General features: G+C 64.1%; 53 protein-coding genes, 2 tRNA genes and 1 riboswitch (1 of these 56 only partly in view). Of the genes, 27 read left to right on the top strand and 28 right to left on the bottom strand.

All coding sequences use genetic code 11. The features are described from left to right. Positions 1 to 30: 30 nt before the first annotated feature. Positions 31 to 903 (top strand): polyphosphate kinase 2, encoded by an 873-nt coding sequence (ppk2, locus tag WH367_RS12505; protein WP_239644888.1) that lies wholly within the window; start codon positions 31 to 33, stop codon positions 901 to 903. A 321-nt stretch (positions 904 to 1,224) separates the two neighbouring features. Here ppk2 and WH367_RS12500 read toward each other — a convergent pair whose 3' ends face one another. Beyond that, a complete protein-coding gene (locus tag WH367_RS12500; protein ID WP_084635696.1) occupies positions 1,225 to 2,343 on the bottom strand; it encodes an AI-2E family transporter in 1,119 nt (372 codons plus the stop codon). 95 nt (positions 2,344 to 2,438) lie between these two features. Further along, positions 2,439 to 3,488 carry a phosphoribosylformylglycinamidine cyclo-ligase gene (purM, locus tag WH367_RS12495; RefSeq protein ID WP_339536379.1) on the bottom strand — a complete coding sequence of 350 codons (1,050 nt, stop codon included), beginning with the start codon at positions 3,486 to 3,488 and terminating at the stop codon, positions 2,439 to 2,441. A 410-nt stretch (positions 3,489 to 3,898) separates the two neighbouring features. Here purM and hda point away from each other — a divergent pair, with 410 nt between their 5' ends. The 4 genes from hda to folK are packed head-to-tail and all read left to right on the top strand — an operon-like array spanning position 3,899 to position 7,479. Continuing rightward, positions 3,899 to 4,594 (top strand): DnaA regulatory inactivator Hda, encoded by a 696-nt coding sequence (gene hda, locus WH367_RS12490; RefSeq protein ID WP_339536377.1) that lies wholly within the window; start codon positions 3,899 to 3,901, stop codon positions 4,592 to 4,594. Between the two features lie 32 nt (positions 4,595 to 4,626). After that, positions 4,627 to 5,325, top strand: coding sequence for an HAD family hydrolase (locus tag WH367_RS12485; protein ID WP_339520819.1), 699 nt, complete (start codon positions 4,627 to 4,629; stop codon positions 5,323 to 5,325). Further along, complete coding sequence (pcnB, locus tag WH367_RS12480) at positions 5,322 to 6,938, top strand: polynucleotide adenylyltransferase PcnB (protein ID WP_021025547.1); 1,617 nt, start codon at positions 5,322 to 5,324, stop codon at positions 6,936 to 6,938. The genes WH367_RS12485 and pcnB overlap by 4 nt, the downstream gene beginning before the upstream one ends. Then, entirely contained in the window at positions 6,928 to 7,479 is a 552-nt protein-coding gene (gene folK / locus WH367_RS12475) for a 2-amino-4-hydroxy-6-hydroxymethyldihydropteridine diphosphokinase (protein WP_339536375.1), read from the top strand. The genes pcnB and folK overlap by 11 nt, the downstream gene beginning before the upstream one ends. Before the next feature lie 98 nt (positions 7,480 to 7,577). Here the strand turns inward: folK and WH367_RS12470 are convergent, their stop codons facing one another. Further along, a complete protein-coding gene (locus WH367_RS12470; RefSeq protein ID WP_339536373.1) occupies positions 7,578 to 8,549 on the bottom strand; it encodes a Bug family tripartite tricarboxylate transporter substrate binding protein in 972 nt (323 codons plus the stop codon). A gap of 259 nt (positions 8,550 to 8,808) precedes the next feature. Further along, positions 8,809 to 9,864 (bottom strand): CDP-6-deoxy-delta-3,4-glucoseen reductase, encoded by a 1,056-nt coding sequence (locus tag WH367_RS12465; protein WP_339536371.1) that lies wholly within the window; start codon positions 9,862 to 9,864, stop codon positions 8,809 to 8,811. A gap of 212 nt (positions 9,865 to 10,076) precedes the next feature. Here WH367_RS12465 and WH367_RS12460 point away from each other — a divergent pair, with 212 nt between their 5' ends. Then, entirely contained in the window at positions 10,077 to 11,069 is a 993-nt protein-coding gene (locus WH367_RS12460) for an NAD-dependent epimerase/dehydratase family protein (RefSeq protein WP_339536369.1), read from the top strand. A 46-nt stretch (positions 11,070 to 11,115) separates the two neighbouring features. On the opposite strand, the gene WH367_RS12455 is transcribed toward WH367_RS12460, so the two are convergent. Genes WH367_RS12455 through WH367_RS12445 form a run of 3 tightly spaced genes read right to left on the bottom strand, consistent with a single transcriptional unit; the run spans position 11,116 to position 12,928 of the window. Further along, positions 11,116 to 11,883 carry a DUF4124 domain-containing protein gene (locus tag WH367_RS12455; RefSeq protein ID WP_339536367.1) on the bottom strand — a complete coding sequence of 256 codons (768 nt, stop codon included), beginning with the start codon at positions 11,881 to 11,883 and terminating at the stop codon, positions 11,116 to 11,118. A gap of 42 nt (positions 11,884 to 11,925) precedes the next feature. Then, positions 11,926 to 12,378: a hypothetical protein gene (locus WH367_RS12450; protein ID WP_021027774.1), complete on the bottom strand. Its 453-nt coding sequence runs from the start codon at positions 12,376 to 12,378 to the stop codon at positions 11,926 to 11,928. A gap of 58 nt (positions 12,379 to 12,436) precedes the next feature. After that, complete coding sequence (locus WH367_RS12445) at positions 12,437 to 12,928, bottom strand: hypothetical protein (protein WP_339536365.1); 492 nt, start codon at positions 12,926 to 12,928, stop codon at positions 12,437 to 12,439. Positions 12,929 to 13,470: 542 nt separating this feature from the next. On the opposite strand from WH367_RS12445, the gene WH367_RS12440 reads away from it, so the two are divergent. Beyond that, the gene (locus WH367_RS12440; RefSeq protein WP_339520802.1) at positions 13,471 to 14,601 is read left to right on the top strand and encodes a branched-chain amino acid ABC transporter substrate-binding protein; all 1,131 of its coding nucleotides are present in this window, start codon (positions 13,471 to 13,473) and stop codon (positions 14,599 to 14,601) included. Between the two features lie 48 nt (positions 14,602 to 14,649). Here the strand turns inward: WH367_RS12440 and WH367_RS12435 are convergent, their stop codons facing one another. Further along, complete coding sequence (locus WH367_RS12435; RefSeq protein WP_339536363.1) at positions 14,650 to 15,183, bottom strand: methylated-DNA--[protein]-cysteine S-methyltransferase; 534 nt, start codon at positions 15,181 to 15,183, stop codon at positions 14,650 to 14,652. A gap of 211 nt (positions 15,184 to 15,394) precedes the next feature. After that, a riboswitch (FMN riboswitch) is annotated at positions 15,395 to 15,552 on the top strand. A 92-nt stretch (positions 15,553 to 15,644) separates the two neighbouring features. Here WH367_RS12435 and WH367_RS12430 point away from each other — a divergent pair. Next, positions 15,645 to 16,166: a 6,7-dimethyl-8-ribityllumazine synthase gene (locus tag WH367_RS12430; RefSeq protein ID WP_339536361.1), complete on the top strand. Its 522-nt coding sequence runs from the start codon at positions 15,645 to 15,647 to the stop codon at positions 16,164 to 16,166. Positions 16,167 to 16,281: 115 nt separating this feature from the next. Continuing rightward, positions 16,282 to 17,496 (top strand): sugar transporter, encoded by a 1,215-nt coding sequence (locus WH367_RS12425; protein ID WP_339536359.1) that lies wholly within the window; start codon positions 16,282 to 16,284, stop codon positions 17,494 to 17,496. Between the two features lie 72 nt (positions 17,497 to 17,568). Here WH367_RS12425 and WH367_RS12420 read toward each other — a convergent pair whose 3' ends face one another. The 5 genes from WH367_RS12420 to WH367_RS12400 all read right to left on the bottom strand — a co-directional run bounded on the left by WH367_RS12420 (position 17,569) and on the right by WH367_RS12400 (position 23,736). Next, positions 17,569 to 18,957, bottom strand: a complete 1,389-nt coding sequence (locus tag WH367_RS12420; RefSeq protein WP_339536357.1) for a PepSY-associated TM helix domain-containing protein — start codon at positions 18,955 to 18,957, stop codon at positions 17,569 to 17,571. Between the two features lie 12 nt (positions 18,958 to 18,969). Further along, on the bottom strand, positions 18,970 to 20,544 hold the full coding sequence (gene phnE, locus WH367_RS12415) for a phosphonate ABC transporter, permease protein PhnE (RefSeq protein ID WP_445228109.1): 1,575 nt from the start codon (positions 20,542 to 20,544) through the stop codon (positions 18,970 to 18,972). After that, on the bottom strand, positions 20,535 to 21,383 hold the full coding sequence (locus WH367_RS12410) for a phosphonate ABC transporter ATP-binding protein (RefSeq protein ID WP_339536355.1): 849 nt from the start codon (positions 21,381 to 21,383) through the stop codon (positions 20,535 to 20,537). Before WH367_RS12410 ends, phnE begins: the two co-directional genes overlap by 10 nt. 70 nt (positions 21,384 to 21,453) lie before the next feature. Then, positions 21,454 to 22,338: a putative selenate ABC transporter substrate-binding protein gene (locus tag WH367_RS12405; protein ID WP_339536353.1), complete on the bottom strand. Its 885-nt coding sequence runs from the start codon at positions 22,336 to 22,338 to the stop codon at positions 21,454 to 21,456. A 501-nt stretch (positions 22,339 to 22,839) separates the two neighbouring features. Further along, positions 22,840 to 23,736 (bottom strand): LysR family transcriptional regulator, encoded by an 897-nt coding sequence (locus WH367_RS12400; protein WP_339536351.1) that lies wholly within the window; start codon positions 23,734 to 23,736, stop codon positions 22,840 to 22,842. A 150-nt stretch (positions 23,737 to 23,886) separates the two neighbouring features. Between WH367_RS12400 and WH367_RS12395 the strand changes: the two genes are divergently transcribed. Continuing rightward, the gene (locus WH367_RS12395; protein ID WP_339536349.1) at positions 23,887 to 24,546 is read left to right on the top strand and encodes an NAD(P)-dependent oxidoreductase; all 660 of its coding nucleotides are present in this window, start codon (positions 23,887 to 23,889) and stop codon (positions 24,544 to 24,546) included. A gap of 15 nt (positions 24,547 to 24,561) precedes the next feature. Here the strand turns inward: WH367_RS12395 and WH367_RS12390 are convergent, their stop codons facing one another. The 3 genes from WH367_RS12390 to WH367_RS12380 form a co-directional block, all read right to left on the bottom strand. After that, on the bottom strand, positions 24,562 to 25,368 hold the full coding sequence (locus tag WH367_RS12390; protein WP_339536347.1) for an alpha/beta fold hydrolase: 807 nt from the start codon (positions 25,366 to 25,368) through the stop codon (positions 24,562 to 24,564). Between the two features lie 50 nt (positions 25,369 to 25,418). Continuing rightward, positions 25,419 to 26,951, bottom strand: coding sequence for a glycosyltransferase family 39 protein (locus WH367_RS12385; protein WP_339536345.1), 1,533 nt, complete (start codon positions 26,949 to 26,951; stop codon positions 25,419 to 25,421). 102 nt (positions 26,952 to 27,053) lie between these two features. After that, positions 27,054 to 27,539, bottom strand: coding sequence for a nucleoside deaminase (locus WH367_RS12380; RefSeq protein ID WP_339536343.1), 486 nt, complete (start codon positions 27,537 to 27,539; stop codon positions 27,054 to 27,056). A gap of 139 nt (positions 27,540 to 27,678) precedes the next feature. Here WH367_RS12380 and WH367_RS12375 point away from each other — a divergent pair, with 139 nt between their 5' ends. Then, entirely contained in the window at positions 27,679 to 27,975 is a 297-nt protein-coding gene (locus WH367_RS12375) for a hypothetical protein (protein ID WP_339536341.1), read from the top strand. After that, the gene (locus WH367_RS12370) at positions 27,959 to 28,291 is read left to right on the top strand and encodes a methylated-DNA--[protein]-cysteine S-methyltransferase (protein ID WP_339536339.1); all 333 of its coding nucleotides are present in this window, start codon (positions 27,959 to 27,961) and stop codon (positions 28,289 to 28,291) included. The genes WH367_RS12375 and WH367_RS12370 overlap by 17 nt, the downstream gene beginning before the upstream one ends. 70 nt (positions 28,292 to 28,361) lie before the next feature. Here WH367_RS12370 and WH367_RS12365 read toward each other — a convergent pair whose 3' ends face one another. Both WH367_RS12365 and WH367_RS12360 read right to left on the bottom strand, forming a co-directional pair. Next, on the bottom strand, positions 28,362 to 29,600 hold the full coding sequence (locus WH367_RS12365) for a CaiB/BaiF CoA transferase family protein (RefSeq protein ID WP_021026967.1): 1,239 nt from the start codon (positions 29,598 to 29,600) through the stop codon (positions 28,362 to 28,364). Positions 29,601 to 29,832: 232 nt separating this feature from the next. Then, positions 29,833 to 31,023 (bottom strand): acyl-CoA dehydrogenase, encoded by a 1,191-nt coding sequence (locus WH367_RS12360; RefSeq protein ID WP_021026966.1) that lies wholly within the window; start codon positions 31,021 to 31,023, stop codon positions 29,833 to 29,835. 216 nt (positions 31,024 to 31,239) lie between these two features. Between WH367_RS12360 and WH367_RS12355 the strand changes: the two genes are divergently transcribed. The 5 genes from WH367_RS12355 (at position 31,240) to rimO (ending at position 37,068) form a co-directional block, all read left to right on the top strand. Further along, positions 31,240 to 32,190 carry a LysR substrate-binding domain-containing protein gene (locus WH367_RS12355; RefSeq protein WP_339536336.1) on the top strand — a complete coding sequence of 317 codons (951 nt, stop codon included), beginning with the start codon at positions 31,240 to 31,242 and terminating at the stop codon, positions 32,188 to 32,190. Between the two features lie 141 nt (positions 32,191 to 32,331). After that, positions 32,332 to 32,874, top strand: coding sequence for a polyhydroxyalkanoate synthesis repressor PhaR (phaR, locus tag WH367_RS12350; protein ID WP_133857928.1), 543 nt, complete (start codon positions 32,332 to 32,334; stop codon positions 32,872 to 32,874). A gap of 453 nt (positions 32,875 to 33,327) precedes the next feature. After that, entirely contained in the window at positions 33,328 to 34,278 is a 951-nt protein-coding gene (locus tag WH367_RS12345; RefSeq protein WP_339536333.1) for an RNA ligase family protein, read from the top strand. Next, complete coding sequence (locus WH367_RS12340; RefSeq protein ID WP_339536331.1) at positions 34,275 to 35,414, top strand: AAA family ATPase; 1,140 nt, start codon at positions 34,275 to 34,277, stop codon at positions 35,412 to 35,414. Before WH367_RS12345 ends, WH367_RS12340 begins: the two co-directional genes overlap by 4 nt. Before the next feature lie 241 nt (positions 35,415 to 35,655). After that, positions 35,656 to 37,068, top strand: a complete 1,413-nt coding sequence (rimO, locus tag WH367_RS12335; protein ID WP_339536329.1) for a 30S ribosomal protein S12 methylthiotransferase RimO — start codon at positions 35,656 to 35,658, stop codon at positions 37,066 to 37,068. Positions 37,069 to 37,152: 84 nt separating this feature from the next. Here the strand turns inward: rimO and WH367_RS12330 are convergent, their stop codons facing one another. The 5 genes from WH367_RS12330 to earP form a co-directional block, all read right to left on the bottom strand. Continuing rightward, positions 37,153 to 37,965, bottom strand: a complete 813-nt coding sequence (locus WH367_RS12330; protein ID WP_339536327.1) for a PPK2 family polyphosphate kinase — start codon at positions 37,963 to 37,965, stop codon at positions 37,153 to 37,155. A 147-nt stretch (positions 37,966 to 38,112) separates the two neighbouring features. Next, positions 38,113 to 39,501, bottom strand: a complete 1,389-nt coding sequence (locus WH367_RS12325) for an MATE family efflux transporter (protein ID WP_339536325.1) — start codon at positions 39,499 to 39,501, stop codon at positions 38,113 to 38,115. A 45-nt stretch (positions 39,502 to 39,546) separates the two neighbouring features. Continuing rightward, complete coding sequence (locus tag WH367_RS12320; protein ID WP_339536323.1) at positions 39,547 to 40,191, bottom strand: DUF2239 family protein; 645 nt, start codon at positions 40,189 to 40,191, stop codon at positions 39,547 to 39,549. A gap of 219 nt (positions 40,192 to 40,410) precedes the next feature. Next, positions 40,411 to 40,965 carry an elongation factor P gene (gene efp / locus WH367_RS12315; protein WP_021026959.1) on the bottom strand — a complete coding sequence of 185 codons (555 nt, stop codon included), beginning with the start codon at positions 40,963 to 40,965 and terminating at the stop codon, positions 40,411 to 40,413. Positions 40,966 to 41,131: 166 nt separating this feature from the next. Further along, entirely contained in the window at positions 41,132 to 42,247 is a 1,116-nt protein-coding gene (gene earP / locus WH367_RS12310; protein ID WP_052329972.1) for an elongation factor P maturation arginine rhamnosyltransferase EarP, read from the bottom strand. 94 nt (positions 42,248 to 42,341) lie between these two features. On the opposite strand from earP, the gene WH367_RS12305 reads away from it, so the two are divergent. The 5 genes from WH367_RS12305 to WH367_RS12285 all read left to right on the top strand — a co-directional run bounded on the left by WH367_RS12305 (position 42,342) and on the right by WH367_RS12285 (position 46,964). Continuing rightward, positions 42,342 to 43,556, top strand: coding sequence for a CaiB/BaiF CoA transferase family protein (locus WH367_RS12305; protein ID WP_207788099.1), 1,215 nt, complete (start codon positions 42,342 to 42,344; stop codon positions 43,554 to 43,556). 61 nt (positions 43,557 to 43,617) lie between these two features. Next, positions 43,618 to 45,642 (top strand): excinuclease ABC subunit UvrC, encoded by a 2,025-nt coding sequence (uvrC, locus tag WH367_RS12300; RefSeq protein ID WP_339536315.1) that lies wholly within the window; start codon positions 43,618 to 43,620, stop codon positions 45,640 to 45,642. An 84-nt stretch (positions 45,643 to 45,726) separates the two neighbouring features. Beyond that, on the top strand, positions 45,727 to 46,293 hold the full coding sequence (gene pgsA / locus WH367_RS12295; RefSeq protein ID WP_021026955.1) for a CDP-diacylglycerol--glycerol-3-phosphate 3-phosphatidyltransferase: 567 nt from the start codon (positions 45,727 to 45,729) through the stop codon (positions 46,291 to 46,293). Between the two features lie 306 nt (positions 46,294 to 46,599). After that, the gene (locus WH367_RS12290; protein WP_021026954.1) at positions 46,600 to 46,872 is read left to right on the top strand and encodes an HU family DNA-binding protein; all 273 of its coding nucleotides are present in this window, start codon (positions 46,600 to 46,602) and stop codon (positions 46,870 to 46,872) included. Between the two features lie 16 nt (positions 46,873 to 46,888). Continuing rightward, positions 46,889 to 46,964: transfer RNA gene (locus WH367_RS12285), tRNA-Val, on the top strand. Between the two features lie 119 nt (positions 46,965 to 47,083). Here WH367_RS12285 and WH367_RS12280 read toward each other — a convergent pair. Next, a complete protein-coding gene (locus tag WH367_RS12280; protein ID WP_339536313.1) occupies positions 47,084 to 47,305 on the bottom strand; it encodes a hypothetical protein in 222 nt (73 codons plus the stop codon). 488 nt (positions 47,306 to 47,793) lie between these two features. Here WH367_RS12280 and WH367_RS12275 point away from each other — a divergent pair, with 488 nt between their 5' ends. Both WH367_RS12275 and WH367_RS12270 read left to right on the top strand, forming a co-directional pair. Next, positions 47,794 to 49,707, top strand: a complete 1,914-nt coding sequence (locus WH367_RS12275) for a SurA N-terminal domain-containing protein (protein ID WP_339536312.1) — start codon at positions 47,794 to 47,796, stop codon at positions 49,705 to 49,707. A gap of 60 nt (positions 49,708 to 49,767) precedes the next feature. Further along, a tRNA-His gene (locus WH367_RS12270) sits at positions 49,768 to 49,843 on the top strand. 540 nt (positions 49,844 to 50,383) lie between these two features. Here WH367_RS12270 and WH367_RS12265 read toward each other — a convergent pair. Further along, entirely contained in the window at positions 50,384 to 50,896 is a 513-nt protein-coding gene (locus WH367_RS12265; protein WP_148293153.1) for a zinc-ribbon domain-containing protein, read from the bottom strand. Between the two features lie 216 nt (positions 50,897 to 51,112). Here WH367_RS12265 and WH367_RS12260 point away from each other — a divergent pair, with 216 nt between their 5' ends. The 3 genes from WH367_RS12260 (at position 51,113) to WH367_RS12250 (ending at position 52,543) form a co-directional block, all read left to right on the top strand. Then, on the top strand, positions 51,113 to 51,298 hold the full coding sequence (locus tag WH367_RS12260; protein WP_339536311.1) for a hypothetical protein: 186 nt from the start codon (positions 51,113 to 51,115) through the stop codon (positions 51,296 to 51,298). A 279-nt stretch (positions 51,299 to 51,577) separates the two neighbouring features. Beyond that, positions 51,578 to 51,901: an FHA domain-containing protein gene (locus WH367_RS12255; protein WP_021026952.1), complete on the top strand. Its 324-nt coding sequence runs from the start codon at positions 51,578 to 51,580 to the stop codon at positions 51,899 to 51,901. 156 nt (positions 51,902 to 52,057) lie between these two features. Continuing rightward, positions 52,058 to 52,543 carry an acyl-CoA thioesterase gene (locus WH367_RS12250; protein ID WP_021026951.1) on the top strand — a complete coding sequence of 162 codons (486 nt, stop codon included), beginning with the start codon at positions 52,058 to 52,060 and terminating at the stop codon, positions 52,541 to 52,543. Positions 52,544 to 52,737: 194 nt separating this feature from the next. Here WH367_RS12250 and WH367_RS12245 read toward each other — a convergent pair whose 3' ends face one another. From WH367_RS12245 to ybiB, 3 genes are all read right to left on the bottom strand, one after another. Next, positions 52,738 to 53,922, bottom strand: a complete 1,185-nt coding sequence (locus WH367_RS12245) for a glycerophosphodiester phosphodiesterase family protein (protein WP_021026950.1) — start codon at positions 53,920 to 53,922, stop codon at positions 52,738 to 52,740. A gap of 71 nt (positions 53,923 to 53,993) precedes the next feature. Beyond that, entirely contained in the window at positions 53,994 to 54,890 is an 897-nt protein-coding gene (gene cobA, locus WH367_RS12240) for a uroporphyrinogen-III C-methyltransferase (protein WP_339536309.1), read from the bottom strand. Continuing rightward, positions 54,883 to 55,398: the 3' portion of a DNA-binding protein YbiB gene (gene ybiB, locus WH367_RS12235; RefSeq protein ID WP_339536307.1), read on the bottom strand. Its footprint extends 423 nt past the window's final position; only the last 516 of its 939 coding nucleotides appear in the window; its start codon lies beyond the right edge, outside the window; it ends in the stop codon at positions 54,883 to 54,885. The genes cobA and ybiB overlap by 8 nt, the downstream gene beginning before the upstream one ends.

Raw genomic sequence — 55,398 nt, 5'->3', positions numbered from 1 at the left:
GATCGATTAGGAATTTCACCAGAAGACGTCATGCACAAGATTGCGCGTGATGTGATGGATGACTATGACGAGTCTCTGGAGCTCGAGATGGAGGACGGCATGCTGGGCGCGCCGTTCGCCGCAGGGATGACGGAGCACGACTACCAGTACTTCCGCGAGCTCTTGAGGCTGCAGGGTGAACTGGTCAAGCTGCAGGACTGGGTGCAGCACACCGGCCAGAAGGTGGTGGTGCTGTTCGAGGGGCGCGATGCCGCAGGCAAGGGCGGTGTGATCAAGCGCATCACCCAGCGCCTCAACCCCCGCGTGGTGCGCGTGGCCGCCTTGCCGGCCCCCAACGACCGCGAGCGCACGCAGTGGTACTTCCAGCGCTATGTGGCACACCTGCCCGCCGCTGGCGAGATCGTGCTGTTTGACCGCAGCTGGTACAACCGCGCTGGTGTCGAAAAGGTCATGGGCTTTTGCACCAATGACCAGTACGAAGAGTTCTTCCGCACCGTGCCCGAGTTTGAGAAGATGCTCGTGCGCTCGGGGATCTTGCTGGTCAAGTACTGGTTCTCGATCAGTGATGAAGAGCAGCACCTGCGCTTCCTGGGCCGTATCCATGATCCCCTCAAGCAGTGGAAGCTCTCGCCGATGGACCTGCAAAGCCGCGTCCGCTGGGAGGAATACACCAAGGCCAAGGAAGTGATGCTGGAGCGCACCCACATTCCTGAGGCGCCCTGGTGGCTGGTGCATGCCGATGACAAGAAAAAGGCACGCCTCAACTGCATTGCACACTTTCTGGCCCAGGTGCCCTACACCGATGTGGACCATGAGAATGTCGTGCTGCCCGACCGGATCCGCCATCCGGACTACAGCCGCCTGCCTGTGCCCGCTTCCATGTATGTTCCGGAAGTCTATTAATTAAGATTTCGGATCATTCAATACAAAGAGCCTCGGTTTCATCACTGAGGTTTTTTTACGCCTGTGTTGTGCCGATACTGGCAGAGTGCCCATCGGTCATCGACGGCGTGGCCGTGGGAAAGCCGGCCGATCTGGGTGCTGATCAGCTGGGGCTGGAAGGCGCCTGCAGGCAGCGAAGCCGTGTTGAGGAGATGCGGTAGTCCAGCAGCATCTCTTGCGCGTTGGGGGTTTGGAGATGCTGGGCGTGGTGCTTGCAGCGAAGAGAGCGGGGGAGATGGGCATCTGCACCCCGCCTCAAGGTGCAGTGCCAAAAAGGCGGGGTTAGATCAGCCGCGCTGCAAACAGCTCTTTTTTCAGATAGGCGTAAAAGAGCGGCGCCGCCACGAGCCCTGCGGGGCCAAAAATAGCTTCCGCCACAAACATCACCGACAGCAACTCCCAGACGCCCATATGTGTCTTGGCGCCAACGACCTTGGCATTGATCAGGTACTCGGCCTTGTGGATCAGCACCAGGAAGGCCAGACAGGCGACGGCGGTCAGTGGCGAGACCGACAGGCCCACGGTGGTGATGACGGCATTGCAGACGAGGTTGCCGACAATGGGGATCAGTCCGCCAAAAAAGGTCAGCATGATGAGCGCGCCGCTATAGGGCAGGCGCATATTGATCAGCGGCAGAATGCCCAGCAGGAAGATGGCGGTCAGCACCGTGTTGAACAGAGCGATCCAGAACTGGGCTGCGACAATCTGGCGGAAGGCATCGCCAAAGCGCTGCACGCGCAGCTGCAGCTGGTAGGCCAGGGGAGCGTGGGAATGGCGGCTGTGGCGCACGGCGGCCAACGCGCCAATCAAGAGGCCGACAAACACATAGAGCAGGCCGGTGAGCCAGAGCCGGCCCATATTGGCAATGGCGCCCGCCTTGGTGCCCAGGTATTCGGCAGCCCGCTGCTGCAGGTCTTGCGCGCCATCGGGCAGCACATTGGCCAGCTCGGGCGGCAGCTTGCTGCGCAGGTCCAGCAAGGTCTTGGCCATCGAGACCAGCATCTCGCGGTACTGCTGAGGCGCGTTGAGCAGATAGCCCTGGGAATGGATCAGTCCCAGCGTGACCAGCACCACCGGCACCACCAGCACGATGGTGACGGACAGGTATTCCATCCACAGCGGTGGGGGCGTGTTCAGCGAGGTGGGCAGGCGGCTCAGCTCACGGATCTTGTGTACCAGAAACAAGGTGAAGGTGTAGCCGGCGCAGGCGGCCAAGAGGCCCACCAGCAGGCCATTGAGCATGATCAGCAGCAAGGCCGCAGCCATCAGCACATAGGAGGCCACCCTGACACCCCAATGCGCAGGAGGCGGCCGCCAAACATGCGGCAGGTCCGCAGCGCCGCTGGCCGGCTGGCCGGGTGCGGGGCTGTTGGACGGGGGCTTTGCGGAATCCGGTTGCATGGTTGGCCATCCATCTGAGCGAGTCGGAAGGCCAGGATCTGGCCCTTGCTGCGCGCAGGGCAGACGGCTTGGTGCGCCTGCCCTGCCGGGGAAGCTTAGCGCACCGTGACCGCAGCCTCAGCGCCACGGGGGGCGATGCTGCCAATCGTCCACACTTGTTCACCAAGGGCGGAGAAGGCGTCCTTGACGGCCTGTTCGCTCTCTGCGGGAACCACCACCACCATGCCGATGCCGTTGTTGAAGGTGCGGTTCATCTCGATGTCATCGATGCCAGCGGTCTTTTGCAGCCAGGCAAACAGCTCGGTCTGGGGCCAGCTGCCCTTGACCAGTTGCGCGCCCAGGCCTTCGGGCAGCACGCGGGGAATGTTCTCCAGCAGGCCGCCGCCGGTGATGTGGGCCAGCGCCTTGATGGGCTGCGAGGCCAGCACCTTCAGCACGTTGAGCACGTAGAGACGCGTGGGCTCCATGATGGCGTTCTTGAAGGGCTTGCCATCCAGCGTCTCGGGCAGGCCGCCTTGGCTTTGTGCGCGCTCGATGCACTTGCGCACCAGCGAGAAGCCGTTGGAATGCACGCCATGCGAGGCCAGGCCCAGCACCACGTCGCCGGCTTGCACATTCTGGCCGGTCAGGATCTTGCTTTTCTCGACCGCGCCAACTGCAAAACCGGCCAGGTCGTATTCGCCGTCCGGGTACATGCCGGGCATCTCGGCGGTTTCACCACCGATCAGTGCGCAGCCCGACAGCTCGCAGCCCTTGGCGATACCGCCCACCACGGCCGCTGCCGTGTCCACATCGAGCTTGCCGCAGGCAAAGTAGTCGAGGAAGAACAGGGGCTCGGCGCCTTGCACCAGCACGTCGTTGACGCTCATGGCCACCAGGTCGATGCCCACGGTGTCATGCATATTCCACTCAAAGGCCAGGCGCAGCTTGGTGCCCACGCCGTCGGTGCCCGAAACCAGCACCGGCTCCTTGTAGCGCTTGGGCACTTCAAACAGCGCGCCAAAACCACCGATACCCGCCATCACGCCTTCGCGCATGGTTTTCTTGGCCAGGGGCTTGATGCGCTCGACCAGCGCGTCGCCTGCGTCAATATCAACGCCGGCGTCTTTGTACGAAAGGGGGGTGGAGGAATTGGAAGAGCTCATGAGGGACTACAAAGGCAATAAAGCTGACAAGCTGACCCAACGGGGGCCAGAAACGCCGATTTTATGCCGCAAGCCATACCCGAGGGGGCAGAATGCCCGTCCGGTGTGCACTGTTACCGCATGAGCGCGCATCGGCCGCCTGCTTTGTGGCCGATTTCATGCATAAATGGGGCAGAGGGGCCTTTTGTGTCACACCAGCGTGACTACCGACTAAAATCAACGGGTTTGCATGCAGGGCCCTGGCCACTGCATGACCGAGCAGGGGCGCCCCAAGTTGGCGCGCATCGCGCCAACCAGACTGAACGCTTTCTTGTATTGAACGCAGCCATGCGTGAGATTTCCTTTTATCTGATGACCCACAACGCAGTGCGTATTGCACGGCGGGCTCGGGCGCGGATAGGAGTTGGCGCATGAAGCAAATGGCTTTGGATCTGGGCTTGGCGCCAGCGCCAAGCCTGAACCGGTTTTTTGCGGGCTCCAACCAGGCAGCGGTTGCGCATCTGCATACCCAGGTCAATGAGGCCTGGGACGCGCCGCGCTCGACCGTGCCCACTTACCTTTGGGGCGAGATGGGCTGCGGCAAGACCTATGTGTTGCGTGCAGTGGCCGAAGCCTTGCGTGAGCAGGGGGCGCCTGTGGGCTGGCTCGATGCGAGCACCCGCTTTCCCAGCGCCTTCAACGAGCGCTGGTCGGCCGTGATCCTCGACGAGGTGCAGTTCTACAACCCGGTGCAGCAGGCAGCGGCCTTCAACTGGTTCGTCAACGCCACCAGCCCGGCCACCGGTGCGCGGCGTTGGGTGCTGGCCGCTGGCGATGTGCCGCCGTCCGGCCTGAAACTGCGTGACGACTTGCGCACCCGGCTGGGCTGGGGCGAGATCTACCAGCTGCACCTGCTCAGTGAAGCGCAGCGCAGGGATGTGCTCAAGGATGAAGCCAAACGACGTGGCCTGGTATTGACCGACGATGTGATGGATTACATGCTCAAACGCTTCTCACGCGATTTGGGCAGCCTGATGCAACTGTTGGACCACCTGGACAATTTTGCCTTGCGCAACAAACGGGGCCTGACGATCCCCTTGCTCAAGGACATGCTGGAGACGGAGTAAATGGTCTTGCAGCTACAACCGAGATTTTTTGAATGAATAACTCTGCTGGCACAAGCACAAGGCTTGCGCTTTTTGACCTGGACCACACTTTGCTGCCGCTCGATTCGGATTACGAATGGGGGGAGTTCACCTTGCGCAAGGGCTGGTGCGACAAGCAGGAGTTTGGCAGCCGCAATGCGGCCTTTTTTGCCGATTACCAAAAAGGCACGCTCGATATCCATGCCTATGTGCGTTTTGCCACCGAGGCCATTCGCAAGCTCGGCCCTGAGGCCGCCGATGAGGCGCACCGCGCCTTCATGCAGGAAGTGATCACGCCGCATATCCAGCCGGCGGCGCTGGCGCTGCTGCAGCAGCACCGCGATGCGGGCGACACCATCGTGATCGTCACCGCCACCAATGAATTTGTGACCCGCCCGATTGCCAAGGCCTTGGGTGTGGACCACCTGCTGGCCGTCAACCTGGCGCGCGACGCTTCTGGCTGGATCACCGGCGAGATCGACGGTGTGCCGACGATGCGCGCCGGCAAGGTCACCCGCATGGAAGCCTGGATGGCCGAGCGCGGCCTGAGCTGGGACAGCGTGGACAGCATCTTCTACAGCGACTCGATGAACGACGTGCCGCTGCTGGAAAAGGTGGATACTGCCGTGGCCACCAACCCCGACGCGCGCCTGCGCCAACTCGCCACCGAACGCGGCTGGCGCATCCTGGACCTGCTGGAGCCACACGCATGATCAAGACCATCATCGATAAATTGCTGGGCAAGGCGACGGCCGCCAGCAAGACCAAGAACCCCTTTGGCAAGCGCGAGGAAGTGGGCGTTGATGTGCACAACATCGACCCCAAGCTGGTGGACCGCCGGGCGCTGGATGTCTGCAGCACCTTGAAGGAAGCGGGCTTCGAGGCCTATATCGTCGGCGGCGCGGTGCGCGATCTGCTGCTGGGCCTGCGCCCCAAGGATTTTGACGTGGCCACCAATGCCACGCCCGAGCAGGTCAAGAGCCTGTTTCGCCGCGCCTTCATCATCGGCCGGCGTTTTCGCATCGTGCACGTGGTCTATGGGCGTGGCCGCGAGAACGAGGTCATCGAAGTGACCACCTTCCGCGCCTTTTTGGACAGCTCCAAGGCCGAACAGGTGCAGGGCAACGAGAAAACCAGCAAGGCGGCGCTGGCCGGCATGAAGCTGGCCGTTGACGAAAGCGGCCGCGTGCTGCGCGACAACGTCTGGGGCCCCCAGAACGAGGATGCAGCGCGCCGCGACTTCACCGTCAACGCGATGTACTACGACCCGCAGACGCAGATCGTGGTGGACTACCACAAGGGCATCCGCGACTCGCAAAAGCATGTGCTGCGCATGATTGGCGACCCGGCCACGCGCTACCGCGAAGACCCGGTGCGTATCATCCGCGCGGTGCGCTTTGCCGCCAAGCTCAGCAAGAAGGGCTTCACGCTCGACCCCAAGACCGCCAAGCCGCTCGTCGAATGTGCCCAGCTGCTGCAGGAAGTGCCGCAAAGCCGCATGTTTGACGAGATGCTCAAGCTGTTGCAGACGGGCCATTCGCTGGCCTCGATCGAGCAGCTGCGCCTGCTGGGCCTGGCCAAGGGCATTTACCCGCTGCTGGATGTGGTGGTGGACCGTGCCGACCTGCCTTTTGTGCAGGCCGCGCTGATGGACACCGACCGCCGCGTGGCCGAAGGCAAGAGCGTGGCGCCGAGCTTTTTGCTCGCCTGCGTGCTGTGGCAGGACGTCAAGGCCGGCTGGGACAAGCGCATGCTCAAGGGTGAGCACCCGCACCCGGCGCTGCAGGATGCGATCGACGACGTCTTCAACCACCGCATTGGCGATGTCTCCGGCCGGGGCAAGCTCGCCGCTGATATGCGCGAGATCTGGGTGATGCAACCGCGCTTTGAAAAGCGCACCGGCAGCACGCCGTTTGGCATGATCGCGCAGGCGCGCTTCCGTGCCGGTTTTGATTTTCTGCGTTTGCGCGCTGATGTGGGCGAGGTCGACGAAGCACTGGCCAACTGGTGGCAGGAGTTCCAGCAGGCCGATGAGGCCCGCCGCGAAGACCTGATCGCCCAGGTGCGCGAAGAGCAACGCGCCAAGCCCAAGACGGGCGCGCCCAAGCCCAAGCGTGCACCGCGAAAGCCCGCTGCGGCCCATGAGGCGCAAGAGGACTCCAGCCTGGACCAGGTGGCCCAGCAGGCCATGGACGGCGACAGCGAAGCCCATGCAGATGCGCCAGCCAAGAAGCGCCGCCGCCGCCGCCGCAAACCCGGTGGCGCGGATGCCGGCGCTGCTGCAGCTGGCGGTAGCGGCGCCGATGCCGCCGGCCATGGTGACTAACATGCCGGGCCAGGCCGAGCGCCTGGCGAGCGGTGATGCCGCGCCACCTGCCGGGCAGGCGCTCGGCGCCTGGATCGGCCTGGGCGCGAACCTGGGCGACCGGGGTGCTGCGATGGCGCAGGCCTTGCAGCAGTTGGCCCGCAGCGCGGGCGTGGCGGTGCAGGCGGTCTCATCGCTCTATGCCAGCCGGCCGGTGGATTCCAGCGGGCCTGATTACCTGAACGCGGTCGCAGAGCTGCGCACAGCGCTGTCAGCGCACCAGCTTTTGCTGCTGCTCCAGCAGCTGGAGCTGGCCGCCGGCCGCGAGCGCCCCTACCGCAATGCCCCGCGTACCCTGGACCTGGATGTGCTGCTGTATGCCAGCATCGACACCCAGATCGCGATGCCTGATCTGCAGCTGCCCCATCCGCGCATGTGGCAACGGGCCTTTGTGCTGGCGCCGCTGCAAGAGCTGCAGCCAGCCTGGGTCAGCGATGCGCAGCTGCAGCCGCTTTTGGCGCAGGGCGTGCAGCGCAGCCAGGGGCCGGAATGGTGGCGCTGAGCGAGCGGGAAAGAGAGTGCACCCTATAAAGACAAAGCCCCGCAGCAGCTTCGCTGGCGGGGCTTTTTGCTGGGCGCTAGGGATGCGCCGCGCGGCGCTTAGTCAACCTTGGCGCCAGAGAGTTTGACCACCGATTCGTACTTGTTGCGCTCGGAGGCCATGAACTTGTCAAACTCGGCCGGCGTGGTGGGCACGGGCTCGGCCATCAGGCTGGCAAAGCGGGTCTTGGTGCTCGGGTCCTTCAGCGCATCGGTGAAGGCCTTGTTGAGGCGGTTGATCACATCCGGCGGTGTGTTGGCCGGTGCCACCAGGCCCCACCAGGTGTCGATCTCGAAACCCTTGAGCGTGTCGGCCAGCGGGGGCACGCCCGGCAGCATGGGGCTGGCGTGCAGGCTGGTCACGGCCAGCGCCGTGAGCTTGCCGCTGTGAATGTTGGCCGAGGCGGCCGCCAGGTTGTCGATGTTGAAATCCACCTCGCCCGACAGCAGTGCGAGCTGGGCCGGGTTGGCACCGCGGTAGGGCACGTGCACGGCAAAAATGCCGGCCTGGCGCTTCATCATCTCGCCGGCCAGGTGGCCGGAGCTGCCATTGCCGCCGCTGCCGAAATTGAGCTTGCCCGGGTTCTTCTTGGCGTAGGCGATCAGGTCCTGCACATTGCTGATGTGCAGTGCCTTGGCACGCTCGGTGTTCATCACCAGCACATTGGGCACACGCACCATCTGGGTGATGGCGCTGAAGTCCGTCGCTGCGTTGAAAGGCATCTTGGTGTAGAGCCAGGGATTGACCGCGTGCGTGGCGGTGGCCGACAGGCCGATGGTCAGGCCGTCTGGCGCTGCCTTGGCGATGATGTCGGCACCAATGTTGCCGCCAGCGCCTGCCTTGTTGTCGATCACCACGGTGCCCAGCTGGTCGCGGACACGTTCGGCCAGAATGCGCGAGGTGACATCCAGTGGGCCACCGGGTGCATAGGGCACCACCAGGCGGATCACCGGATCGGCGGCAACTGCGGCCGGTGCTGCGAAGGCGGAGATGGCCAGAACGGTGGATAACAGGATATTTCTGCGTTGCATGCTTGTGTGTCTTCTTGAGGAGAGTGAATAACGACGCAGCGCCTGCGGTGTGCAGGTACTACCCCCTGAGAGCTGCCAACACGCCCCCGCCAACCAAAGGTTTGCGTTGGAGGCTGGGCGCCCAGCCGGCTGGCACGGCAAACGTGCGACAAGGCTGGGCCACCAGGCACCAAGACGGTGTGAGCGGCTCTAAACTTTCTAGTGTAGCGGCTGCGCCGTGTAGTTGCTGTGACGCAAGGGCCGGGGGGCCGCAAGCCGTTCAGACGATCTGGTTTTGCTTGTCCGCTTCGGTCACAAAGGCATCGGCAAAGAAAGCGTCTTCGGGCAGGCCGCGCTGGCTGGTAAAGCTGGCACGGGCCGAATCGACCACAATCGGCGCACCGCAGGCATAGACCTCGTGGCCCGACAGATCGGCAAAATCATCGAGCACCGCCTGGTGCACAAAGCCGCTGCGGCCTTGCCAGCCGTCTACAGCCAGGGCGTTGGAGACCACCGGCACATAGCGCAGCTGGGGCATCTCGGCGCTGCGCGCGAGCATCCAGTCGTGCATGTACAGGTCTTGCGGGCGCCGGCCGCCCCAGTACACCACCACCGGGCGCTGGATGTCGTGGTGCTGCAGATGTTCGACAAGGGCCTTGATCGGCGCAAAGCCGGTGCCCGAGGCCAGAAAGACCATGGGCTTGTCGCCCTCGTGCAGGTAGAAGCTGCCAAACGGGCCTTCGATGCGCAGGATCTCGCGCTCCTTCATCGCGCCAAACACGTGGTCGGTAAAAAGACCGCCTGGCGTGTGGCGGATATGCAACTCCAAGCCGGGTGCGGTCTCCTGGTGGTGCGGCGCGACGGCCATCGAATAGGCGCGGCGCGCGCCGCCTGCGAGCAAAAACTCGATGTACTGGCCCGCGTGGTAGCGAAAGCTGTCCGCGGCCGGCAGCTGCAGGCGCAGCTTGACCACATCGGGCGAGAGGCGCTCGATGGTCTGCACGCGCACCGGCATTTTCTTGATCGGAAAGGCGCTTTCATCGGTGACATGGCGCGACTCGATCACCACATCGCTGGTGGGCACGGCGCAGCAGGGCAGGATCATGCCGTCGGCCTCTTCCTGGGGGCTCAGCGCGCGTTCGCTGTGCGGACCATGCACGACCGTGCCACTGAGCTTCTTGCATTTGCAGGAGCTGCAGGCGCCATCCTTGCAGCCATAGGGCAGGCCCACGCCGCTGCGGATCGCAGCCGTGAGGATGGCCTCCGAGGCCTGGGTGGCAAAGGCGCGTCCGCTGGGCAGGACCGAGATGTGAAACGCGCTGGACGAAGAACTCATTGCACCAAAATTCCTTATCGACACAAAACAATGGCGCTCATCGGCGCCTGGGCTTGCATAAGTGGGGGGGGGCAGCCGTTTGCAAGCTGCTTGAGAGGCTAGACTGCAGTGTGCGCCCCCGCCCATTTGAACCACGAAAGCTTATTGTGCCTTTAAACCAAAGCCCGCGAAGCGGGCCCCGACAGCGCTGCGCCATCGCAGCAGGCCAGGCCTTGCCGGCGCGTTTTCGGCGCCAGCGGGTGTTGATCGTGGGTTGTGGCGATGTCGGCCAGCGGCTGCTGCGGCTGTGGCAGCGCCCGGGCCAGGATGCACGGGCGGCGCGCGGCCCGCTGGTGCGGGCGCTCAGCTCATCGCCGCAGCGCTTTGAGAGTCTGCGTGCCTTGGGCGCTACCCCTTTGCTGGGCAATCTCGATGACCCGCGCAGCCTGCGCCGGCTGGCGGGCCTGGCCCAGCGCGTGGTGCACCTGGCACCACCTGCGCAGCCCGCTGCGGGAACGCCACCCGCGTTAGCTTCGCGCGATCTGCGCACACGCCACCTGCTGCAAGCGCTGGTGGGCCGCGCGGGCTTGGCGCCGCAGCTGGTCTATGGCTCCACCAGTGGTGTCTATGGCAACTGGGACGGGGCCTGGGTGACAGAGACCCATCCGCTGCGCGCCAGCACCGCCCGGGCGCTGCGCCGGGTCGATGCCGAGCGCCAGCTGCGTGCATGGGCATTGCGCTTTGGGGCCAGTGGCGCTGCGGTGCATGTGCTGCGCATTCCCGGCATCTATGCCGGCGACCGCGAGGGCGGCACCCCGCTGGGGCGGCTGCAGCGCGGCACGCCGCTGCTGCGCCGCGAGGACGATGTCTACACCAGCCATATCCACGCCGATGACCTGGCGCGTGCCGTGGAGCGGGCGCTGTGGCGGGGCCGGCCCCAGCGCATCACCAATGTGGCTGACGACTCAGCGATGCCGATGGGCGATTATTTTGACCTGGCTGCTGATCTGTGGCGCCTGCCGCATCCCGCGCGCATCAGCCTGGCCGAGGCCGAGCAGCAGCTGAGCCCCACCTTGCTGAGCTTTATGCGCGAGTCGCGGCGCCTGAGCAATAGCCGCATGCGGCATGAGTTGGGTGTGGTGCTGCGCTACCAGACCGTGCACCACGGCTTGCAGGCGGCGGTGTATCTGTTGGGACCTGGCGCAGCTCAAGGCCCAGACGCCTGAACACAGGCAGAATGCGGGCGCTTTTGCAGCCGCTCCCAGTGGGCAGCTAGCAGGGCGCCGTGCCGCCTTGGCTGCGGCAGCTGCGCGGGTTGGCGCTGGGACTGGGTGGCCGCACGGTCTCTCCAATCTGGCCCCTGGGGTGTGAGTAGCCCTGGGCATCCACGCACTTGAACACATCGCAGCGGGTGATGCTGGGTGCCGGGGCTGGAGGCGTCACCACCGGAGGGCGGGGCGGCGGGCGGCTATAGGGGTAGCGGTCCCAGTAGGGATCGGCGGGCAGCACGGCGCTGGGCGCGGGGCGGCTCGCTTCAAGCCGGCTGTAGGCCTCGGGGCCCAGGCAGTCAAGCTCCATCTGGCGCTTGGCCGCATCGAGCTGCGCACTGCTGCCCATAGCCTTGTCAGCCGCTGCGTCGGAGGCAGCGCTGTAGCGCTCCCGCGATTGCTGGCAGGCGGCGGACTGTGCGGGGTTGCTGCGCGAAGGGCGGTTGGCAGCCCGTTGCGCCAAATCCTCGGCACGTTCATCGGCCTGCAGTCTGCGCTGGGCCAGCTCCTGCTCGCGCCGCTCGGCCTTGGCCTGCAGCGCCTCCTGTTCGCGGGCGCGGTCCTGGGCCAGTTCCTCGTCGGTTTTGCGCCGCTCGATCTCGGTCGCACGCGCGCCGCTGGCGCAGGCGCCATCGGTATAGGTCACCTTGCCGCTGCCCGGGTCCACGCAGCGGGTGACCTGGGCCTGCGCCATGGGCGCCGACAGTGCGCAAGCGCAGCACAAGCCCAGCCATGCAGCATAGCGAAGGCTGGGCAGATGGGAGCGTGGCATGGCGCGCATGGTTGGGGCTGCTGGGGTGGCGTGACCTAGGCTTTAGCGCTGCTGGAACTGTCCGCCAAAGCGGCCACCATTGGGGCGCGAAGCGGGCGCTGCAGGGCGGGGGCCCGAGTTGTAGGGCCGGCCAAAGTTCGAGCCGGTGCCGGGTGCGAGCTGCTGTGGGCGCGAAGGTGGTGGACGGCTGCTGCCGCCGTGACCTGGGCGGTCATAGCCACCGCCGGGGCGGTAGTAGCCGCCACCTGGCCTGTAATAAGGCCGGCCACCGCCATACACATAGGTTGGCGAGCTCTGGATCACCAGCGAGCTGCTGCCATAGTAGGGATAGCTGTTGTAGCCATAGCCGTAACCCCCATAGCCGTAGGTGGGGGTGGAATAGGTCGAATAGGCATCGCCGTAGTACACGCCGTCTGCGGGTGCGACCACGCAGCCGCCCAAGAGCAGGGCGCTGGCCGCGGCGATGGCCATCGTGCCGAGACGAATGGTACGCATGGTGAAAACTCCTTGTTGGATGGGCCCCTGCGCTCAGCACAAGGGCCGGTCAGCGGTATCAGCGGCAGGGGCGGCTGGGGGTCAGCACATTGTCGCTGCCCGCTGCGTTCTGGCGTGCCGCCGCAGCGCATTCCTGCTGGTGGCGGCTCTCGCCAAAGCGGTTGCGGTCGCGCTCGCGGTTTTGGCGTTCACGGTCTTGTGCCTGGCGCTCCAGCGCGCGGCGGCGGTCTTCGTCACGGGCGCGCTGGTCGCGGTCGCGCTCACGGGCCTGGCGGTCACGGTCCCGGTCGCGCTCGCGTTCACGCGCTTCACGTTCGCGGGCCGCGCGGTCGCGGTCACGTTCACGCTCGCGGTAGTAGCGGTCGTCGTTGTAGCGGTCCTGCACATAAATGGTTTGCGAGGGCTGCTGGTAACCATAGCCGTAACTGCCGCCATAGCTGCCATAGCCTGCATCGCTGTAGTAGCCGTCGCTGCCGGTGGCAACGCAGCCCGTGGTGGCCAGCGCGCCGAGCGCGATGGCAGCAATGCTGAGCAAGTGACGATGGTTCATATTCGAGCCTTTCTGGTTGTGTGGTGGCTTGGACGGGCTTTGGTGCCACAGGTCCAGCAATCGCGATTCCCAATGCTAACCGTTACACCCTCAAAACCGCAGACATGGGCCCATGTATGTAAAGACGTTTTTGCGGCCTTGGGGGTTGACGGCGGCATCACAGTCATGCTTTGTTTTTCCAATCTTTACAGAGCCGGTGGCGTGGCATGCAAAAGACAGTCGGTGGCATGCCAGGCCTCTCTTTATCGGTTTCGGTACCGAGAAATTCAGCCCATGGCGGGTATCGGCGCTTCATTTGATGCAATGCAGCAATTGCAGGAATGCGTTGCATGCTGGCGCTTATATGCGATTTCAAACCCACTGTGTCGCTATTTTTACAGGACTTGTCCTAATACCGTCGTAGGCCGAGCTAGATAAAAAATCTCACTCACGCTATCGAGTTCGATGATGTACCGGATGTGCTTCCCCCATTACAAGTGGGCGGGGCGGCACATGCCGGTACCGGTGGCGCTTAACAGACGCTTTTGATGGAGTACGACGCAATGGATAAAAGTATCAAGGCTGCAGTGGCCATGGTGGTGGCCGGTATGGCCGTGGCTGCAAGCGCGCAAGAGGTGGTGAAGATCGGTACGATGAGCCCGCTGTCCGGTCCTCAGGCGCACTATGGCAAGGACAACGTCACGGGCGTGCGCTTTGCGGTGGAAGACCTCAACACCCAGGGTGTGACCATCGGTGGCAAAAAGATCAAGTTCGAAGTGGTGGCCGAAGACGATGCGGCGGACCCCAAGCAAGGCACGGCCGCTGCGCAAAAGCTCTGTGATGACAAGGTGGCTGCGGTCGCCGGTATCCTGAACTCGGGCGTGGCGATTCCCTCGTCCAAGATCTTCAACGACTGCGGTGTGCCCTTCATCACCGGTGCGGCCACCAACCCTGAGCTGACCCGCCCTGGCTACCCCGGCGTCTTCCGCATCATCGCCAACGACAACGCGCTGGGCGCTGCGCTGGCGGGCTATGCGGCCGATACGCTGAAGCTCAAGAACGTGGCCGTGATCGACGACCGCACCGCCTACGGCCAGGGCCTGGCCAATGTGTTCAAGAAGGACGCTGGCGCCAAGGGCGTGAACATCGTGGCCTCCGAGTTCACCAACGACAAGGCCACCGACTTCATGGCCATCCTGACCTCCATCAAGGCCAAGAAGCCCGATGCGATCTTCTACGGCGGCATGGATGCGCAAGCCGGCCCCATGCTGCGCCAGATGGTGCAGCTGGGCATGACCAATGTGAAGTTCTTCGGCGGTGACGGCATCTGCACGGCCGAGCTGGCCAAGCTGGCCACCGGCACCAAGACCTTGGGCAATGTGGTCTGCGCCGACGGCGGTGCATCGCTGGCCAAGATGCCTGGCGGCACCGAATGGAAGAAGCGCTACGACGCCAAGAACCCTGGCGTGTTCCAGGTCTACAGCCCTTACTTCTATGACGCGACCATGCTGATCGTTGACGCTATGAAGCGTGCCGATTCCACCGATCCCAAGAAGTACCTGCCCGAGCTGCGCAAGTCCGAGTACAGCGGTGTGACCGCGAAGATTGCCTTCCAGGAAAACGGCGAGCTGAAGGTGCCTCTGTACACGCTGAGCCACTACATCGACGGCAAGAAGACGCCTATCGGCGAGTAAGCTGCCGCTGGTGCTTGGCACTTGCAAGGGTGCCGATCCCAAGCCCGCCTAGGCGGGCTTTTTGCTGTGCCTCGCTTCATGCGCCAGCAGCCACTGCTTGCGCGCCAGACCGCCTGCGTAGCCGGTGAGCGAGGCATCGCTGCCGATCACCCGGTGGCAGGGCAGCACGATGCTGATGGGATTGGCGCCATTGGCCATGCCCAGCGCCCGCACTGCGGCCGGCCGCCCGATCTGCGCGGCTACGCTGGCATAGCTGCGCGTGCTGCCCGCGGGGATGGCGCGCAAGGCCGTCCAGACCTGGCGCTGAAAATCGGTGCCGCCCAGCGCCAGTTCCAGGCTATCTGGCGCCTGCAGCTCGCCCTCAAAATACGCGGCCAGGGCATTGGCCACCGGCGCTGGCCGGACCGCGCTGCTATGCATCTGCACATCGTTGCGCGGGTACTGGCGGCGCATCAGCAGGGCCATGCGCGCCTCATAGCCCTGCCAGTCCAGCGCCCGCAGGCGCTGCTGCTCGTCGCAGAGCAGCAAGATGGGGCCTTGCGGGCTGGGGATGTGGGAGAGCAGGAAGTTCAGCGGGGCCATGGTGGGATGGACTGGGGTGCGTTGATATCGCAGTGTAGAGCGCTGGCGCCTTAGTGAAGGCGGGCAGGCTAAAGCGGTAAAACTAGACGCATAACAAGTTACCTGCGCATCAAAAACCTGGGTGACGGTGTTTGTATCGCCGCCCCTCTACAATCGGCCGGCGAGCTGCAGCAGGCTGGGTCCCTTCAGGGCCTTGCTGGCAGCGGCTCAGCGTTATTCTCAGGGCGGGGTGCAATTCCCCACCGGCGGTATCTGGCTTTGAGGAGCCAGGAGCCCGCGAGCGCTTGCAAGGCCCACGGCCGCGCAAGGTCAGCAGATCTGGTGCGATGCCAGAGCCGACGGTCACAGTCCGGATGAAAGAGAATCGCGCAAAGCTTTTTGCCGCCTCCTGCGCCTGTGCGCGGGTTGTGGCCATGGGCTTGCGCGCGCCCTGATTCAGGTCATTGAAGGACAGCAAAACCATGAATCAGCATTCCAGTATTTCTTACTCCATCAACAAGGCCGCACGCTTGGCGATTGTCAGCGCGCAATGGCATTCGGACATCGTGCACCAGGCGCGCGATGCCGCCCTCGCCGAGCTGGCCCAGCAAGGCTGGCGCGCCGACCAGATCGACCTCTACGATGTGCCCGGCGCCTTCGAGATCCCGCTGCTGCTCAAGCGCCTGGCCCAAAGCGGCCAGTACGCTGGTCTGATGGCCTGCGGTCTGGTGGTCAACGGCGGCATCTACCGCCATGAGTTTGTGACCACCGCCGTGATCGATGGCCTGATGCGGGTGCAGCTGGACACCGGCGTGCCGGTGTTCTCGGCCGTGCTGACGCCGCGCGACTTCCATGACTCGCAAGAGCACCATGAGTTCTTCTACCAGCATTTTGTGAAGAAGGGCGCCGAGCTGGCCCGCGCCTGCGCCACCACCGTGCAGCTGCACCGCAAGCTCGAAGAGCAGCAATTGCAGCAGCTGCAACCGCAAACCTTGGCGGCCTGACCGCCTCCAACAGCGTGAACTAAAGGGTTTTCCCTGGCCATTATGGGCAGCTAACTGTTTTTTGGCACACTGGCGAGCCGCTCTCCGTTTTGGAGTTGCGGCTTTTTTTATTGCAATGACCGATTCCGCATCTTTGACCCGCCGCCAGGCCTGGCTCGGCGTGATCGCCCTGGCCATGGGCGCCTTTGTTTTCAACACCACCGAGTTTGTGCCGGTGGGCCTGCTCAGCGACATTGGTGGCAGCTTTGGCATGGGCACCGAGCAGGTGGGCCTGATGCTGACCATCTATGCCTGGATCGTTGCGCTCACCTCGCTGCCCTGCATGCTGATGACCAAGAACATCGAGCGGCGCAAGCTGCTGATGGGGGTGTTTGCGCTCTTCATCCTGAGCCATGGCCTGTCGGCCATTGCCTGGAACTACGCCACCTTGCTGATCAGCCGCATGGGCATTGCGCTGGCGCATGCGGTGTTCTGGTCGATCACCGCATCCTTGGCGGTGCGCATTGCGCCGCAGGACAAGCGCCCGCAGGCACTGGGCCTGCTGGCCACCGGCACCACCTTGGCGATGGTGCTGGGCGTGCCTTTGGGCCGCATGGTGGGCGAGGCGCTGGGCTGGCGCACGACCTTTGGCATCATCGGCGTGCTGGCGCTGGCCGTCATGCTGGTGCTGTGGCGCATGCTGCCCCTGCTGCCCAGCGAGAATGCCGGTTCGCTGCGCAGCATTCCGGTGCTGTTCAAGCGCCCGGCGCTGTCGGCCACCTATGCCTTGCTGATCCTGATGGTGACGGCCCAGTTCACCGTCTACAGCTATATCGAGCCACTGATCCAGCGTGAGGCGGGACTCAACAACCAGGTCACCACCTGGGTGCTGCTACTGTACGGCGGCATGGGCATTGTCGGCAGCATCTTGTTCAGCAGCTTTGGCATGCGCTGGCCGCGCGGCTTTTTGCTCTCTGCGATGGCCGTGCTGACGGCCTGCCTGTGGCTCTTGCTGCCCAGCACGCGCTGGCCGCCTGCGCTCTACCTGGTCTGCGCCGTGTGGGGTGTCGTCATGCTGTGCATGGTGCTACCGCTGCAGGCCAAGGTGCTGCGCCTGGCCACGGATGCCACCGATGTCGGCATGTCGCTGTTCTCGGGCATCTTCAATATCGGCATTGGCGCAGGCGCCTTGCTGGGCAGCCAGGTGGGTATGCATGCCGGTCTGCACTACCTGGGCCCCGTCGGCGGCAGCATTGCGGTGCTGGGCGTGCTGTGGTGTGCCTATGCGGGCTGGAAGTGGCGCAGCAGCTTTGCCCCCGCAGGCGCCGAGGCGCGCATTGTGCCGCACTGACTGGCAAGCCAGCGCCAGCAAGTCAGCGCCTTCACCTGCCCGGCACCGCCTCTGTGCCGGGCATTTTTTTGCCTAGCGTTGTGCGGCTGGGGGCGATCGGCGCAGGTAGATCCAGGCATCGAACGCCAGCAGCAACAACAGGCTGCAGCCCAGCACCGGCAGCAGCCAGCCCAAGGCGGCGGCAGCCAGCAACAGGGCCAGCGCTGCCGTACGCGGCAACTGGCGCCATTGGTGGACCAAGGTCAGCTGGCCATGCAGCCACTCGCGGCTGCGGCCCGGGCGCTTGCGCCATTGCAGCCAGCCGGTCACCGCCATCGCCACAATGCCGGCGCCCAGCAGCACCAGCACAGCCTGGTTCAGAGTACCCCAGCTGCCCATGTGCAGATCAATGCCCCAGCGCGTCAGCTTGGAGGCCAACGGGTAGTCGCTAAAGCGGTTGTGGTGCAGCACCTTGCCGGCGGTCAGGTCAATGGCCAGCGCATCGACTTCGGTGGGCCAGGATCGGTTGATCTCGGTCACCGTCCAGGCCTTGCCGGCGGCTGCCGGCGGCCGGATCTCCAGCTTGCTGGATGCCAGGCCATGCTGGCGGGCCAGTGCCAGGGCGGTGTCAAAGTCCTGGGGCATCGCGCCCATACCGGCCATAGCCATCGGGGCGGCCTGGTGCTCGGCATGGTCCGCATGCGGGTCGGCTGGATGGTGGTGGGCATGCGCGTTGCTGCTGTCTGCCCCAAGGCTGGTGTTCAAACGCGGCGTTTGCCAGCCCATCTGCTGCAGCGCCTGGCCAAAATGGCCACCGGCCCAGCGCGACCAGGTCAGGCCCGTGGCCGACAGAAACAGCAGACCCACCAGCAGCCACAGGCCCAAGCCATGGTGCCAGCGGCGGAGGCGAGGATGCGCCACCTGGGCGCCGGCCCGCTGCGGGCGCGACAGCCACCACAGTGCTACACCGCCCAGCGCAGCCACCCACAGCCAGGATGCCGCCAACTCGCTGTAGGTGCGGCCCCATTCGCCCATCAGCAACTGGCGGTGCAACAAATCGAGCTGCTTGCGCAGCGGCAGCACGCCGCTGGTGCCATAGACCGTCAGGTCGCCCTGCAGCGCCAGGGTATAGGGATTGACAAAGAGGCTGCGGTACTCGGAGGGGCCCAGCGCTGCATCGGCCACCATCACACGGGTACTGCTGCGGCTATCGGGCGCCGGGCGCACAGCTACCACGGCTGCCGGAGTGGGCAAAGCCTGCAAAGCCGCTTGCACCTGGGCCGACAGCGGCTGGGCCTGGGCGCCAGGTGCCGGCGCGGCCTGCAGTGCGCTGCGGTAGAGCTGGTTTTCCAACTGGGGTGTCAGTGCATACAGCAAGCCGGTAGCAGCAGCGACCACGATGAAGGGCGCAACCAGCAGGCCGATATACAGATGCAGTCTGCGGATCAGCAGCTGCCAGGTTTTGCGGGAGGAGGGAGACATCCAGGATCGTGGTTAGCGCATTGCGCGGCGCAGCGCAGCACTGCTCCAGTCCACCGCCATGCTCAAAAGCAGCATGGCGATGATGACGGTGCTGGCCTGCGCGTAGTGGAACAGCGAGAGTTCAAAATACAGCAGCTGGCCCAGGCCGCCAGCGCCGACAAAGCCAAGGATGGCCGCCATGCGGATGTTCATCTCCCAGCGGTACAGGGTATAGGCCAGCAGCTGCGGCGCAGCCGCTGGCAGCGTGCCATAGCAAAAGGCCAGCAGGCGGCTGCTGCCGGCCAGGCGCAGCGCCCGGGCGGGGGCTGCAGGTGTGTTCTGCAAGGCCTCGGCATAGAGCCGGCCCAGCACACCGGCCGTGTGCAAGGCCAGCGCCAAGGCGCCAGCAAACGGGCCCAGGCCCACGGCCAGCACGGTGATTGTCGCCCAGACCAGCTCGGGCACCGAGCGCAGCAGGTTGAGCAACGCGTTCCAGGGAGCGCGCCAGCGCGGCAAGGCCAGCAGCAGCCCGGCCATCGCCGCCAGCAGGCTGCCGATGACGGAGATCGCCAAGGTTTCCCACACGCCCTGGGCCACCTTGCGCAGCCAGGCGGCGCTCAGGTCGGGCGAGAAAAAGCCGGCCACAAAGCTGCCCATGGATTGCAGCGCATCGCGGCTGAAGAGCGCGGACCAGTCGATGTTAAGCAAGCCGAAGCTCGCCCACAGACCAGCGGCGCCGAGCAGCAGCAGCGCCGCACTGCGCCAGCCAAAGGGCAGCGCGCGGGCTGCTGGCGGCGTATCGAGCGCGCGGCGCAGCCACCAGGACAGCAGATCGGCCAGCGCCACCAGCAGCATAAAGGCCAGCAAGATGCTGGCGACTTCGCCGCCGTTGAGCATCTTCATCGCCTGGTCCATCAGCTGGCCCAGGCCGCCTGCGCCGACAAAGCCCATCACCACCGAGGCGCGGATCGCGCATTCCCAGCGGTAGACGGTGTACGAGGTCAGCTCGCGCGCCGCTTGCGGCAGCGCGCCATAAAGCAGCGCCTGCAAGCGGCCTGCGCCGCTCGCGCGCAGCGCACGGGCCGGGGCCGGGTCGGTCGATTCCAGAATCTCGGCATAGACCTTGGCCAGCATGCCGCCATAGGTCAGGCCCAGGGCCAGCACGCCAGCGGCGGGGCCCAGGCCAAACACCCGCACAAACACCAGCGCCCAGACCAGCTCGGGCACGCCGCGCAAAATGGTCAATACACCCCGGGTGATGGGGTTGAGGCTGACTTTCTCTCTTGCAGCGCCGCTCGCCAGGTACGACAGCGGCAGCGCCAAAACCAGCGCCAGCGCCATGCCGGCGGTAGCAATCGCCAAGGTCTCCAGGCTGGCCTGGCCCAGGTAGGCCAGAAACTCCGGGCTGCTCTCGGGCGGCAGAAACTGGGCCAGAAAACCACCGACCACTTTGAGGTTGTTGCTGTCAAAAAACGGCGCCAACGAGAAGCCCGAGGTCTGCAACATCGGCCACAGCACCAGCAACGCCAGCAGCAGCGCGATAAAGCGCCCACGCGCTGCCGGATCGCGGCGGTGCGTGTGGGTGGCAGCAGCTGGCATCAGCGGCATGTGACCACTTCAGCTGCAGGGGCTGGCACAAGCTGCGGCGCGGCGCTGCCCATGCTTCCCAGCGTAGGCAAGGCAGCCGCACTGCCATCGGCATGGGCGTACAAAGCCTGGAGCTGTGCCTGGCTCACCTGCGCGGCGGGCAGGTCAAAGGCAATCCGGCCATCGCGGATGCCGACTATGCGTGCAAAGCAGCCCAGCGCCAGGTCCACCGCATGCAGGCTGGCCACCAAGGTGGCCTGGCGCGCAGCGGCTTCTTGCACCAGCAGCTGCACGGTGGCCAGCGACAGCGCGGGGTCGAGCGCCGAGACCGGCTCATCGGCCAGAATCAGCCGGGCCTGCTGGTAGAGCACCCGGGCAATGCCCACGCGCTGGAGCTGGCCGCCCGAGAGCTGGTCGCAGCGCGCAAAGAGCTTGTCCTCCAGCTGCACACGGGCCAGCGCTTCGCGGGCGCCGTTAATGTCTTGCGGGTAAGCCAGCGACGCCAGCGCCTTCCACAGTGGCCACTGGCCCAGGCGGCCGGCGAGCACGGCGGTGACCACGCGCTGGCGCAGCGCAATCGGCGCGCTCTGGTGCACGGTGCCGATGAGGCTGCGCAGCGCCTTGAGCTGGCGCGCCGTGGGGCTGGCAGGCGCGCTGGGCAAGGCCTGGCCCAGCACCTGCATGCGGCCGCTGCTGGGCAGGTGGGCCGTGCCGATCACCGTCAACAGCGAGGTCTTGCCCGCGCCGGACGGGCCGATCAGCGCAATGCTCTCGCCCTGCGCGGCAGACAGGCCGATGCCCGAGAGCGCGACAAAACCGTTGGTGTGGGTCAGGCCCACATCGTCAAGCACAAAGCTCATGGATCAAATGCTGGAAAAACGCCGCAGAGGCGGCATGGGCACTGCACCAGCGCCCATGCCAGGCGGTCACTTACTTGAGCAGACCGGCGGACTTGGCGGCCGCTTCGGTGCCGGCATAGTTCTCGGGCTTGGTCGGGATGAACTTGGAGGCGCGCTGCAAATCCATGATCGCCTTGTGCTCGGGCTTGGCCGGGTCCAGCGCCAGGAAGGCATCGGTCAGCTTCTTGGTGATGGCCGGGTCCAGGTCGCCGCGCACGGTCCAGTTGTAGTCAAAGTAGGTCGGGGTGGTGGCAAACACGCGCACCTTGCTGGTGTCGACCTTCTTGGTCTCGACCAGCTTGTCCCAGACCGATGTGTTGAGCACACCGGCCTCTGCCTTGCCGGCCGCCACAAAGGCCACGGTGGCATCATGCGCGCCCGAGTAGGCCACGGTCTTGAAATCCTTTTCCGGGTTCAGGCCGTCTTGCAGCAGAAAGTAGCGTGGCATCAGGCTGCCCGAGGTGGACGAGGGCGCGCCAAACGCAAAGGTCTTGCCCTTCAAGTCAGCCAGCGTCTGGATGCTGGGGTCGGCGGTGATGAACTTGCTGGTGAAGACCGCGTCTTCGGCGCGCTGCACGATCGGGATCGCCGTGCCATTGGTGCGGATCTTTGCCTGCACATAGGTAAAGCCACCCAGCCAGGCCAGGTCCAGCTTCTTGGTGGCCAGGGATTCGACCACGGCCGCATAGTCGGACACCGGCGTGAACACCACCTGCATGCCCGTGGCCTGTGACAGGTACTCGCCCAGCGGCTTGAACTTGCGCTGCAGCTCTGTCGGCGCCTCGTCGGGGATGGCCGATACGCGTAGCACCGCAGGGTTGTCTGCATGGGCGCTGAAAGTTGCCAGGCTGGAGAGGGTCAGCGCGGCCAGCGACAGGCCACGCAGCGCCGAGCGGCGAGCGGTAGAGTGGGTCATAGAGCTTCCGTTTTAAGAACGTGTTTAGGATCTCCTCGCGCCGCGACAGTGGTTTTGCGGGATGGGATGCGAGGCGCAACACCGCAGCAATAGCCATGCTATTGCGAGGATTTGCAACGACGTAGACCGCCCGCAAAACCACTGTCCCGAAGGGTTGGAGTGAAATCGGGCGATTTCTGCGCGCTGGCTCTTGCTTGCACCCCGGTGCAAGCTGCGAACCAGCCCTTCGAACTCATCCCGATTGCACTCCAACGCGGCTGCGTAGAGATCATAAACACGTTCTCAAAGCCACCGCCGTCCGGATACACGGCGGTTTAATAGGCCGCGCGGGTTGCACGCAGCGATAAGGACCAAGGCAGTACACCGACCACCAAAGCGGATTCTTGCTTATTTGGCAAAACCACCGCTGCTCCTCACGTTCTTTTTTGGCCACAGCGGCATGCAAGCCCTCCCTGGTGCCAGCCATCGCCAGCCAAAGCTGCGCTGGTGCAGCGCTTGGGGTCAGGACAGCGCCAGCGGCGCAAAGTGGGCCTGCAGCGCGGCCAGCGCCAGCCGCACCCGCGCGGGCAGTGCCTGGCGCTCAGGGGTCAGCGCAGAGATGCGCAGGCTGCCGCAATCCCAGTCGGGCAGCAGGCGCAGCAGCTGGCCGCTGCGCACCTGGTCGGCCACTTCCAGCGAAAACAGCCGGGCGAGACCCAGCCCCTCGCTGCACAGCTGCTGCAGCGCGTACTGCTGGTTACTGATGATGCGCGGCGTGGTGTGCAGCACCACCCGCTCGCCGCTGTTGCGGTGCTGCAGCTGCATGCTGGCGCTGGTGCTGTTGTTGTTGGTGGTGCCGATATTGCGCGCCATCCAGGGCCAGGCTTGCAGGGCTTGCGGGTTGCTCGGCCAAGGCCTGCCTTGCGCCAGCGCAGGGGCGGCGCATATCCACCAGGGCAGGGTGCCCAGCGTGCGTGCCACCCAGTGGGAGTCGGGCAGCTCGCCCAGGCGAATGGCGATATCCACCCGCTCTGCGACCAGGTCGCTGTGCGAATCATCGAGCAGCAGCTGCAGGCGCAGCTGCGGATGGGCATGCAGCAACGGAGCCAGCGCCCGGCCCAGCGGTGCGGCCAGGCCCAGCACGGCGGCAATGCGCAGCTCGCCCACGGGTTCGTCGCGCTCGGCATCGAGCTCGGCGCGGGCCTGGCGCGCGGCCTGCAGCATCACTGCGCACTGCGCATAAAAGCGCTGCCCGGCGTCGGACAGGCTGAGCCTGCGCGTCGTGCGGTGCATCAGCGGCAGGCCCGCCTGGGCTTCCAGCTGCCGCACCTGCTGGCTGACGGCCGAAGCACTCATGCCCAAAAGGCGTGCAGCAGCCGTCATCGAGCCTTGCTCGACCACGGTGGCAAAAATAGCCATGCGCTTGAGGTCATCCATCCGGCAATTATGAAGCACAGCTTCAAAGAATTGCTTCAAATAGAGGGATTATCAAATCAGTTCCCCAGCCCTACAGTGAGGTCATGGCGTGGCGCAAAGGCTGCCCGCCGATGTTCATGCAAAGGAAATAGGATGAAAGTCACCCTGATTGGATCGACCGGTTTTGTAGGCGCCGCATTGCTCAATGAATTGCTGCAACGCGGCCACGATGTGGTGGCCCTGGTACGCGACCCCGCCAAGCTGGCGCCCCGCCCGCACCTGCAAGTGCTGCAAGGTGATGTGATGGATGCGGCCGTGGTGCAAAAGGCCGCGACGGGCAGCGACGCGGTGCTGTCGGCCTACAACGCGGGCTGGACCAACCCGAATATCTACGAGGATTTCCTCAAGGGCTCGCAGGCCATCGAGGCCGGCACCCGCGCAGCCGGTGTGGCCCGCTACCTGGTGGTGGGTGGCGCTGGCAGCCTGTATGTGAACGGCCAGCAGCTGGTGGATTCACCCGAGTTCCCCGCTGCCATCAAGCCCGGCGCCAGCGCGGCCCGCGACATGTACACCGCGCTGCAAAAAGAGACAGCCCTGGACTGGACCCTGCTGAGCCCGCCCGTGGGTTTCCATGGCGGATCGGCTGCGCAAAGCCAGGGCCGCACCGGCCAATACCGCACCGGCAAGGATGAGCCGCTGTGGCAGGCCGATGGCAGCCCTGGCGATATCTCGGCAGCGGATCTGGCGGTGGCCCTGGTCGATGCGCTGGAGCAGCATCTGCACAGCAAGGCCCGTTTCACGGTCGCTTATTAAAAACGAGACGCAGACTTAGTCGGCCTGCGCCAGAAAAGCACGCACCCGGCCGAGCACCTGCTCGGCCATTTCGCGATGCGGCACATGGTGGGCGCCGGCGATGATGGCGGTCTGGCCACCGGCACCGGCTTGGCGGGCAATGCGTTCAGGGTGCGCGGTGCTGCCGTATTCATCGCGCTCACCATGGATGGCGAGCAGGGGGCATTGCAGGCGGGGCAGCCAGGCGTCCACGGTCCAGTCTGTAAACGCGGGGCTCAGCCAGGTCTCTGTCCAGGCATCCACCACCCAGCGTGCCTTGCTGCCATGGTACTTGGCCAGGCGCTCCAGTTGCGCAGCGTCCTGGAACAGCGCACGGGCCTCGACAATGCCCGCCCGCGTGCGGTCTTCGACAAAGGCCTGGGCGGCGATGGTCACCAGTGCCGTACAGTCCTGGCCCGCGCCGGCCGCGATCGCAATGCCCATGCCGCCACCCACGCTGTGGCCCAGCAAGGCAAAGCGGTCCAGACCCAGATGCTGGCGCACGACGGGGAAGTACAACTCCGCCTCTTCGCCGACAAACTGTGTGGACAGCGTGTCTGCGCGCGCATCCGATTGGCCAAAACCCAGGCGGTCATAGGCGATCACCTGCCGGCCCGTGGCCTGGGCCAGCTGCGCCGGAAAATCGCGCCATAGCGCGACCGACCCCAGCGAGTCATGCATCAGCACCAGCGGTGCTCTGTGTGCGGTGCGCGGGGTCCAGGTTTTGGCATACAGCCGGCCCTGCTGGGGCAGGCTGATCCAGTGCTCTTGGGCGATGGCGGCGGTGTAGGAGATGGCAGTCATGGTCTCGGCGGCGAGGGAGATGACCGCATCTTAGTGGCGCCGGGCAGTGTTTATCTGCCCGCCGGAGACACCACAAAGTTCATCTGCATCTGCGCACGTGCCGGGTCGGTCCAGCGGTAGGGCAGCTCGGCCTCTTGCACCTGCAGCATCGCATCCACCGGCCAGGCGGCCCACCACCAGGCGTCGGGGGCCGGGTCCTCGGTGGAGATTTGCAGCCAGGGCAGCTGCTGGCGGCGCGCGCTTTCGGCGGCCTGCCATGCGCAATCCATATGAAAGCCCGGCTCGTCCGCATCGCAGACCACAATCTGGGCCTGGGGGAAGAGAATGCGCATCACGCCGCCGGTGGTGTGGTGCTCGGCCAGCACCATGCCCTGGCCTTGGTAGCCGGCCTGGCGCAAAGTGCTGGCGATCAGGTCCAGCTGCCAGTTGAGGCGGTCACCCTTGCCGCGCTTGGCATCGCGCAGCGGCGCCAGCAAGGCCAGCGACCACACCAGCACCAGCATGCCCAGGCAGGCCAGCAGATAGCGCTGGCGGCTTTTGTCCGATGCGGCAAGCGCCGGCCAGCGGGCCAGTATGTAGAGCGGAAAAACCAGCAGCAGCGGCTGGATCCAGCGGCCATCGAACTTGGCTGCGCCGGCCAGCGCCATCAGCGCAAGCGAGCCCGCTACCAGCGCCATATAGCGGCCCAGCAATGGCACCAGCCAGTCAGGCGTGGGACTGTTATGGACGGTGCCGTTGGCCGCAGCGGGCTGCTGCCAAAAGCGCCCACTGGTCCAGCGTGCCATCAGCAGCCAGGGCAGCACGGCCAGCAGTAAAAAGGCCAGCAGATCACGCAGGCCCTGGGCCAGGCCGCTGAGGTAGGAGCTGGTCTCTGCCGGGTGCAGCTTGTCCAGCGTGGCGCCGCTGGCCGCTTGCCAATGCTCCAGCACCCACCAGGCATGCGGGGCCACCAGCGCGATGCTGATCAGCGGCGTGAGCCACCAGCCGCGCGAGAGCAGCGCACGGCGCGTGCTGCCCAAGCTCAGGCAGGCCAGCAGCATGGTGACGGCGACCAGCAGGTAGCTGTATTTGGAGAGCATGCCCCAGGCCACGGCCAGCCCCAGGTAGACAAAACCCAGCGGGCGCGGCTGGCGCAGCTGGCGCAGCAGCAACCACCAGGTCGCGCAGATGGCGCAGGTCAGCATCACCGTGTGGGTCTGGTCGCGCAGCAGCTGCCAGGCAATCCCGGGCAGCCAGGCCATACCGGCAGCGGCCAGCCAGGCCTGCCGCGCGGGCAGCACCTCGCGCGCGGCCAGCAGCATAAAGACAAAGCTCAGCGCAATCAGGCTGTTTTTGAGCAGCACCACAGCCAAGGTGCTGGGGCCCAGCACCCCCACCAGGGCCCATTGCAGCCAGGTGTAGAGCGGCGGCTGGGGCCCGTAGCCCAGTGCCAGTTGCTGCGACCAGACCAGCTGCTCGTTCTGGTCCCAGGACACCCCGTGCGAGGCCAGCAGGCGGCTGGTCATGACCAGCACAAACAGCGCTGCAATCCAGCGCAGGGCTTGGCGGTCAACGGCAGGGGGCTGGGTAGGGAGCGAGGTCATGCAAGCGGCAAGAAGGGCGGCATGGCCGCCAAAAAAAACTGCCCGATCATAAAGGGCAGACGTAAAGCCAACGCAAAGCGCGAAGGCGGTTTGCTGTGATTTTTAGTCTGCGCTGGGCCAGGGCGCATCGCCATAGAGCTGCGCTGCGCTGATGCCCAGATCCAGCCGCTGGATGGGCAGCGGCGGCGGTTGCAGCTGCAAGCCCAGGCGCTGGTAGACGCCTTCGCTCGACAGCCCGTAGGGCGCCGCATCGGCATTGTCAAACGCAAAGAACACCTGCTTGGCCTGGCCCGCCACGATTGCGGCCAGGCACATGGGGCAGGGGTGGCCGGAGGCATAGACCGTCAGCCCCTGCAGGTGCGGCAGCTGGCGCTGGTGGCAGCAGTCGCGGATGGCTTCCATCTCGGCGTGGCCTGTCATGTCCTGCGTCTGGCTGATGGTGTTGACGCCCCGGCCCAGGATGCTGCCCGCATCATCGGCAATCGCTGCGGCAAAGGGGCGGCCTTTGTGCAGATGGCGGTTGCGGTGGGCGCTGGCTAGCACCTCGCGCAGGATGGCGGCGTGCTGGGCTTGCAGGGTGTCGGTCATGGGGAGCTGCTTATCGGGGAACACCTGGCCGATTGTGCTGTCAGCCTGTGGGCCTGTGCCGCCTGGCCGGCAAAGGCTGACAGTGGCACTGCGGCACTGGGCCTGGTGGGGGCTGCACAAACTGGGGCAAGATGCAGGCATGCATACCGCCCCCGTATCCACTCCTAGCGTGCCCAGCGATGGCTGGAACCCTGCACAAACCGGCCATGCCTTGTTCCGCACCCGGCTGGGTGTTTGCGGCATTGCCTGGGGTGCGCAAGCCGTGGTGGCGCTGCGGCTGCCCGAGCCCAGCCTGGAGGCTACACAGATGCGCCTGCTGGAGCATGCACGCCAGCGCCGCGAGGGGTTGTGGCCGCAGGCTCAGGCGCCCGGTGATCTGAATGCCCAGGCTTTGCAGGCGGTGGCCGGCGCACAGTGGTTTGCCGCTGCTCGATGATGTGGTGCTCGACTGGCATGGGGTGCCGGATTTTTCGCGGGCGGTCTACCAGCTGGCGCTGGCCATTGAGCCGGGGCAGACGCGCAGCTATGGTGAGCTTGCCGACGACTTGGGTGGCAAGGGGATGGCCCGTGCGGTAGGCCAGGCGCTGGGGGCCAACCCCTTTGCACCCGTGGTGCCCTGCCACCGCATCTTGGCGGCGCATGGCGCGCGCGGCGGCTTCTCGGCCAATGGCGGCACGCGCACCAAATTGCAAATGCTGGAGTGGGAGGGCGCAGCGCTGGGCGATGGCAGCAGCCTGGGTCTGTTTGACTGAGTCCCTTTGAATGGTAAACAAAAGGGCCGCAACAGCGGCCCTTGGTGCATCAAAGCAATAACGTCAACCCTCAGACCACACCTTCGCTGTGCAGCTGCGCAATCTGCGCGGGCGAGCGGCCCAGCTCGGCCAGGATCTCATCGGTGTGCTGGCCCATCGCGGGCGGTGGGCGGCGCACCACAGGCGGGGTCGCAGTCAGCCGCATGGGGCTGGCGACGGTGCTGATGGTACCGATCTGGTCGCCAGCGTCGCGCGGGATCTGCACATGCAGGCCGCGAGCAATCACCTGCTCGTCCTCAAAGGCCTGGGCGATGTTGTTGATGGGGCCGCAGGGGACGGCCTTGTCTTCGAGCAGCGCAATCCATTCGGCGGTGGTGCGGGTCTTCATCAGCGGGTACATCAACTCCTGCAAATCCTTGCGGTGGATAATGCGGCCCGAGTTGCGGGTAAAGCGCGGGTCCTGCGCCCAGGCCTCGTTACCAGTAGCGGCGCAAAAGCGGGCGAACTGGCCATCGTTGCCAATGGCCAGCAGCACATTGCCGTCCTTGCTGGGGAAGTCTTGGTAGGGGCCCACGCTGGGGTGGATATTGCCTGCGCGCTGCGGAATATCGTCCGCATTCAGGTAGCCCACGGCCTGGTTGGCCAGCACGGCCATGCCCACATCCAGCAAGGCCATGTCGATGTGCTGGCCTTCGCCGGTCTGGTGGCGCGCCTGCAGCGCGGCCAGGATGGAGCAGCAGGAATAGATGCCGGTAAACACATCGGTGACCGCAACGCCCACCTTGAGCGGGCCGCCACCGGGCTCGCCATCGGGGTGGCCGGTGATGCTCATCATGCCGCTCATCGCCTGCACCATCAGGTCGTAGCCGGCGCGGGGGGCGTAGGGGCCGGTCTGGCCAAAGCCGGTGACCGAGCAGTAGATCAGGCGCGGGTTGATCTTGCGCAGGCTTTCATAGTCCAGGCCATAGCCCTTGAGGCCGCCCACCTTGAAGTTCTCGACCAGGATGTCGGCATCCTTGGCCAGCTCGATGATCAGTGCCTGGCCCTGGGGCGAGGCCATGTCGATGGTGATGCTGCGCTTGTTGCGGTTGCAGCAGGTGTAGTAGCTGGCCTGCTCGGTCTTGGCACCGTCATCGGTGTGCAGGTAGGGAGGGCCCCAGTGGCGGGTGTCGTCGCCGGCTTCGGGGCGCTCGACCTTGATCACCTCGGCGCCCAGGTCGCCCAGCATCTGCGCGCACCAGGGGCCGGCCAGCACCCGCGACAGATCCAGAACTTTGATGCCGTCCAGCGGCGCGATGCTTGCGGTCATGGTGTCTCCAAATTTGATAGCTGCCCATGCATGTGCAACAGGCGCTGCAGCAAGAAATTTCTGCAAAACTCGCCGATGGTACGTGCGGCCTCAGGGCGGCGCCATTCGCATCCGGCAAGGGGGTGGTTAAGCGATCACAAAACACCACAACCCACCCACGCAGCGCCTGCAGTGAAGTGGGTTGTGGGCAGGCATGCAGCGGGCGCTGCATGCGATGGGGCTCGGGCCGTTCTTAGTTGGCGAACGCGGCGATGCCGGTCTGGGCCCGACCCAGGATCAGCGCATGCACATCGTGCGTGCCTTCGTAGGTGTTGACCACTTCCAGGTTGACCAGGTGGCGCGCCACACCGAACTCGTCGCTGATGCCGTTGCCGCCCATCATGTCGCGTGCCAGGCGGGCAATGTCCAGCGACTTGCCGCAGTTGTTGCGCTTGATCAGCGAGGTGATCTCGATCACGTTCTGGTGCTCGTCCTTCATGCGGCCCACGCGCAGCGCCGCTTGCAGGCCCAGCGTGATTTCGGTCTGCATGTCGGCCAGCTTTTTCTGGATCAGCTGGTTCGCGGCCAAGGGGCGGCCAAACTGCTTGCGGTCCATCGTGTACTGGCGCGCGGTGTGCCAGCAGAACTCGGCCGCACCCATTGCGCCCCAGGCAATGCCAAAGCGGGCGCTGTTGAGGCAGGTGAAGGGGCCCTTCAGGCCGCGCACTTCGGGGAAGGCGTTTTCTTCCGGCACAAACACGTCGTCCATGACGATCTCGCCGGTGATCGAGGCGCGCAGGCCCACCTTGCCGTGGATCGCAGGCGCCGACAGGCCCTTCATGCCCTTTTCCAGCACAAAGCCGCGGATTTGGCCGACGGCGCCGCCTTCGGAGACTTCCTTGGCCCAGACCACAAACACATCGGCGATGGGGCTGTTGGTGATCCACATCTTGCTGCCCTTGAGCTTGTAGCCGCCATCGACCTTGTAGGCGCGGGTGGCCATGCTGCCAGGGTCGGAGCCATGGTCAGGCTCGGTCAGGCCAAAGCAGCCGATGAACTCGCCCGATGCCAGCTTGGGCAGGTACTTTTGCTTTTGTGCTTCGGTGCCGAACTCGTTGATCGGCACCATCACCAAGGAGGACTGCACCGAGGCCATCGAGCGGTAGCCTGAGTCGATGTACTCGATCTCGCGTGCCACCAGGCCGTAGCTCACATAGTTGAGGCCGGCGCCGCCGTATTCGGTGGGGATCGTGGGGCCCAGCAGGCCCAGCTCGCCCATCTCACGGAAGATGCTGGTGTCCACCGATTCCTTGCGGAACATTTCCTGCACGCGCGGTGCCAGCTTGTCGCGGCAGTAGGCACGGGCCGCGTCGCGGATCATGCGCTCGTCTTCGGTCAGTTGTTCGTCGAGGTGGAAGGGGTCTTCCCAGGTGAATTGCGCCATGTCTTGCTCCTTGGATCTGTGTTCGCTGGTCGGAAGGCAGGCCGGGCGCAGAAGCGCGGGTCTGCCAAAACAGCCGCCATGGTAGGCCCGCCGCAGCGCAGGGGCAAACGATTGTTTATCATCCAGATATGCGTATTGCGCATTTATGCAAACGCCGCCGCAGTGTAGTCGTAGAGAATAAAGGGGTGATTGCATGCGTCACACAGGAGACAAGATATGCGCCGACTGATTCCTTCGACCCAGGCGCTGGCCTGCTTTGAGGCCGCCGCCCGCCACGAAAGCTATACCCGCGCCGCCCAGGAGCTGGCGCTGACGCAAAGCGCCGTCTCGCGCCAGATCATTGCGCTCGAAGAGCAGCTGGGCGTGCAGCTGTTCAAGCGCTCGCGCCATGGCATGGTGCTGACGGCCGCAGGCCACCAGTACAGCCAGCAGGTGGCGCAGTGGCTGCAGGGCATCGAGCGCGGCACCCTGGACATCATGGCCCACCAGGGCGCGGGCGGCGCGATCAGCATTGCGGCCGTGCCCACCTTTGCCACCCGCTGGCTGCTGCCGCGCCTGCCGCAGTTCCTGCAGCAGCACCCGGGGGTGGTGGTGCATATCGATGTGCAGACCCGGCCCTTTGCCTTTGCCGAGCGCCAGGTCGATGCCGCCATCTATGCCGGCACGGCCGAGCAGGCGCGCCAGTGGCCGGGCACGCAGGCCGCTTGGCTGATGGACGAGCTGATCGTGCCGGTCTGCAGCCCGCGCCTGCTCGAGGGCGCCACCCAGCGCGGGCGCGGTCGTGCCTACCTGACGGTATCGCCCCAGGTGCTGGCCCAGCTGCCGCTGCTGCAGCAAAGCACCCGGCCGGACGGCTGGCGCAAATGGTTTGATGCCGCTGGCGTGCCTGCCCCCCATGCGCTCGATGGCCCACGCTATGAGCTGTTCTCGATGCTGGCCGTGGCCGCTGCCGCCGGCATGGGCGTGGCGCTGATCCCGCCGATGCTGATTGAGGATGAGCTGGCCCGGGGCGAGCTGGTGGTTGCCTGCGAGCAGCCTTTGAAAGGCAGCCGCGCCTATTACTGGATGACCCCGCTGGCGACCGAACCCATGCCTGCCCAGCCTGCGCTGCAGGCCTTTGGCAGTTGGCTCAAGGGCCGGGCGGCGGGATCAGGCGTTAACGCATAAGGGTAAGTGCTGCACCGCAACAGGCCTCCGCCGTCACTACAATCTAAAAATTGCCTTAGAGGTAAAAACCGCCGTCCCAGAGACTAGGATGGACGGTATTCCCATAACGCCAGCCGTTGGCGAGAGACACAGGAGATCCGCGTGCCGGAAAACACCCCAGGAACTGCCACCGCGTCCGAGCGCGTCGTCAAGAAGTACCCCAACCGCCGTCTGTACGACACCCAGACCTCTGCCTACATCACCCTGGCCGAGGTCAAGGCCCTGGTCATGCAAAACGAGCCCATCGTCGTCAAGGACGCCAAGACGGGCGAGGACCTGACGCGCAGCATTCTGCTGCAGATCATTCTGGATGAGGAAGCGGGCGGCGCGCCGATGTTCACCGAGGCCATGCTGGTCAACATCATCCGCTTCTACGGCCATGCGATGCAGGGCTTTATGGGCTCCTACCTGGAGCGCAATGTGCAGCTGTTCACGGAGATGCAAGGCCGCTTTGCCGACCAGATGAAGGGTGCCACGCCCGAGATGTGGCGCAACTTCCTGGGCATGCCGATGCCCGGCGTGCCAGGCATGCCCGATGCGGGCAACTACCAGGCCCAGTCGCAGCAGTTCTTCCAGCAAATGCAGGAGCAGATGCAAAAGCAGACGGAGCAGATGCTGACGGCTTTTGGGATCAAGCGGCCTTGATGCAGGGAATGGCTTGGTGCCCGCTGCAGGGGCCAGGCCATCTTGCGCGTTCTTGGCCTGTTGGCGTGCATGCCAGGCCCTGGCTGGGCTGACGCCAGACAGCAACGCAGCATGCGGCCATGTCTTGAACGCGGCGACTGCACGTGCTATAACCCCAGCTCTTTTCATCTTCCTGCCTTTTCCGGAGCCCCTCATGTCCTGCCTGTTCGTCACCTGCTAATCGCCGACGACTGCATTTGCAGCCTCGTGCGGCGCAAGTCTGCGCCACAGCTGGCTGCGGTACTGGCTCCGAGCTCCCTACGCCTGCCATGAGGCCGCGGGAGCGCTGAATCCCCCGCTTCCCCTGCGCGACGACCTCTTTCCCTTTCTGGGCAAGAGCGGTCGACCTGCGCCTCACGTTCGTTGGCTATCCCTGTCCTGCTGGACAGCGAGACGCTTCTCGCTGCAACGAACATGAATCCCCACAGCCTTTCGATATTCAAATACCCGCGCACGCCGCACCTGGAAGGATCGCGCCTGCAAGCGGGCGACGATGCCAGTGACCAGGTGCCCCTCAAAGCCCTGGCTGGCCAACACGTCGTCATCGAGGAAAAACTCGACGGCGCCAACGCCGGCATGTCCTTTAGCGGCGCCGGCGAGCAGTTGCTGCAATCCCGAGGCCACTACCTGGTGGGCGGTGGCAGCGAGCGCCAGTTCAACCTCTTCAAAGTCTGGGCTGCCGCCCACGAAGCTGCCTTGCTCGAACGCCTGGAGGACCGCTTTGTCGTCTATGGCGAGTGGACCTATGCCAAGCACTCGGTTTTCTACGACCAGTTGCCGCACCACTTCCATGAGTTCGATATGTTGGACCGGGAGACGGGTCAATTTCTATCGACCCCGCGCCGCCATGCCTTGCTGCAGGGCTCACCGCTGCTGTCCGTGCCGGTTCTGTATGAAGGTCCGATGCCGACGGACCCTGCCTTGCTGTGGGCGCTGCTGCAGCCCTCACTGGCCAAGAGCCGCGTCTGGCGCCAGTCGTTTGACCTCACCGTCCAGCGAGAGGGCCTACCGCCCCAGCTGTGCTGGCAACAGACGAATAACTCGGACCTGGCAGAAGGCCTGTACCTGAAGGTGGAAGCCGACGGCCAGGTGGTGGCGCGCTACAAGCTTGTTCGGCACGACTTTCTCCAGACGATTCTGGACAGCGGCTCACACCACAGCCAGCGGCCGATGATTGCCAATGGCCTGGCGCCAGGCGTGGATCTCTATGCGCCGCAGCCTTCGGTCCGCTGGGAAGACCTGTCCTTGCGAACCATTCGCTCGTTGGATGCATTGAAAGCTTTGGCAAAAGACAAGCGGGCCGGCAGGCCGGATGGCGCCGGCCGAGCATCGGGAAGAAGCTTTCCCGGAAAGGATGGTGTATGAACTGGTCAACCATTGCGGGCCTGGTGCCCGCGCCGGGCGCCGCCCCGGATTTTGAGGCCTGTCTTGCGGCCTTCCCCGTGCTGGAGCGGGCCAAGACGACGGTGCAGGACCCCCGTTTCCATGCCGAAGGGGATGTCTGGACGCACACCCAAATGGTGGTGCAGGAGCTGCTGGCGCTGCCGGACTACCTGCAGGCGAGCCCGCATGACCGCACGGTCTTGTTCCTCGCGGCCTTGCTGCACGATGTGGCCAAATACCGGACCACGGTCATCGACCCACAGACCGGGGCCATTGGTCAGCCTGGCCATTCCCGCAAGGGTGCGGTGGAGGCGCGCGTGCTGCTCTGGGATGCCGGTGCGCCACTGGACCTGCGGGAAGCGGTCTGCCGCCTGATTGCCGTCCACCAAGTGCCATTTTTTGCGTTGGCCGGCTCCCGTTCTGGCAAGACGCCGGAGCGCATTGTGCGAGAGGGATCCTGGCAGGTGAATCTGGTCCACTTGGCCGCTCTGGCCGAAGCGGATATGCGCGGGCGTGTCTGTGTGGACCAGCAGGCGGTGCTGGACAACATCGAACTCTTTCGGGAGCTGGCGCGGGAAGAGGGCTGCTACGGGCGTCCTCGGCACTTTGCGGATGCCCACACCAGGCTGAGCTACTTCCGGGGCGCGGACGTCCATCCGGACTATGCGCTATTTCAGGAACCTGGATCGCGCGTGACCGTGATGTGTGGACTGCCCGCGTCGGGAAAGGACAGCTGGCTGGCGCAGCACCGGTGCGGCTTGCCCGTGGTGTCCTTCGACGATGCAAGAGAAGCGCTGGACCTGAAGCATGGCGAGAACGAGGGCGCTGCTGCGCACTTTGCCCATGACAAGGCCCGGGAACTGCTCCGCAAGAAGGCGCCTTTTGTCTGGAGCGCCACGCATCTGAGCCTGCAGATGCGAACGCGCACGCTTGATCTGCTGTTCGCCTACGGCGCCGAAGTGGAATTGGTCTACCTGGAGCAACCCCGTGCCGAGCTGCTGCGGCGTAACAGCCGCCGGGACTCGACCCTGTCCAACAAGGCGCTGCAGTCGCTGCTGAACCGCTGGGAGCTGCCCACCGAGACGGAAGCCCATGCGCTGCGCATTGAGCAGCCCTGAAGCGAAGGAGGCGCGTTGGCGGCCCGGCAGTCGCCGGAATACAAGCTGGCCCGGTGTGGCCAGCTTGTGTTGTTTTCTGCGCTGGCGCTGCAGCCTTCCCCACGCTTGTCCGCCTATCTCCCACCTGAATGCAGGTCCTCCAGGCTCCCGCCTGCGGGTCTATACCCCAGGGGCGGAGCCTGTCAGGGCGCCTGCTTTAAAATACCGCCCAGATTAGTTGCCAGGTTCCCCTGCAAGAAAAATGAATACCGATACCCACGCTGCCACTGCGACGCTCGACGCCAACCGAACCCCCAAGGTGGGGTTCGTCAGTTTGGGCTGCCCCAAAGCCCTCACCGACAGCGAGTTGATCCTGACGCAGTTGAGCGCCGAGGGGTACCAGACCTCCAAGACTTTTGAAGGTGCCGATCTGGTGATCGTCAACACCTGCGGCTTTATTGACGATGCCGTGCGCGAAAGCCTGGACACGATTGGCGAGGCCTTGGCCGAAAACGGCAAGGTGATCGTGACCGGTTGCCTGGGTGCCAAGACGGGTGCCGACGGCGGCAATATGGTCAAGCAGATGCACCCCAGCGTGCTGGCGGTGACGGGGCCCCACGCCACGCAAGAGGTGATGGACGCGGTGCATACCAACCTGCCCAAGCCTCATGACCCCTTCATCGACCTGGTGCCCGGCAGCTTTGGCGAGGCGGGTATCAAGCTCACGCCCAAGCACTATGCCTACCTGAAGATCTCCGAAGGCTGCAACCACCGCTGCACCTTCTGCATCATCCCCTCGATGCGCGGTGACCTGGTCAGCCGCCCGATTGGCGATGTGCTCAAGGAAGCCAAGGCGCTGTTTGCCGGTGGCGTCAAGGAGCTGCTGGTGATCAGCCAGGACACCTCCGCCTATGGCGTGGATGTGAAATACCGCACCGGTTTCTGGGATGGCAAGCCGGTGAAGACCCGCATGCTGGAGCTGGTCGAAGCACTGGGCGAGCTGGCCAAGCCGCACGGCGCCTGGGTGCGCCTGCACTATGTGTACCCCTACCCGACGGTGGACGCGATTTTGCCGCTGATGGCCCAAGGCCTGGTGCTGCCATACCTGGATGTACCGCTGCAGCACAGCCACCCCGATGTGCTCAAGCGCATGAAGCGCCCGGCCAGCGGTGAGCGCAATCTCGAGCGCATCCGTGAGTGGCGCGCGATCTGCCCTGAGCTGGTGATCCGCTCGACCTTTATTGCCGGCTTCCCTGGCGAGACCGAAGAAGAGTTCGAGCACCTGCTGGACTTTATCCGCGAGGCCGAGATTGACCGCGCCGGTTGCTTTGCCTATAGCCCGGTGGAGGGCGCAACTGCCAACGAGCTGCCCGGCATGCTGCCCGCTGAGGTGCGCGAGGCGCGCCGCGCCCGCTTCATGGAAGTGGCCGAAGAGGTCTCCGCCAAGCGCCTGGAGCGCCGTGTGGGCCAGACCATGCAGGTGCTGGTGGACAAGGCCATCGGCCTGGGCAAGAAAGGCGGCATTGCCCGCACCTATGCCGATGCGCCCGAGATCGACGGTGTCGTGCACCTGCTGCCGCCCGAGAAGCTCAGCAAGACCTACAAGGTCGGCGAGCTGATCAAGGTGCGCATTGTGCGCAGCCAGGGCCATGACCTGGTGGGCGTGCCGGTTTAAGCGCTCAACCTTATCCAAAACAAAGGGGCCTTGCTGGATCAGCAGGCCCCTTTTCTGTGGACGGTGCGCTTTTGCGGTACGCGCTTATTCGACCTGCAGGCCGACCAGCTCGGGGAAATCGACCGGGTACTGTGGCTGCATGTCGAGCAGGCAGTGGTTGAGCAAGGTGTTGACCATCAGGTTGCGGTGCAGCTTGTTGTCGGCTGGCACCACATACCAGGGCGCATGGACGGTGGAGGTGGCTTCCAGCAGGTCCTCATAGGCTTGCTGGTAGGCGTCCCACTGCTTGCGCACGGTCAGGTCATCGAGGCTGAACTTCCAGCGCTTTTCCGGCACATCGATGCGCTCTTGCAGCCGCGTGCGCTGCTCGTCCTTGCTGATGTGCAGCATGCACTTGAGGACGGTGGTGCCGTTCTCGGCCAGCAGGCGCTCGAAGTCGTTGATCTGCGCATAGCGCTGCTTGGCGACCTGGCGCGTGATCCAGCCGTTGACCAGCGGCACCAGCACATCTTCGTAGTGGCTGCGGTTCCAGATGCCGACCTCGCCTTTGGCCGGGGCCACGGCATGGCAGCGCCAGAGGTAGTCGTGCGAGAGCTCTTCCTTGCTCGGGCTTTTGAAGGTGGCCATGCGCAGGCCCTGCGGCCCCGTGGTCTTGAAGACGCCGCGCACGGTGCCATCCTTGCCGCTGGTGTCCATGCCCTGCAGCACCAGCAGCACCGAGCGCTTGTTCTCGCCCTGCAGCGGCCGCATCAACTGGGCCAGCTGCTTGTTGAGCATCTTGAGGTCCTTTTCCTGGGCCTTGACCGTGCCGTGTGCAAACGGTGTGGCGGCCGGGTCGTAGTCGGCCAGATGGACAGCGCCCTTGACGGGCACGCGGTAGTTCTGCGGATTGGGCATATCAGGCTAAAAGGTGAACGGGCAAACCGGCAAACGGGCTGCAACAGGCCATGATTTCAGCTTTTGGCGGGCTTGTCACCTGGGGCGCCCCGCCAGCAAGGGTATTCATGGCCCAGCGGTCTTGCCCGCCAGGCGTGGCACAGGTGCTCAGACCATCTTGCGGATGGGGCGCTTTTTCCAGATCGCCTGGTAGTACCAGGTCTGCAGCGCCAAGGTGATGCCGTAGGAGACGGGGAAGGCCATCCAGATGCCCACGAGGCCAAAGTGGCGGCTGAACAGCCAGGCCAGCGGCAGCTCCAGGGTGGCGATCACGCCAATGGTGATGACAGTGGGGATCAGCACATCGCCGCTGGCACGCATCAGCGCGGCCAGCGAGGCGAAGGCGCCAAACAGCAGGCCACTCCACAGCACAATGCGCAGCAGCTCCACGGCCACATGCAGCACCTCTTGATCGGTGATGAAGATGGACAGCAAGGGCCGCGCAAAAATGCTGCCCAGCAAGGCCGTGGCGCCACCGATGGCCATGTTGATCTGCATGGCGGTGCGGGCAATGGCGGGCAGGCGCTCGCTGCGGCCCGCGCCAATCGATTGGGCCGCCAGGATGGAGGCGGTGATGGCGACCGAGATCAGCGGAAACTGGGCAAAGGCATTGATCTGGTTGACGGCGCCGTAGGCAGCGGTGGCGTTGGAGCCAAAACCGTTGATCAGCGACAGCACGACGAGGCCGGCCAGCGAGGTGGCGATCATCAGCACGCCGGTGGGGATACCCACGCGCAGTACGCCGCGCAGCAAGCCCCAATCCGGGCGCATGGCGCGCAACAGGGCCCTATTGGGTGCCAGCACGCTGCGCTTGCGGCGCAGCTGCACCGTCAGCCAGACCAGAGCGATGCTGAAGCCCAGGATCATCGACACCCCGGCACTGGCTACGCCCAGGCGTGGCAGGCCGCCCCAGCCGGCAATCAGCGCCGGCGTGCTGACCAGGCCGATGCCGGTGGACACGATCAGCGACCACATCGGTGTGAGCGTGTCGCCCACGCCGCGCAGCAGCGAGGTGAACAGCAAAAAGATGAACAGCCCGGGCATGCCCAGCAGCACGATGCGCGAGTAGATGGTGGCCTGCTCCAGAATATCGGCCGGCGTGCCCAGCATGCGCATGATGGGCTGGGTAAACAGGCCGCCAAACAGTGCTACGGCCGCGCCCATGGCCAGACCGGTCAGCAAGGTGGTGCCGGCAATGGCGCGCACCTTGTCGGGTTGGCCCGCGCCCCAGGCCTGGCCGATCAGCACCGAGGCGCCAGCCCCCAGGCCAATGACAAAGGCGATAAAGACAAACATCACCGGAAAGAATGCCGCGACGGCCGCGAGGGCCTTGACCCCCATCATCTGGCCCAGGAACATGCTGTTGAGCGTGCCCGAGAGGGACTGCAGGATGTTGGACAGCAGCATGGGGCCCAGAAACACCATGAAAACTTGCCACAGGGGGCGAACAGGCGGGGCGGGCGGCGCAGCCTGCGGTGCGGAGATGGATGTGGACATGGGCGGTGGGGAGGGGGGTGCTGCGGATGGCATGCGTGTTGGGGCTTAGACCGGCCAGATGGGGCGGCTGAGCTGGTGCAGATAGGCTTGCACATCATCGGGCCAGGCCTGGGTCTGCAGCAAGAATGCCGATTGCTTGTGGGCAAACAGTGCGCGGCAGGCTTCGTCAAAGCCGGGCAGGTCGCCGGCCATGGCCTGCATGAACTGGTAGGTGGCCTCGGTCGCTGCGCGCTGCGAATCCTGTTGCGCATGGGCATTGCGGGCGTCGTCGATGAGACGGCGCAAGGCCGCTGAGGCGCCGCCGGGCTGGCGGTTGAGCCAGTCCCAATGGCGGGGCAGCAAGGTCACCTCGCGCGAGACCACGCCCAGCTTGGGGCGGCCAACGGCGCGTGCCGTGCGGCTGTGGGCTGCTGCCTCCACAGGTGCTGCCGCGGCGGCAGTGGGTGCTGGGGCTGCGTCGTCGTCCAGCAGGGCAGGGGGCTGCGCGGCTGGTGCCAGCTCCGAGCGCCAGTTCAAATCCAGGCGCAGGCCGGAGAGGTCATCAAACACCCACAAGGGGGTGAGGCTGCCGCCGGGATGGAGTTCGTCATGGTTTTGCAGATAGCGCAACACGGTGAGGCGGTCGGCTTGCAGCAGGCGCTGGTGACCCTGGAAGATGGTCAGCCGGCTGGTCAATGTCTCGGTAGTCATGGCCACTTGTTCGTTGTTTTCTCAATAAGCGGCTCATTTTACCGGGGCAAAAATATTTGGCTATTTTTAATGGGTAAAAATATGTATCTGGTTGCGCAGAGGGTCAGATGGCCGTTGGCAGGTGCTACCGGGCTGGAGGGGTGGCAGTGCTGAGGACAAAAAAAACCTCCAGCGCGGGGCATGGAGGTTGTTCTGGCTGGGGACCTTGTGGCCCAGGCATTACACGCGCTTGCGGTATTCAGCAGTGCGGGTGTCGATTTCGATCTTGTCTTCCTGGCTCACGAACAGCGGCACAGCGATTTCGAAACCGGTAGCGATCTTGGCGGGCTTGAGCACCTTGCCGGAGGTGTCGCCCTTGACAGCAGGCTCGGTCCAGGTGATTTCGCGCACGATGGTGGTGGGCAGCTCGACCGAGATGGCCTTGCCGTCATAGAACACCACTTCAGCGGTCATGCCGTCTTCCAGGTAGTTCAGCGCGTCAGCCATGTTTTCGGCTTCCACTTCGTACTGGTTGAACTCAGGGTCCATCCAGACGTACATGGGGTCGGCGAAGTAGGAGTACGTGCAGTCCTTCTTTTCCAGGATCACGTTGTCGATCTTGTCGTCGGCCTTGAACACGTTTTCCGTGCCGAAGTTGCCGATCAGGCTCTTGAGCTTCATGCGCACGGTTGCAGCGCCACGGCCGCCACGTGCGTATTCGGTCTTCAGAACGATCATCGGGTCCTTACCGAACATGATCACGTTACCAGCGCGGATTTCTTGAGCGATTTTCATAGCAATAGGTGCCTGTGTTGGGGCCGCTCAAACTACTACGGGCGGCGCGCAAGTGTCGTTGGACGGGCTGTGCTGCGCCGTAGCATGTTCCGCGGCGTTGTGCGCATCCATCAAACCCGGCCGCCTGCAGGCGCTGGGTGCGCGGATAAGCGCAAAGACTGCAATTCTAACATTTTTCGCCCGCAAATGCCATCAGCTGCTCGGCAAGGCTGGGCTGGCTCTGCAGAGTGTTGCGCGCGGCCTGCACGCACTGCGCCCATTGCGCCAGCAGCGCGGGCGTGATGGTGGGCCATGCTGGCGCGCTGCCATTGGCGTCTGGGATGCCATTCCAGGCCGCATGGGCTTGGCGCAGGCTGTCCGGCGCGTCCAGCCAGTCCAGAAAAGCCTCCAGCTTGGCATGGTGGGCATGGTCATCCTGCGGGTAGATCTGCCAGACAAAGGGCAGGCCGGCCCACAGCGCCCGTACCAGCGAGTCTTCGCCACGCACAAAGTTCAGGTCGCAGGACCAGAGCATTTCGTCAAATTCCGGCTGGCTGCAGGGCGGCAGCAGCCGCACCTGGCCCGGCAGAGGCTGGGGCAAGAGTTGCTGCACCAGCGCCGCCGCGCGGCCCGGGGTGACCAGCCATTGCGTGGCCGTGCCAGCGCTGGCAAAAGCCTGCAAAAAAGCCGGGGGCTCGTAGCAGAACAGCGAAAACACCGGGTCGCCATCTTGCAGGCCATGCCGGGCGCGCCAGGCGCTGCGGTCAAAATCTGCCTGGCGCTGCGGCAGATCGGCCTCGCGCAGCAGGCCACCGGTGCCGGTGCTGAAGCCGGGGTAGAAGAACCAGCGCGTAAGGCCTGCGGCGGGGCCGCTCATCAGCCGTGAGGGCAGGCGGTGGCAGCGCTCGACATAGTCTTCGGCAGACAGGTATTCCAGGTTGATCCAGACGCTGGCTTTCTGCGTTGGGGACTGCGCACGCGCGGCCAGTGCCCGCTGAAAGGCGGCCGGAATCTCGCAGCCAAAGGCCTCGACCACCACATCGCCGACGCCACTGGTCGGAACCGCATCGGGCCAGGGCTGCACCGTCACGCCAGGCGCGCCCTGCGGCGCCATCCAGGCCAGGGCGCTGCCATCGTCCACCCACAGGCGCACCTGGCAGCCGCGCTGGGCCAGGTCGGCAGCCAGGCGCCAGCACACGCCGATATCGCCAAAGTTGTCGATTACCTGGCAAAAGATATCCCACAGCGGCGTGGCGGCCTGGGTTGCGGCGAGGGATGTGGTGGAAGCGGGGAAGGGAGTCATCACCCGCGCGATGATAGTGCAGTCCCGGGCGTCACTGACTGGCATGGCCTCCTGGGCCACAATAGCCTTCAGTTGATCAAGCATGGAGACAGACATGAACCCACACACTGCAACCCCCGGGCCGATGGCTTTGCAAGGCGTCAAGGTGGTCGAGATGGGCCAGCTGATTGCCGGGCCGTTCTGCGGCAAGACCTTGGGTGAGTTTGGCGCCGAGGTGGTGAAGATCGAGGCCACCGGTGCGGGTGACCCGCTGCGCAACTGGCGCCTGCTGCAGGATGGCACGTCGGTCTGGTGGCAGGTGCAGTCGCGCAACAAGCAGTCGCTGGCTTTGGATTTGCGCCAGAAGGAGGCGCAGGATATTGCGCGCCAGCTGATTGCCGAGGCCGATGTGCTGGTGGAGAACTTTCGCCCCGGCACGCTGGAGGGCTGGGGCATGTCACCCGAGGAGCTGCATGCGATCAACCCGGGCCTGGTGATGCTGCGCATCTCCGGCTACGGGCAGACCGGCCCCTACCGCGATCTGCCGGGCTTTGGTGTGATTGGCGAGGCCATGGGCGGCCTGCGCCATCTGACGGCCGAGCCCGGGCGGGTGCCGGTGCGCGTGGGGGTGTCGATCGGCGACACCTTGGCGGCGCTGCATGGCGTGATCGGCGTGATGATGGCGCTTTACCACCGCAAGGTGAATGGCGGCAGCGGCCAGGTGATCGATGTGGCCTTGCATGAGGCGGTCTTCAACGTGATGGAAAGCCTGATCCCCGAGTACAGCGCCTTTGGCACGGTGCGCGAGGCGGCGGGCAGCGCCTTGCCCGGCATTGCGCCGTCGAACGCCTATGCCTGCCAGGATGGCTGGGTGCTGGTGGCCGGCAATGGGGACAGCATCTTCAAGCGGCTGATGGACACCATTGGCCGGCCGGACCTGGGCCAGGCGCCGGACCTGGCCAGCAATGCGGGCCGCGTGGCACGTATTGAAGAGATTGATGCCGCCATTAGCGCCTGGACACAGCCGCGCGCCATCGCGCAGGTGATGGATGCCTTGGCCGCTGCACGGGTGCCGGCCGGCAAGGTCTATACCGCCAAGGACATCAGCGAAGACCCGCACTACCGCGCGCGCCAGATGATCCTGCCGCAAACCACGCGCGATGGCCATACGCTGGAGGTGCCGGGCATCGTGCCCAAGCTGTCCGCCACACCGGGCACGATCCGCAGCAGCGCGCCCCATCTGGGTGATGACACCGATGCGGTGCTGCAGGGCCTGGGCCTGAGCGGCGCGCAGATTGCGGCGCTGCGTGAGCGCGGCATTGTGCAGTGAGCGCGCACGGGTGATGGGCCGCTTCGCTGCGGGCGGGGCGAACGCATAAGACAATAGCGCCATGCCCACCCACGTGCACTCTCCCGAACTTCTTGCCCAGGTCGCTGGTTTGCCAGCCATGCCTGGCGTCTACCGCTATTTCGACGCCAGCGATGCGCTGCTGTATGTGGGCAAGGCCATCAACCTCAAGCGCCGGGTCTCGAGCTATTTCCAGAAGGACCATGGCGGCACGCGCATCGGCCACATGGTGGGCAAGATCGTGCGCATGGAGACCACGGTGGTGCGCTCCGAAGCCGAGGCGCTGCTGCTGGAAAACAACCTCATCAAGACCCAGCACCCGAAATACAACATTCTTTTTCGGGATGACAAGAGCTATCCGTACCTGAAGATCACCGGCATGGCCATCCACGATGGCGATATGCGCACGCCCCCCAGCCAGTGCTACCCGCGCGTGGCCTATTACCGGGGCGCGACCGACAAGCGCCAGCGCTATTTCGGCCCTTACCCCAATGCCTGGGCGGTCAAGGAAACCATCTTGCTGCTGCAAAAGGTGTTCCGGCTGCGCACCTGCGAGGACAGCATCTTCAGCAACCGCACCCGGCCTTGCCTGCTCTACCAGATCAAGCGCTGCAGCGCCCCCTGCGTGGACCACATCAGCCCCGAGGACTACGCCGCCGATGTGGCCCATGCCGAGGCCATGCTGCGCGGCGAGACCGACACCCTGCTCAAGACGCTGGAGGCGCGCATGATGGCGCACTCGGACAAGCTGGAGTTTGAGCAGGCGGCCGATATCCGCAACCAGATCAAGGCGCTGGCCAGCATGCTGCACCAGCAGAGCATCGAGACCATCGACGACCGCGATGTGGACATGCTCGCCGTGCAGGTGCAGGGCGGCAAGGCCTGCGTCAACCTGGCGATGGTGCGCGGTGGCCGGCATCTGGGCGACCGCGCGTATTTTCCGGTGCATGTGGAAGACAGCGCCGCCATCGCCAGCATGGAAGAGGCGGAAGAAGCCGAAGAGGCTGCAGACCAGGCGGGCGGCCAGCCTGATGAGGCCCAGCCTGGCGGGGCCCAGCCCGGCATCGTGCGGCCCGCCAAAACGGTGGAGCAGCGCGTGCTGGAGGCCTTTGTGGCCCAGCACTATCTGCAGGTGGCACCGCCCCCGGTGCTGGTGGTCAGCGTAGCGCTGGAGCCCGCGCTGCTGGAGGCCTTGTCGCAGCAGACCGGCACGCGCATTGCCGCAGTGTCGCAGCCGCGTGAGGAGCGCCGCGTCTGGCTGGAGATGGCGCAAAAGAATGCCCAGCTGCAGCTAGCCCGGCTGCTGGCCGAAGAGGGATCGCAGCAGGCGCGTACACGCGCCCTGGTCGAAGCGCTGGATTTGCCCCAGGACGATATCGACCAGCTGACCATCGAGTGTTTTGACATCTCGCACACCTCGGGCGAGAACACCCAGGCCTCTTGCGTGGTGTTCCACCACCACAAGATGCAAAGCAGCGAATACCGGCGCTACAAAATCGAGGGCATCACCGGCGGCGACGACTATGCCGCCATGCGCCAGGTGCTGACGCGCCGCTACAGCAAGGTGGCCGAGGCCCAGCGCGATGCCGGTGGCGCTGAGCTGGGCAAGGGCGCTGCCCGTTTGCCCGACATCGTGCTGATCGATGGCGGCAAGGGCCAGGTCGGTGTGGCACGCGAGGTCTTCACCGAGCTGGGGCTGGACCTGTCGCGCATCGTCGGTGTCGAAAAAGGCGAGGGCCGCAAGGTCGGGCTGGAAGAGCTGGTGTTCTGCGACGGGCGCGACAAGGTCTACCTGGGCCGTGACTCGGCTGCGCTGATGCTGGTGGCGCAGATCCGCGACGAGGCGCACCGCTTTGCCATCACCGGCATGCGCGCCGCGCGCGCCAAGGTGCGGGTGGGCGGCAGCCGGCTCGAAGACATCCCTGGTGTGGGCCCCAAGAAGCGGGCGCGCCTGCTGCAGCGCTTTGGCGGGGTGCGCGGGGTGGAGGAGGCGGGGGTCGATGACCTGATGACGGTCGATGGCATCTCTGCGGCCTTGGCAGAGGACATCTACAAGGCCTTGCATTGAGGGGGGCGCGGGCCGCGCAGCAACGGTCGCGCAGGCAATACTGCGGTTCACTGAATTTGCACCGTTGCGTGCCACAATAGCCGCATGTTCTTTACGATCCCCACCATCATGACCTGGACGCGCATCGTCGCGATCCCGCTCATCATCGGCGTGTACTACTCGCCTCTTGATATGGCCACCAAAAACCTGTGGGCCACCGTCATGTTCGTGGTGTTCGCCTTCACCGATTGGCTCGATGGCTTTCTGGCGCGCAAGCTCAACCAGACCTCCTCCTTCGGCGCCTTCCTGGATCCGGTCGCCGACAAGTTCCTGGTCTGCGCCTCGCTGCTGATCCTGGTCTACCTGCAGCGCGCCGATGTCTTTGTCGCGCTGATCATCATCGGCCGCGAGATCGCCATCTCGGCGCTGCGCGAATGGATGGCCCGCATTGGCGCGAGCAAGAGCGTGGCTGTGCACATGGTCGGCAAGCTCAAGACCACCGTGCAGATGGTGGCCATTCCCTTTTTGCTCTACGACGGCAAGGTGGCCGGGATCGACACCGGCGTCTGGGGCACCTGGCTGATCTGGGGTGCGGCCGTGCTCACGGTCTGGTCCATGGTGTATTACCTGCAAAAGGCCTTGCCCGAGATCCGGGCTAGGGTTGATTCTTAGTCAAGCGCCGCAGGTTTGGGCGTAGACTGCATCTCGCCTGTACAAGGAATTCAGGCTACAGCGCCCGCGATGCCTGGCTTTTGCAAGGCAAACTGGTTGCTGGTCAGCGAAAAAAAGTGATTTTTTGCCTGCGCACCCAGAAATTCCGTCTAGAATTCATCTCATTCCAGAGGCACTGGGGTCGAGGTGAAAATTTCGTGCCAGTGGTGTTGTTTTTGAATCTGTGACAGTTGTACGGTGTACAAACTGCTCATAATGGGACGAAACATACACTTCCTTAACTCTCTTGATTAATAGAGGCTGCTTGTGAATAAAACTGAACTCATTGAGCACATTGCTAACAATGCTGATATCTCCAAGGCTGCTGCCGCACGTGCGCTGGAGTCCACCATTGATGCAGTGAAGAAGACCTTGAAAAAAGGTGGTACAGTCTCTCTGGTAGGTTTTGGTACCTTTGCCGTTGGTAAGCGCGCTGCTCGTACCGGCCGTAACCCACGTACCGGCGCTGCGATCAAGATCAAGGCAGCCAAGGTGCCTAAGTTCCGTCCAGGCAAGGCATTGAAAGATGCGCTGAACTAATTTCGGTTATCAGGTGGGGTGCTTAGCTCAGTTGGTAGAGCGGCGCCCTTACAAGGCGTAGGTCGGCGGTTCGACCCCGTCAGCACCCACCACATTAACCAAGAAAATAAACCCCTTAGAGTGATCTAAGGGGTTTTTTCTTTGCCCATTTGTCCATTGAAATGGACGCAATGGGCGCCTCTGGCCACCCAGAAACGCCATTTGCCACCTGTTAGTTTCCTTGAAGCGGCACAGGTCCGCATGCATGGCTCTGATAAGGCTTGGCAAGGCTTGCGTTAAAGTGGCGATGGAATAAGCCTGCCCATGTCCACCAGGGAATGGTTGCCTTGCTGGCGATAATGCCGCTGGCATCATTCGACCAAAGCGGGTGCAGTGGCGCCATCTCTCCAGATTTCCCAGAACCGCGCGAAAGTTTGCAGGTTTTGGAGTTCATGATGGAGAACAAGTCCAGCCATACGGCTCGTGTGCGCTGCCGGTGTTGCCACCCCACTTCCAGCGTTGCGTAGCTTCGCTTTTCGGTAGAGAGGTGGGTTGGCCGTCCAGCGCCAGGCGGTTGGGTGGCAACGGGCAGTGGGTGGGGGGCGGCCGCATCGGTGCCGCATTTGGGCCCTCTGAAGCGTCAAAAATCCCGTATTCCCTAACGCGCCCCTGGCCCTCATAGGGATCAAAAACTCTTTCGCTGTACACTTGCTGTTTCGACGTTCGTGCGTTGCCAAGACGCATGTTGCACGCCCTATTTGACAGGGGGTGGGTTGTCTCCGTTGGTTGGGGCTGTATCTGATTGATTTGCAATGAGAAATCATTTATTGCAAGCCATGGGTAGGCGCTTCGGACCTGGCAGCAAGCCCGCGCCACCTAGTGAAAACCGAATAAAGGCGAATGAGGGTTCGCCTTTTTTTTTGTCCTCAGGAAAGTTAGACGATGTTTGAAACCATCCGCAAGTACTCCAAGGTGCTGATGTATCCGCTGTTCTTGCTGATCATTCTGTCTTTTGTTTTGGTGGGAGTGAACCAGAACTACTTCACCGAAAAGAGCCCGGTGGTCGCCAAAGTCAATGGCAAAGACATTACGCAGATGGACTGGGACAATGCGCACCGCGTTGCCTCGGACCGCATGCGCCAGCAAGACCCCAACATGGACGCCAAGTGGATGGATGGCCCCGAGGCCCGCTATCTGACCTTGGAGCGCATGGTGCGTGACCAGGTGATCGATGCCGCCGTGCAAAAAATGCATCTGACGGTGGACAATGCGTCGCTGGTCCGTGCGCTGCAGGAGATCCCGCAGATCGCCGCGCTGAAAAAGCCCGATGGTTCGCTCGATGTGGATGCCTACCGCGCGCTGGTGGGTGCACAGGGCATGACGCCCGAAGGCTTTGAGGCGGGCATGCGCCGCGATATCGCTGCACGCCAGGTGCTGGGCGGTGTGTCCAACACGGCCTTTGCGACCGACGAGCAGACCAAGCTGGCGGTTGATGCACTCTACCAGCAGCGTGAGATCCAGCTGGCCCAGTTTGCTGCCAAGGACTATGCGTCCCAGGTCAAGACCACCGATGCCGATGTGGAAGCTTTCTACAAGAGCAACCAGGAGCTGTTCCGCCAGAAGGAGCAGTCCACGATCGAGTACGTGGTGCTGAACGCCGAAGCCGTCAAGGGCATGATCAAGCCCAGCGAAGACGACCTGCGTACCTACTACAAGGAAAATCTGAGCCGCTTCATGGACAAGGAGCAGCGCCGCATCAGCCACATCCTGGTTGATGCGCCTGCCTCGATGTCGGCCGCAGACCGTGACAAGGCCAAGCAGCGCGCCGAGGAGCTGCTGGCCCAGGCCAAGGCCAACCCCGCGCAGTTTGCCGACCTGGCCAAGAAGAACTCGCAGGACACCGGCTCGCGTGACAGCGGCGGCGATCTGGGCTGGGTCAAGCCTGGCGATATGGTCAAGCCGTTTGAAGATGCCGCCTTTGCGATGAAGTCTGGCGATATCAGCGATCTGGTGAGCACCGAGTATGGCTTCCACATCATCAAGATGGGCGAGGTGAAGACGCCCCGCACGCCAAGCTTTGAAGAGCTGCGCGCCAAGATCGAGACCGAAGTGTTGGCCCAGCAGGTGCAGCGCAAGTACGCCGAAGTGGCCGAGACCTTCTCCAACATGGTGTTCGAGCAGTCCGACAGCCTGCAGCCCGTGGCTGAAAAGCTGGGCCTGAAGATCCAGAAGGCTGAGCATGTCACCCGCACGGCTGCGCCTGGCGCCACCGGTGCCCTGGCCAACCCGACCTTCCTGGAAGCACTGTTCTCCAGCGATGCACTGCAGAACAAGCGCAACACCGAAGCCATTGAAGTGGCGCCCAGCACCCTGGCCTCCGGCCGTGTGGTGGAGCACTTCGACGCGCGCATCCTGCCGTTTGAAGAAGTCAAGGCCAAGGCCCATGACCTCTTTGTGGCCCAGAAGTCTGCCGAGCTCGCGCGCCAGGATGCCCAAGCCAAGCTCGAAGCCTGGAAGGCCGACGCTGCGGGCGCCAAGCTGGCAGCCCCCATCGTCGTGTCGCGCCAGGATGCCAAGGGTCAGGTGCCTGCCGTCCTCAATGCCGCCATGCATGCCAAGATCGGCGATGCCGCATCCTGGGTCGGTGTGGACCTGGGCAACGATGGCTACACCGTTGTGCGCGTGAACAAGGTGGTGCCGCGTGGCGAAGACTCTGCCGAGCTGCGTCTGCGCCAAAAGCAGGAGTTCGAGCGTTACCAGGCCAATGCCGAGACCCTGGCTTACTACGAAATGCTCAAGGAGCGTTTCAAGGTACAGATCAAGGTGCCACGCCCCGCGGAAACAAAAATTTCATAAAAACGGAGATTTCATGAGAGGGGCCAAATTTCTGGCTATAATCATGTCTTCCCCAACACGGTGGCTGTAGCTCAGTTGGTAGAGTCCAGGATTGTGATTCCTGTTGTCGTGGGTTCGAGCCCCATCAGCCACCCCAAATTGAAACCCTTGCAAGTGAATAGCCTGCAAGGGTTTTTCAATTTCTGCTCGCGCCTTGCTTCTGCTGCTGGACAGTTGCAGTTTTGGGCCATAAAGCGCTCGAGTTTGGCCTGTTCCAGGCTCCCGTGCTCACTTGGAATAGGACGATAGAAATACCTCCACGGAATGCCCCCCATCTGTCTGCCGCGTTCGGCCAGATGCCGGCCGCGAGCTGCTCAGTAGGGTATCTCTGCCGGGGTAGTTCAGGACAAAAGGATCTTCCCTGACGCTCAGGAAGGTTTGGAAGGCCAGAGGCTAGGCGAGGCTGCAAGGGCTGCAGCCCTTGGACTGGTTGCTGCTATGGCGGCGCGCGGGCTAAAAGGCCTGCAGGATAGGCGCCATGCGCAGCACCAATGCGGGCTGGGGCTGGGGTTCTCGACCAGCCACAAACACCTCAACCGGTGGACATGGAGCGCCAGCTGAACTGCGCGGGTAGTGATCAAAGATGTTCCGACCAACAAAAAACCGCCCGGAGGCGGTTCCCTTGGAGATTTGCAGGTCAGAAGATCGTTTTGCCATCGACTGAGAGGGAGGTCATATTCTTTTTGGTGTGGCTGACCTTGCATACGGCTGGCACGCCAACCTCAAGCCCAAGTCCATTGCGTAGACGTGTGAGCTTTGTTTGCGGCCCCCACACAAACACATATTCATCACCTGATCCAACGTTGGACACCAATGGAACCTCGGCTTTCTCTGGATCCCTGGACACCTGCTTTATCGCGTGTTGGCACAAGAATATGGCTTCGTTTGCGTTGAACTCACGCGGGGTATTGCTCGTTTTGCCCCCGCTCATGCAACTGATTGCGACAACGACAACGAATGTTCCGTAGAGGATGTACTTGAACGTTGACGGATTTTTGACCGTCTCTGCAGCCAGAGATGTGGCCGCTACTGATGGTGCTGCTACTGATGGCGCTGCTGGATTGCCCGCCACGGGCGCTCCACAATGAGGACAGCTAGACGCCTGGTCGCTAATCTGCTTGCCGCATTCGTTACAGTTAATCAATGCCATGTCATCCTGCCTCTTTTTTTGAATGGGTTGTGATCGCCACGAGATGCGCCGCGTTTAACCTGAAGATTTTACGGTGGCGGGGTGACATTCCACTGCGTGTTCGACCTATCAAAAAGGAAAAACGGCCTGAGGTGAAGGGCGATCAGCAGGCATATGCGTCATCAGCGGTCGAGTTAGGGGCATGCGGACCTCCCTGGGATGGACAGCGCTCTCCAAATGGATAAACGCAGTGGTGTCTATTCCCTGGCGCATTTTGCTGTGGGGGTTCGATGTTCAGCGCCCGGTGCGCTTGCCAAAGCTGCCATCGACAAATGGCATCGCGGCGCCAAGCATGCGCAGCATCGCCTCATCTTCGTCGCTACTGGTTCTGGAGACTCACGCCTGAGTGCTGCCGCCACCTAGCCGGTCACAGCGGCCGCATCCCAGCCATCAAGGCGCGTTTTATGTCAGCGGGTGTGTCGTGCTGGCTGCTCGTGCCATGCCTTCTTGGCTGCAAAAAGCACGTCTTGCCAGGCGATAGAGAAAATTGATGCCCCCGGATATTCCCTAGCGCCTTGTGCTATCCATCTGGGTTGTAATTTATTATCAATCTATTCTTATAAATCGATTGATAATTTGTTCTAGCTGCATGCTGGGATTGCGGTGCAGACCGGTGATCCGGTCGGACGAAGGAGGTGGAATATGCTGCCGGAAGTCCTCATTTTCATCACGCACAGGGTGGTGCTTCATTCGCTGATTCTGAAAAGCGGTTACACGACCTTTGGCCGAGGCGCTGGCAATGCCATCTGCCTGGACAACCCTGCGGTCAGCCGCGACCACGGCGCCTTCTACTACCGCGCGGGCGTGCTGTCGGTAGAGGACCACCACAGCATGAACGGCATCTTCGTCAATGGCATGCGCATGCGCCGCAAGGTGCTTTACTCCGGCGATTACGTCCTCATTGGCTGCTACAAGGTCTTTGTCAAGCATGGCTCGGAGCAACCGCGCAATGCCTATGCCGGATGAGTGCTGCGCGCTGGGCTGGCATTGGCATGCGCGAAGTCCCGCCGAGGCCGCAGCTTGCGTCGCGCTGCCAGAGGGGTGTGCCGCCTTTCCCGAGTGCGCTCAGGGGTTTGCCAGCGCTGCATTCCGCTGTCAGCGGCGCTGCCTACAATCGGCCCCATGCGTTTACCTCACCACCAACTCACGATGACGGTGCTGATGTCTCCGGACATGGCAAATTTCTCTGGCAATGTGCACGGCGGCGCCATTTTGCGCGAGCTCGACAACGTGGCCTACTCCTGCGCAAGCCGCTATGCGGGACGCTATGTGGTGACCTTGAGCGTGGACCAGGTTATGTTTCTGGAGCCCATCCATGTGGGCGAGCTGGTGTCGTTCTACGCCAGCGTCAATTACACGGGGACGTCATCGATGGAGATCGGCATCAAGGTGGTGGCCGAGAACATCCGTGAGCGCAGTGTGCGCCATGTCAACAGCTGCTTTTTCACGATGGTGGCGGTGGACGACCAGCGCAAGCCGGTACCCGTGCCGCCGTTGCAGCCGGAGACCGATGATGAAAAACGCCGCTGGGACGCGGCCCTGACGCGCAAGGAACTGCGCAAGGAGCTGGCACGCCGTTTTGCGCAGACAACGCGCCAGCCCGGCTGACGCCTGGCCCCACGGCCTGTATCGCTGCAAGGCGCTGCGCCCGGCGTTGCCGGGCGATACGGTACGGTTCCATGGAAAAAGGCAAGGGTTGAACCTTGCCTTTTTCTCTTTCCTGGTGGGCAGCGCCACAGAGTGACTGCCTGCAGCGGCTGGATCAGCGCATGTCAGGTCTTGATCCGCGCCGGCTGCGCCGCTTACCGTGCCTTGTTGGCGTCGCTGGGGCTGTCGCTGAACACGCCATCCACACCCACTTCATAGAAGAGCTTGTACTCGGCCGCCACCTTGCCCTTGAAGTCGCTCGCCAGCAGGGTGGCGTCGTTGCGGTAGGCCCAGGGGTGGACAAAGAGCTTGGCCGCGTGCGCCAGCGTGACCAGGTTGGTGGGCGGCATCATCTCGCGGTCGCGGTAGTCCCACAGACCGTCATTGTTCAGGTCATCGGGCTGGCCGTCGCTATTCTTGTCCAGGTTGCGGGCGGAGATGACGTAGGGCTTCCACGGCGAGATGCCATTGGCATAGGTCTTGATCTGGGCCAGGCCGTCGGCAGTCACCATCTGGGCGTAGGTGGTCGAGACGCCGGCCACCGTGAAGTCATAGGGCTGACCATAGGGGAGGGTCATGAGGATCTGCCCTTCGCGGCCGAGTACAGGATCGCCGTTGATCATCTGCACCAGCCGAACCTGGGTTTTGGCGCGCAAGGTCTTGAGGTGGGCGACTTCCAACGAGCGCACGATCACCGGTGCCGTTTCCTGGGTGTAGCCTGCGGCGGTGAAGGCTGCCAGCAGCTTGTCTTCCATCGCCAGGCCCAGCTGGCTGTGGTAGGTGGGGTTCAAGGTCTGCAGATAGAGGCCGACCGTCTTGCGCTGGCGCTTGGCGTAGGCGATCACATCGTTGAGCGACAGGATGCGGCCAGTGTTGGCGCCGACCGGTGGCGTAGTGGATGCGGGCAGTTTGGCGCGCAGGCTTTGCAGCTCCACCAGGGTGAAGTCAGAGGCAAACCAGCCCTGGTGCGACTGCCCATCGATCAGGCGCAAGGTCCTGCGGTTGGCATAGACGCTGCGGCTGGAGACGTCGGTGATCTCAGTGATGTTGGGCGAGGCCAGGGCGACCAGCTCGCCGTCCTTGCTCATCACCAGGTCGACAGCGATGAAGTTGGCATCCTGGGCGACGGCGGCATCAAAGCTCTCGGTCGTATTGGCGGCCTTGCCGTCGATGCTGCTGAGGGAAAAGCTTTGCGGTGCGTTGCCGTCGAGCGTGGGATAGGGCTTGGGATTGGGGTTGGTGCCGCCACCATCGCCCGGGCCCAATTCGGTCTTGCAGGCGGTCAGTGCGGTGATCGCCAGGGCCGCGGCGCACAGGCGCCAGGTACGTTGTCTTTGCATATGCTGGGTGCTCCTCGTCTTATGGTTGGGACGTGGAGAAACAATCTGTGCATATGTAAAGATTAATTACTTTACGCTATGGATGTCCTGCTTTCCACGCTCGAATGGCTATCGTATCCGCAAATCTCGGAGAAATCTCGGTGGCTTGTTGGATCGATGGTACGGCTTGCCTGGGCGGCCAGCGCCACGCACTGCACCACATCGCCTACGACGATGATGCTGGGGCTGGCCAGTTTTTCGCGGGCCATCGTGGCGGGCAAATGCGCCAGGTCGGTGATCGCATGGCGCTGCTGGGGCAGGCTGGCATGCTGCACGATGGCCACCGGGGTATCGCCAGGCAAGCCGCTGCCCAGACCCTGGCTGATGGCCTCGGCACTGGCCACGCCCATGTAGATCACCAGGGTCAGGCGTGCATCGTGCGCCGTGCGCGCCAGTTGCGCCCAATCGGGGCCTTGGCCGCCTGGCTTGGCATGGCCGGTGATGAACACCACGCCCTGGGCATGGTCGCGGTGGGTCAAGGGGGCGCCCAGGCTGGTCAGCGCGGCGAGCCCGGCGGTCACGCCATTGATGATGCGCGGCTCGATGCCGTGGGCGCGCAAAAACTCCACCTCTTCACCGCCCCGGCCAAAGATAAAGGGGTCGCCGCCTTTGAGCCGCACCACGTTCTCTCCGGCTTGCACTTCCTGCAGCATCAGGCGCTGGATAAAGGCCTGGGGCGTGCTCTGGCAGCCGCCGCGCTTGCCCACATGGACGATGCGGGCACTGGCGGGCGCCCACTGCAGCACGGCGTCATTGACCAGGTCGTCCACCAAGAGCACGGTGGCGCGCTGCAAGGCCTTGGCAGCAGCGATGGTGAGCAAGTCCGGGTCGCCCGGGCCGGCACCGACCAGGGTGCACTGGCCCTGGCCTGGTGAAGGCGCATCGGCTGGCGGGTGCGCGGTAAGAGAGGGCAGGCTGCTGTCAGTCATGGTGGGAGGCTTGGGGAGCGGGTTGTATTTGTTGGGCGATGGCCAGCACATGTTCCACTTGCTGGGCCAAGGCAGGGGGCACCGGCAACTGGCCGGCCAGCACGGCCTCGGTGTAGCGCGCGGTGGTGTCCGCATCGCGCTCGCTGGGCAGGCCGGGCACCTGGCTGTCGGTGCCACTGCTGCGTGCCTGCAGCAGCTGGTGCTGGCCCGCGACAAAGCCGTCGTATTGCGGGCTTCGGCGCGGGTCGGCGCAGACCTCGCCCTCCAGCCCGCGCGAGAGCAGCGCGTTGGTCTGCAGCTCGGCCAACGTGGCCTGGAGCATCGGCAGGTATTCCGGGTGCGTGTAGCTGCCCAGCAAGACGGCCGGGCCATGCACCGGCTGCAGCAGCTTGGCAATGCTGTGGCCCGGGTTGCGCAGGCCGATGAGCTGGCGCACGGCCAGCAGCTTGGCCAGTGCGGGCAGCAAGGTGGCGGTGTGCACCAAGGCCACTTCCGATGCGGCAATGGT

The organism is Comamonas sp. MYb21 (genome assembly GCF_037479395.1).
Classification (GTDB): domain Bacteria; phylum Pseudomonadota; class Gammaproteobacteria; order Burkholderiales; family Burkholderiaceae_C; genus Comamonas.
Note: the sequence above shows the minus strand (reverse complement) of the source record. Positions and strands in the feature narration are given on the sequence as shown.

Coding starts and splice junctions, on each gene's coding strand:
- hda (WP_339536377.1), top strand. CDS start 3,899: ATGAAGCAAATGGCTTTGGATCTGGGCTTGGCGCCAGCGCCAAGCCTG.
- WH367_RS12305 (WP_207788099.1), top strand. CDS start 42,342: ATGAACCCACACACTGCAACCCCCGGGCCGATGGCTTTGCAAGGCGTC.
- WH367_RS12435 (WP_339536363.1), bottom strand. CDS start 15,183: ATGGCCCCGCTGAACTTCCTGCTCTCCCACATCCCCAGCCCGCAAGGC.
- ppk2 (WP_239644888.1), top strand. CDS start 31: ATGCACAAGATTGCGCGTGATGTGATGGATGACTATGACGAGTCTCTG.
- pgsA (WP_021026955.1), top strand. CDS start 45,727: ATGTTCTTTACGATCCCCACCATCATGACCTGGACGCGCATCGTCGCG.
- WH367_RS12260 (WP_339536311.1), top strand. CDS start 51,113: ATGGATAAACGCAGTGGTGTCTATTCCCTGGCGCATTTTGCTGTGGGG.
- WH367_RS12330 (WP_339536327.1), bottom strand. CDS start 37,965: ATGCCCAATCCGCAGAACTACCGCGTGCCCGTCAAGGGCGCTGTCCAT.
- earP (WP_052329972.1), bottom strand. CDS start 42,247: ATGACTCCCTTCCCCGCTTCCACCACATCCCTCGCCGCAACCCAGGCC.
- WH367_RS12430 (WP_339536361.1), top strand. CDS start 15,645: ATGAATCAGCATTCCAGTATTTCTTACTCCATCAACAAGGCCGCACGC.
- efp (WP_021026959.1), bottom strand. CDS start 40,965: ATGAAAATCGCTCAAGAAATCCGCGCTGGTAACGTGATCATGTTCGGT.
- rimO (WP_339536329.1), top strand. CDS start 35,656: ATGAATACCGATACCCACGCTGCCACTGCGACGCTCGACGCCAACCGA.
- WH367_RS12390 (WP_339536347.1), bottom strand. CDS start 25,368: ATGACTGCCATCTCCTACACCGCCGCCATCGCCCAAGAGCACTGGATC.
- WH367_RS12440 (WP_339520802.1), top strand. CDS start 13,471: ATGGATAAAAGTATCAAGGCTGCAGTGGCCATGGTGGTGGCCGGTATG.
- WH367_RS12250 (WP_021026951.1), top strand. CDS start 52,058: ATGCGTTTACCTCACCACCAACTCACGATGACGGTGCTGATGTCTCCG.
- purM (WP_339536379.1), bottom strand. CDS start 3,488: ATGAGCTCTTCCAATTCCTCCACCCCCCTTTCGTACAAAGACGCCGGC.
- WH367_RS12395 (WP_339536349.1), top strand. CDS start 23,887: ATGAAAGTCACCCTGATTGGATCGACCGGTTTTGTAGGCGCCGCATTG.
- WH367_RS12410 (WP_339536355.1), bottom strand. CDS start 21,383: ATGAGCTTTGTGCTTGACGATGTGGGCCTGACCCACACCAACGGTTTT.
- WH367_RS12255 (WP_021026952.1), top strand. CDS start 51,578: ATGCTGCCGGAAGTCCTCATTTTCATCACGCACAGGGTGGTGCTTCAT.
- WH367_RS12420 (WP_339536357.1), bottom strand. CDS start 18,957: ATGTCTCCCTCCTCCCGCAAAACCTGGCAGCTGCTGATCCGCAGACTG.
- cobA (WP_339536309.1), bottom strand. CDS start 54,890: ATGACTGACAGCAGCCTGCCCTCTCTTACCGCGCACCCGCCAGCCGAT.
- WH367_RS12375 (WP_339536341.1), top strand. CDS start 27,679: ATGCATACCGCCCCCGTATCCACTCCTAGCGTGCCCAGCGATGGCTGG.
- WH367_RS12340 (WP_339536331.1), top strand. CDS start 34,275: ATGAACTGGTCAACCATTGCGGGCCTGGTGCCCGCGCCGGGCGCCGCC.
- phnE (WP_445228109.1), bottom strand. CDS start 20,544: ATGCCGCTGATGCCAGCTGCTGCCACCCACACGCACCGCCGCGATCCG.
- WH367_RS12450 (WP_021027774.1), bottom strand. CDS start 12,378: ATGCGTACCATTCGTCTCGGCACGATGGCCATCGCCGCGGCCAGCGCC.
- WH367_RS12400 (WP_339536351.1), bottom strand. CDS start 23,736: ATGGCTATTTTTGCCACCGTGGTCGAGCAAGGCTCGATGACGGCTGCT.
- WH367_RS12455 (WP_339536367.1), bottom strand. CDS start 11,883: ATGCCACGCTCCCATCTGCCCAGCCTTCGCTATGCTGCATGGCTGGGC.
- WH367_RS12385 (WP_339536345.1), bottom strand. CDS start 26,951: ATGACCTCGCTCCCTACCCAGCCCCCTGCCGTTGACCGCCAAGCCCTG.
- pcnB (WP_021025547.1), top strand. CDS start 5,322: ATGATCAAGACCATCATCGATAAATTGCTGGGCAAGGCGACGGCCGCC.
- WH367_RS12485 (WP_339520819.1), top strand. CDS start 4,627: ATGAATAACTCTGCTGGCACAAGCACAAGGCTTGCGCTTTTTGACCTG.
- WH367_RS12470 (WP_339536373.1), bottom strand. CDS start 8,549: ATGCAACGCAGAAATATCCTGTTATCCACCGTTCTGGCCATCTCCGCC.
- WH367_RS12245 (WP_021026950.1), bottom strand. CDS start 53,922: ATGCAAAGACAACGTACCTGGCGCCTGTGCGCCGCGGCCCTGGCGATC.
- WH367_RS12275 (WP_339536312.1), top strand. CDS start 47,794: ATGTTTGAAACCATCCGCAAGTACTCCAAGGTGCTGATGTATCCGCTG.
- folK (WP_339536375.1), top strand. CDS start 6,928: ATGGTGACTAACATGCCGGGCCAGGCCGAGCGCCTGGCGAGCGGTGAT.
- WH367_RS12345 (WP_339536333.1), top strand. CDS start 33,328: ATGAATCCCCACAGCCTTTCGATATTCAAATACCCGCGCACGCCGCAC.
- WH367_RS12425 (WP_339536359.1), top strand. CDS start 16,282: ATGACCGATTCCGCATCTTTGACCCGCCGCCAGGCCTGGCTCGGCGTG.
- WH367_RS12380 (WP_339536343.1), bottom strand. CDS start 27,539: ATGACCGACACCCTGCAAGCCCAGCACGCCGCCATCCTGCGCGAGGTG.
- WH367_RS12355 (WP_339536336.1), top strand. CDS start 31,240: ATGCGCCGACTGATTCCTTCGACCCAGGCGCTGGCCTGCTTTGAGGCC.
- WH367_RS12360 (WP_021026966.1), bottom strand. CDS start 31,023: ATGGCGCAATTCACCTGGGAAGACCCCTTCCACCTCGACGAACAACTG.
- WH367_RS12320 (WP_339536323.1), bottom strand. CDS start 40,191: ATGACTACCGAGACATTGACCAGCCGGCTGACCATCTTCCAGGGTCAC.
- WH367_RS12445 (WP_339536365.1), bottom strand. CDS start 12,928: ATGAACCATCGTCACTTGCTCAGCATTGCTGCCATCGCGCTCGGCGCG.
- WH367_RS12500 (WP_084635696.1), bottom strand. CDS start 2,343: ATGCAACCGGATTCCGCAAAGCCCCCGTCCAACAGCCCCGCACCCGGC.
- WH367_RS12325 (WP_339536325.1), bottom strand. CDS start 39,501: ATGTCCACATCCATCTCCGCACCGCAGGCTGCGCCGCCCGCCCCGCCT.
- WH367_RS12365 (WP_021026967.1), bottom strand. CDS start 29,600: ATGACCGCAAGCATCGCGCCGCTGGACGGCATCAAAGTTCTGGATCTG.
- WH367_RS12465 (WP_339536371.1), bottom strand. CDS start 9,864: ATGAGTTCTTCGTCCAGCGCGTTTCACATCTCGGTCCTGCCCAGCGGA.
- WH367_RS12265 (WP_148293153.1), bottom strand. CDS start 50,896: ATGGCATTGATTAACTGTAACGAATGCGGCAAGCAGATTAGCGACCAG.
- uvrC (WP_339536315.1), top strand. CDS start 43,618: ATGCCCACCCACGTGCACTCTCCCGAACTTCTTGCCCAGGTCGCTGGT.
- WH367_RS12280 (WP_339536313.1), bottom strand. CDS start 47,305: ATGAACTCCAAAACCTGCAAACTTTCGCGCGGTTCTGGGAAATCTGGA.
- WH367_RS12405 (WP_339536353.1), bottom strand. CDS start 22,338: ATGACCCACTCTACCGCTCGCCGCTCGGCGCTGCGTGGCCTGTCGCTG.